The sequence below is a fragment of the Pseudomonas sp. CGJS7 genome (assembly GCF_036961695.1).
Genome location: NZ_JBAMDI010000079.1, coordinates 1 through 53137 on the forward strand (window position 1 = coordinate 1; position 53137 = coordinate 53137).

The 53137-nt window shown below is 62.7% G+C and carries 44 protein-coding genes and 3 pseudogenes; 17 read left to right on the plus strand and 30 right to left on the minus strand.

Annotated elements, in window-relative coordinates; all coding sequences use genetic code 11:
* Positions 1-118 precede the first annotated feature (118 nt).
* On the minus strand, positions 119-2662 hold the full coding sequence (locus tag V7787_RS34070; protein WP_336091766.1) for an HWE histidine kinase domain-containing protein: 2544 nt from the start codon (positions 2660-2662) through the stop codon (positions 119-121).
* Positions 2663-2888: 226 nt separating this feature from the next.
* Here V7787_RS34070 and V7787_RS34075 point away from each other — a divergent pair, with 226 nt between their 5' ends.
* Entirely contained in the window at positions 2889-3506 is a 618-nt protein-coding gene (locus V7787_RS34075; RefSeq protein WP_064493464.1) for a dTMP kinase, read from the plus strand.
* Between the two features lie 40 nt (positions 3507-3546).
* Here V7787_RS34075 and V7787_RS34080 read toward each other — a convergent pair whose 3' ends face one another.
* Positions 3547-3987, minus strand: a complete 441-nt coding sequence (locus V7787_RS34080; protein ID WP_004374903.1) for an Lrp/AsnC family transcriptional regulator — start codon at positions 3985-3987, stop codon at positions 3547-3549.
* 143 nt (positions 3988-4130) lie between these two features.
* Between V7787_RS34080 and V7787_RS34085 the strand changes: the two genes are divergently transcribed.
* Positions 4131-7178: an aminotransferase class III-fold pyridoxal phosphate-dependent enzyme gene (locus V7787_RS34085; protein WP_336091768.1), complete on the plus strand. Its 3048-nt coding sequence runs from the start codon at positions 4131-4133 to the stop codon at positions 7176-7178.
* Between the two features lie 70 nt (positions 7179-7248).
* Here the strand turns inward: V7787_RS34085 and V7787_RS34090 are convergent, their stop codons facing one another.
* Positions 7249-8373 (minus strand): mechanosensitive ion channel family protein, encoded by a 1125-nt coding sequence (locus V7787_RS34090; protein WP_064493466.1) that lies wholly within the window; start codon positions 8371-8373, stop codon positions 7249-7251.
* A 98-nt stretch (positions 8374-8471) separates the two neighbouring features.
* Positions 8472-8942, minus strand: a complete 471-nt coding sequence (locus tag V7787_RS34095) for a MarR family winged helix-turn-helix transcriptional regulator (protein ID WP_012052230.1) — start codon at positions 8940-8942, stop codon at positions 8472-8474.
* A gap of 197 nt (positions 8943-9139) precedes the next feature.
* Between V7787_RS34095 and V7787_RS34100 the strand changes: the two genes are divergently transcribed.
* The 5 genes from V7787_RS34100 to V7787_RS34120 all read left to right on the plus strand — a co-directional run bounded on the left by V7787_RS34100 (position 9140) and on the right by V7787_RS34120 (position 16467).
* On the plus strand, positions 9140-9970 hold the full coding sequence (locus tag V7787_RS34100) for a p-hydroxycinnamoyl CoA hydratase/lyase (protein ID WP_010954234.1): 831 nt from the start codon (positions 9140-9142) through the stop codon (positions 9968-9970).
* Between the two features lie 75 nt (positions 9971-10045).
* Entirely contained in the window at positions 10046-11494 is a 1449-nt protein-coding gene (locus V7787_RS34105) for an aldehyde dehydrogenase (protein WP_104887679.1), read from the plus strand.
* A gap of 91 nt (positions 11495-11585) precedes the next feature.
* Entirely contained in the window at positions 11586-13469 is a 1884-nt protein-coding gene (locus V7787_RS34110; protein ID WP_336091769.1) for a feruloyl-CoA synthase, read from the plus strand.
* Positions 13466-14707 carry a thiolase family protein gene (locus V7787_RS34115; RefSeq protein ID WP_064493469.1) on the plus strand — a complete coding sequence of 414 codons (1242 nt, stop codon included), beginning with the start codon at positions 13466-13468 and terminating at the stop codon, positions 14705-14707. The genes V7787_RS34110 and V7787_RS34115 overlap by 4 nt, the downstream gene beginning before the upstream one ends.
* Before the next feature lie 14 nt (positions 14708-14721).
* Entirely contained in the window at positions 14722-16467 is a 1746-nt protein-coding gene (locus tag V7787_RS34120) for an acyl-CoA dehydrogenase (RefSeq protein WP_064493470.1), read from the plus strand.
* Here V7787_RS34120 and V7787_RS34125 read toward each other — a convergent pair.
* Together V7787_RS34125 and V7787_RS34130 are read right to left on the minus strand one after the other, a co-directional pair.
* Positions 16448-17473 carry a formylglycine-generating enzyme family protein gene (locus tag V7787_RS34125; protein WP_336091771.1) on the minus strand — a complete coding sequence of 342 codons (1026 nt, stop codon included), beginning with the start codon at positions 17471-17473 and terminating at the stop codon, positions 16448-16450. The two genes, V7787_RS34120 and V7787_RS34125, sit on opposite strands and share 20 nt — an antisense overlap.
* Positions 17470-19134, minus strand: coding sequence for an arylsulfatase (locus V7787_RS34130; protein ID WP_336091774.1), 1665 nt, complete (start codon positions 19132-19134; stop codon positions 17470-17472). The genes V7787_RS34125 and V7787_RS34130 overlap by 4 nt, the downstream gene beginning before the upstream one ends.
* Positions 19135-19395: 261 nt before the next feature.
* Here V7787_RS34130 and V7787_RS34135 point away from each other — a divergent pair, with 261 nt between their 5' ends.
* Together V7787_RS34135 and mhpT are read left to right on the plus strand one after the other, a co-directional pair.
* The gene (locus V7787_RS34135; RefSeq protein WP_336091775.1) at positions 19396-20787 is read left to right on the plus strand and encodes an alginate export family protein; all 1392 of its coding nucleotides are present in this window, start codon (positions 19396-19398) and stop codon (positions 20785-20787) included.
* A gap of 34 nt (positions 20788-20821) precedes the next feature.
* Positions 20822-22063, plus strand: coding sequence for a 3-(3-hydroxy-phenyl)propionate transporter MhpT (mhpT, locus tag V7787_RS34140; RefSeq protein ID WP_336091776.1), 1242 nt, complete (start codon positions 20822-20824; stop codon positions 22061-22063).
* Between the two features lie 15 nt (positions 22064-22078).
* On the opposite strand, the gene V7787_RS34145 is transcribed toward mhpT, so the two are convergent.
* The 7 genes from V7787_RS34145 to nikA form a co-directional block, all read right to left on the minus strand.
* Positions 22079-23137 carry a GGDEF domain-containing protein gene (locus V7787_RS34145; RefSeq protein WP_064493496.1) on the minus strand — a complete coding sequence of 353 codons (1059 nt, stop codon included), beginning with the start codon at positions 23135-23137 and terminating at the stop codon, positions 22079-22081.
* A 243-nt stretch (positions 23138-23380) separates the two neighbouring features.
* Positions 23381-23833 (minus strand): four-helix bundle copper-binding protein, encoded by a 453-nt coding sequence (locus V7787_RS34150; RefSeq protein ID WP_064493474.1) that lies wholly within the window; start codon positions 23831-23833, stop codon positions 23381-23383.
* Positions 23834-23938: 105 nt separating this feature from the next.
* The gene (gene nikE / locus V7787_RS34155; protein ID WP_064493475.1) at positions 23939-24760 is read right to left on the minus strand and encodes a nickel import ATP-binding protein NikE; all 822 of its coding nucleotides are present in this window, start codon (positions 24758-24760) and stop codon (positions 23939-23941) included.
* Positions 24757-25527 (minus strand): nickel import ATP-binding protein NikD, encoded by a 771-nt coding sequence (gene nikD / locus V7787_RS34160; protein ID WP_064493476.1) that lies wholly within the window; start codon positions 25525-25527, stop codon positions 24757-24759. Before nikD ends, nikE begins: the two co-directional genes overlap by 4 nt.
* Positions 25528-26373 carry a nickel ABC transporter permease subunit NikC gene (gene nikC / locus V7787_RS34165; RefSeq protein WP_010954220.1) on the minus strand — a complete coding sequence of 282 codons (846 nt, stop codon included), beginning with the start codon at positions 26371-26373 and terminating at the stop codon, positions 25528-25530.
* Positions 26370-27311 (minus strand): nickel ABC transporter permease subunit NikB, encoded by a 942-nt coding sequence (nikB, locus tag V7787_RS34170; protein ID WP_064493477.1) that lies wholly within the window; start codon positions 27309-27311, stop codon positions 26370-26372. The genes nikC and nikB overlap by 4 nt, the downstream gene beginning before the upstream one ends.
* 1 nt (position 27312) lies before the next feature.
* Positions 27313-28887: a nickel ABC transporter substrate-binding protein gene (gene nikA, locus V7787_RS34175; protein ID WP_064493478.1), complete on the minus strand. Its 1575-nt coding sequence runs from the start codon at positions 28885-28887 to the stop codon at positions 27313-27315.
* A gap of 87 nt (positions 28888-28974) precedes the next feature.
* Between nikA and nikR the strand changes: the two genes are divergently transcribed.
* The gene (nikR, locus tag V7787_RS34180) at positions 28975-29391 is read left to right on the plus strand and encodes a nickel-responsive transcriptional regulator NikR (RefSeq protein WP_010954217.1); all 417 of its coding nucleotides are present in this window, start codon (positions 28975-28977) and stop codon (positions 29389-29391) included.
* Positions 29392-29438: 47 nt separating this feature from the next.
* Here the strand turns inward: nikR and V7787_RS34185 are convergent, their stop codons facing one another.
* The 9 genes and pseudogenes from V7787_RS34185 to V7787_RS34225 form a co-directional block, all read right to left on the minus strand.
* Positions 29439-31490 (minus strand): TonB-dependent receptor, encoded by a 2052-nt coding sequence (locus V7787_RS34185; RefSeq protein ID WP_064493479.1) that lies wholly within the window; start codon positions 31488-31490, stop codon positions 29439-29441.
* Between the two features lie 78 nt (positions 31491-31568).
* The gene (locus V7787_RS34190; RefSeq protein ID WP_064493480.1) at positions 31569-31976 is read right to left on the minus strand and encodes a DUF2946 family protein; all 408 of its coding nucleotides are present in this window, start codon (positions 31974-31976) and stop codon (positions 31569-31571) included.
* A gap of 142 nt (positions 31977-32118) precedes the next feature.
* Positions 32119-32403 (minus strand): annotated as a pseudogene (locus V7787_RS34195) (cytochrome d ubiquinol oxidase subunit II); the annotation flags it as partial.
* Positions 32404-32750: 347 nt separating this feature from the next.
* Entirely contained in the window at positions 32751-33041 is a 291-nt protein-coding gene (locus tag V7787_RS34200) for a c-type cytochrome (RefSeq protein WP_010954210.1), read from the minus strand.
* A gap of 306 nt (positions 33042-33347) precedes the next feature.
* Positions 33348-34823, minus strand: coding sequence for a PepSY domain-containing protein (locus V7787_RS34205; RefSeq protein ID WP_064493497.1), 1476 nt, complete (start codon positions 34821-34823; stop codon positions 33348-33350).
* Positions 34824-34828: 5 nt separating this feature from the next.
* On the minus strand, positions 34829-36982 hold the full coding sequence (locus tag V7787_RS34210) for a TonB-dependent receptor (RefSeq protein ID WP_336091781.1): 2154 nt from the start codon (positions 36980-36982) through the stop codon (positions 34829-34831).
* 71 nt (positions 36983-37053) lie between these two features.
* Complete coding sequence (locus tag V7787_RS34215) at positions 37054-37443, minus strand: DUF2946 family protein (protein WP_064493483.1); 390 nt, start codon at positions 37441-37443, stop codon at positions 37054-37056.
* A gap of 128 nt (positions 37444-37571) precedes the next feature.
* Positions 37572-38855 carry a DUF2254 domain-containing protein gene (locus tag V7787_RS34220; RefSeq protein ID WP_064493484.1) on the minus strand — a complete coding sequence of 428 codons (1284 nt, stop codon included), beginning with the start codon at positions 38853-38855 and terminating at the stop codon, positions 37572-37574.
* Positions 38856-38886: 31 nt separating this feature from the next.
* The gene (locus V7787_RS34225) at positions 38887-39759 is read right to left on the minus strand and encodes a LysR family transcriptional regulator (RefSeq protein ID WP_064493485.1); all 873 of its coding nucleotides are present in this window, start codon (positions 39757-39759) and stop codon (positions 38887-38889) included.
* Positions 39760-39860: 101 nt separating this feature from the next.
* On the opposite strand from V7787_RS34225, the gene V7787_RS34230 reads away from it, so the two are divergent.
* Together V7787_RS34230 and V7787_RS34235 are read left to right on the plus strand one after the other, a co-directional pair.
* Positions 39861-40274, plus strand: a complete 414-nt coding sequence (locus V7787_RS34230) for a VOC family protein (protein ID WP_064493486.1) — start codon at positions 39861-39863, stop codon at positions 40272-40274.
* 158 nt (positions 40275-40432) lie between these two features.
* Positions 40433-41749 carry a cation:dicarboxylate symporter family transporter gene (locus V7787_RS34235; protein WP_336091783.1) on the plus strand — a complete coding sequence of 439 codons (1317 nt, stop codon included), beginning with the start codon at positions 40433-40435 and terminating at the stop codon, positions 41747-41749.
* A 202-nt stretch (positions 41750-41951) separates the two neighbouring features.
* On the opposite strand, the gene V7787_RS34240 is transcribed toward V7787_RS34235, so the two are convergent.
* The 6 genes and pseudogenes from V7787_RS34240 to V7787_RS34260 form a co-directional block, all read right to left on the minus strand.
* Positions 41952-42674 (minus strand): DUF4198 domain-containing protein, encoded by a 723-nt coding sequence (locus V7787_RS34240; RefSeq protein WP_070096055.1) that lies wholly within the window; start codon positions 42672-42674, stop codon positions 41952-41954.
* 14 nt (positions 42675-42688) lie between these two features.
* Entirely contained in the window at positions 42689-44779 is a 2091-nt protein-coding gene (locus tag V7787_RS34245) for a TonB-dependent siderophore receptor (protein WP_336091785.1), read from the minus strand.
* A gap of 310 nt (positions 44780-45089) precedes the next feature.
* Complete coding sequence (folE2, locus tag V7787_RS34250; protein ID WP_064493490.1) at positions 45090-46034, minus strand: GTP cyclohydrolase FolE2; 945 nt, start codon at positions 46032-46034, stop codon at positions 45090-45092.
* A gap of 50 nt (positions 46035-46084) precedes the next feature.
* Positions 46085-46219, minus strand: a complete 135-nt coding sequence (locus V7787_RS53190) for a hypothetical protein (RefSeq protein WP_442757991.1) — start codon at positions 46217-46219, stop codon at positions 46085-46087.
* A gap of 44 nt (positions 46220-46263) precedes the next feature.
* A pseudogene (locus V7787_RS34255) lies at positions 46264-46917 on the minus strand (GTP-binding protein); the annotation flags it as partial.
* A 46-nt stretch (positions 46918-46963) separates the two neighbouring features.
* Positions 46964-47365 (minus strand): Fur family transcriptional regulator, encoded by a 402-nt coding sequence (locus tag V7787_RS34260; protein WP_020190656.1) that lies wholly within the window; start codon positions 47363-47365, stop codon positions 46964-46966.
* A gap of 129 nt (positions 47366-47494) precedes the next feature.
* On the opposite strand from V7787_RS34260, the gene V7787_RS34265 reads away from it, so the two are divergent.
* The gene (locus tag V7787_RS34265) at positions 47495-48661 is read left to right on the plus strand and encodes an N-acetylmuramoyl-L-alanine amidase (RefSeq protein ID WP_336091795.1); all 1167 of its coding nucleotides are present in this window, start codon (positions 47495-47497) and stop codon (positions 48659-48661) included.
* A 52-nt stretch (positions 48662-48713) separates the two neighbouring features.
* Here V7787_RS34265 and hemB read toward each other — a convergent pair whose 3' ends face one another.
* Complete coding sequence (hemB, locus tag V7787_RS34270) at positions 48714-49724, minus strand: porphobilinogen synthase (protein WP_324736966.1); 1011 nt, start codon at positions 49722-49724, stop codon at positions 48714-48716.
* Between the two features lie 5 nt (positions 49725-49729).
* Positions 49730-50164, minus strand: a complete 435-nt coding sequence (locus V7787_RS34275) for a DUF4440 domain-containing protein (protein WP_020190661.1) — start codon at positions 50162-50164, stop codon at positions 49730-49732.
* Between the two features lie 97 nt (positions 50165-50261).
* Here V7787_RS34275 and hisI point away from each other — a divergent pair, with 97 nt between their 5' ends.
* From hisI to V7787_RS34295, 4 genes and pseudogenes are all read left to right on the plus strand, one after another.
* Positions 50262-50675 (plus strand): phosphoribosyl-AMP cyclohydrolase, encoded by a 414-nt coding sequence (gene hisI / locus V7787_RS34280; RefSeq protein WP_064493493.1) that lies wholly within the window; start codon positions 50262-50264, stop codon positions 50673-50675.
* Positions 50672-52018, plus strand: coding sequence for a dihydroorotase (locus V7787_RS34285; RefSeq protein WP_336091789.1), 1347 nt, complete (start codon positions 50672-50674; stop codon positions 52016-52018). Before hisI ends, V7787_RS34285 begins: the two co-directional genes overlap by 4 nt.
* A 36-nt stretch (positions 52019-52054) precedes the next feature.
* A complete protein-coding gene (gene dksA / locus V7787_RS34290) occupies positions 52055-52459 on the plus strand; it encodes an RNA polymerase-binding protein DksA (protein WP_064493495.1) in 405 nt (134 codons plus the stop codon).
* 366 nt (positions 52460-52825) lie between these two features.
* Positions 52826-53137: pseudogene (locus tag V7787_RS34295) on the plus strand (P-type ATPase); the annotation flags it as partial.

The following is a 53137-nucleotide window of genomic DNA, read 5'->3' on the forward strand; positions in this document are numbered from 1 at the left end:
AGGCCGGCGCCGTCCTTTTTCAGGGGCGGCATTGCGCTGCGAAAAGGCCCGTATAGCTGACAGTGATATGTCGGAGTTACGGGCCTTTTCATGACACAAGACTGCCTCTGAATCCCACTCACCCCAGATCAAGCAGGTCTTGCAGGCTGGCCAGAATGGCATTGGCGTCATAAGGCTTGCGCGTGACGGGCACATGCTGCAAGTGCTCGGGAATGCTGATGCCGTCGCCATAGCCGGTGGCAAAGAGGAACGGAACATGCCGGCGAACCAGCTCATCCGCTACGGAAATGGAGGTTCCGGTGCCCAGGTTGACATCCAGTATTGCCGCGTCCGGCTTGTGGCTGCCAAGCAGTTGCATGGCTTCGTCCTCGGAGCTGGCGGTGATCACGTCCTTGATTTGCGCATCGTTGAGAATTTGCTCCAGGCCTACTGCAATCACCAGTTGATCCTCGAGTATCAGCACACACAAGCCCGAGCGCGCTGCAAACGCACCGTTTGCACGGGCCAGAGGCGTGGCCGGGAGAGCGGTTTCTGCCGCTTCGGCTACGGAAAGGTGCTTGGCCGGGATTTTGAAAAAGCCTTGCAGGCCTTCGGGGTGATATTCCACTGCGCTGGTGCCACCCAGGTCGAACGGGATGCTGCGGTCGATCAGTACCGTGCCGAAGCCGCTGCGGCTGGGCGGGCGTACCGTTGGCCCACCACTTTCCCGCCAACTGATTGCACAGCCGTTGGTGGCGTCGATTGCCCAGCTTACCGAAAGCCTGCCGCCGGCCCGCGATAACGCACCGTACTTGGCCGCGTTCGTGGCCAGTTCGTGCAGCACCAGGGCCATGACCGAGTAAGCGCGCGCATCGAGGATAACGTTCGGGCCCTGCAACTCGATCACGCCGGCAGCCGTGCGATAGGGAGAAAGCTCGGCCTCCAGCAGCTTCGCCAGGCGCCCGCCACCGTCACCGCGCACCACCTGGTCATGGGCCAACGACAAGGCCTGAATACGCCCTTTGAGCGTTGCCACATAGTCCTGCAGGGTCTGGCTTTCCGGGGTCGGATGGGCAACCAGTGCACCAATCAGCGACAGGATGTTCTTGACCCTGTGGTTGAGCTCTTCGTTGAGCATGCGCTGGCGCACCTCAGCTTTGGCGCGTTCACTGGCGAGCAGCTCGCTGTTGTGCAGCACCACCTCGACGATAGCGGTACGGATGGCATCGCCAAACTGGCGGTCCTGCTCGGTCCAGGGTAGCGACTGCTGGTGAACGGTTTCTTTCCAGATGGCGAAGCTTTTGCGTGGCGTCAGGCGGTCGCCCAACGCGCCGCTGTCATAGGTCTTGTTCGGGTCCCCGGCCCAGTCGAGTGTCTCGACCACCTCCTTGCGGAAGAAGATCAAGTAATCCCTTGGGTGTTGCGACATCGGAATAATCAGCACACCAGACACATCATTAAAATACGCCTGGGCTGAAGGGAGCACCGTCGACAGGCGATTGGATGCCCAGATTCGGCCTTCGCTGACCATGTCTGCCAGACGCAGCAGATCAGGCACGGCCGTTTGGGGCGGCGCCAGCCCTGCGCACGACCAGCGGCCTAGCAGCGACATGCCGATGCCGTCGCAGGGAATCAGCGACATCAACCGGGGTAGCCGTGCGTGGAAGAACCCATCAATGTCCGCCGCCTGGTTGGCGTCGCGCAGCAGGCTGTCCAGGGCTTTGTGGATGCGCACGGCGGCTTCGAGTTTTTGCCGGCTACGCAGGGTCTCGATATGCAGGGAGAAGAACTCACCGAACATCTCGGCGGCCACACGTTGCCCCATGGCCAGCGTGCGCGGTGCGTAGTGATGGCAGGCAATCATTCCCCACAGCTCGCCATTGACGATGACGGAAATCGACATCGAGGCGCCCACGCCCATGTTGCACAGGTATTCGCAATGGATCGGCGAGACGCTGCGCAGGTGCGCGTAGGACAGGTCGAGCGGTTCGCCCGAGGGGTCGAGCACCGGGTTGATGGCGACCGTATTGAACTGGGCGTCGGAGATTACCCGGATCGGGTTGCGCAGGTAGAGCGCGCGGGCCTGCTGGGGGATATCGGAGGCGGGGAAGTATTGGCCCATGAAGCTTTCGAGGTCGCTACGCCTGGACTCGGCAACCACCTTGCCGGCACCGTCGGCTCCCAGCTGGTAGATCATCACCCGGTCGTAACCGAGCACCGCCCGGACAAAGCGGGCGGCGTCGCGGAACAGCTTGCTGGTCTGGTCGATTTCGCGCAGTTGGGCAATCAGCGTGCGCGCCAGTTCGATCGGTTCGGCGATGCTCGCCCCGGCGGGCTCGAATTCGAGGATTGCCGTGCCTTTGTACAAGTGGGCGGCGATGTCGACGGCCGCGCCGTTGGGCAGCGTCACGCCGAAACTGAGCGCGGGGCGCGAGGCATCCCGGGTACGGGCAAGTGCGTTGCGAAGCGTATGCGTGACCTCGTCACCCAGCACCGCGTGCAGTTTCTGACCATTGATATCGCTTGCTACACCCAGCATCTGTGGGGCGTTGACCGAATGGCGCAGCACCACGGTCGCCGAGGCATCACAGGCCAGCAGGCAGCCATGGGGCTGGATGCTCCCGGGAATCTGGATGGGCTCCCGGTCGCAGTTGGTCAGGTTAACGTGGGGGTTGTGGGTCATTGGCCCGTGCCTGTGGGTAAGGGGAGGCGGGCAGCAGGTCCGCCATCGTCCGTCAGCCTAGCAGGCATTGAACGCCTTGGGGATGGCGGGTCGGGCAATACCGGTCCATTCCCAAGACAATGCTTTGATCACAGCGTGGAGTACGGATGTACTCCCGTCGAGAATCGCTTGAAGGCAGCTCTGATCAATGGTCTTATCCCGCGCTTGAGCCAACTGGTATTGCACGATGAACCGCCCGCTGTTTATTTCCTTCGATGGGCCCAAGGGGACCGGCAAGACCACGCTGCTGGAGGCCGTCACTCAAGCGTTACGGCTGGACGGGAACAAGGTGATCCGCCTTTGCGAAAGAAAGAATGATCCTCACCGGGGCGAGACCATGGCCCTGGTCAACCAGCTTTCCAGAAGCCCTTGCCAGGACCTTGAGTTCAAGGTTTGCGAGCGCTTCGCTGAAAGCCGCGCCTGGATTTCCCGACATGTACTGCCCAGGCAGCCCGCTGACAGCATCATCCTGATTGATCGCTGGTACCCCTCTGACGCTGCGTTTCGCCGCACAGTGCCGTTTGACAAGATCCTGCGCCTGAACCTCGAACGAAACGTGCAAGTGCCCGATTTGCATGTCGGCGTTGTCACAACGCCTGAAACCTCATGGGCGAGGGCCGCGGCGCGCACGCGTGGGCTGGGCAGTACGGTGATCCATAACCTGGAAGAACAGGTTGCCTGTACCGAGGCGTTCGAGCGTGCGGTTGCAGAGCAAGGCTGGGTGCTGTGCCGTAATGAAGGGACCGTCGACGAGGCAACGCGGCAGGTCGTAGGCGAGATTCAGGGCGTGCTTCGACACCTGTGAGGCTTGGGTGAGTACGGCCTGTCTACTGCCTCTGCAGGTATCAGGCGCCCTGGCGGTCGATATCACGGCGCAGGACTACCGACGTGGTAATGTCATCCACTGATTCGTGACGTGCCACGTTGTCACGTACCTGGTTGAGGTCGTCGATCGTTCGGGTCTCCACTTCAACCACCAGGTCGAGCTGACCGCTCACCGACGAAACCCGCCGTACGCGCGCGTCCGTTGCCAACTGGTCGAGCAGCCCCATGGCAGGCGTGCGCTGCAACGTCACCAGCAAGATCGCGCGTATCACGTTGGCGTCTATTTCGCCGATGTCAGCGCGATAACCGCGAATGACCCCGCTGCGTTCAAGGTTGGCGACACGCTCGGTGGTGGCACTTCGGGAAAGGCCTATGCGGCCGGCTAACGCCTTGAGCGCAATACGCGCGTCCTTCGAAAGTACCTCAAGAATCTCACGATCTTTAGCGTCCAGGTCACGCATTGCAGCCCCTTGATAAGCTTGCCGTCATTATGCCGGTCGGAACCGGCATAATGCCTGTTGCGCCCGACCGTATGCAGGGTGTCCGTTTCGGCGGCGCATGACAAGCTATTGAAAAACAATCAGCGCGCCCGGAACCTGATGATATGACAGACCTTTCCCACCCAGCACCTCGGTTTTCGGCAAGCGATGCAGAGGGCCTTGCAAAAGATTTCTTCGATGTCACCGGCACTGCAACGCCCCTGGATGGGGAGCGTGATCGCAATTACCGGCTGGAGACTGGCGTAGATGCAGGCTGGATACTGAAAATCGTCAATGCCAGCGAGCCCAGGGTAGAAAGCGAGTTTCAAACCGCGCTACTCGATCACCTGGCCGTGCATGGCGCGCATTTGGGCGTGCCACACCTGCGGGCCAGCGTGACTGGCGACTACCTGCCGTCTGTGGCCAGCAGCACCGGTGAAAAGCACGCTGTGCGCCTGGTCAGCTGGCTGGCCGGCACGCCACTTGCCAAGGCCAGACGCTCCCTGGCGTTGATGAGAAACTTCGGCCAGGCACTCGGTGAACTTGACCGTGCCCTGCAGGGCTTCATGCACCCGGGCGCAGTCCGCGACCTGGACTGGGACTTACGCCATGCTGCGCGCTCCCGTTCGCGGCTGCACTGCATCAAGGACCCTGATCGCCGGGCCGTTGCCGAGCGCTTCATCGCCCGGTTCGAACAGACTGTACAGCCAAAGCTGGCTTCCCTTCGGGCCCAGGTGATCCACAACGATGCCAACGACTGGAACATCCTGGTCGATGCCGAAACGCCCCGTAGCGTGACTGGCTTCATCGATTTTGGCGATGCCGTGCACACCGTTCTGATTGCCGAGGTCGCAATCGCCAGCGCCTACGCCATTCTCGACATGGACGACCCGATCGGCGCTGCTGCTGCGCTGGTGGCCGGCTTCCATGAGAAGTACCCGTTGCAAGCGCAAGAGCTTGATGTGTTGTTCAACCTGATTGCCATGCGCTTGGTCATCAGCGTCACGTTCTCCGCTTCCCGGCAGGACCAGACCGACGACAACCCTTACCTGGCGATCAGTGAAGCGCCTGCCTGGCGTCTACTGGAACAACTCGATTCGATAAACCCACGGTTGGCCACCGGCATTTTGCGCAAGGCCTGTGGTTTCGATGCCATCGAAGGTGCGGGGGAAGTCCGCCGCTGGATTGCCGACAACCACAAGTCGTTTGCCGACCTGGTGCGCCCGTCAGCTGCCATTCTGGACAAGGTCATCGCGCCGTTTGGCGATGCCAGCCATGAGATGACCATTGCCTCGGCCCAGCAGCGCCCTGCAGATGCGACGCGGTGGTGGAATGAATTCTCTGCCGCGCACAAGGCCCCGCTGGGCATCGGGCCATGGGGCGAGGTACGTGCCGTCTATACCGACAGCGCCTTTGAGTCTCGCTTCATCAAGGGGCAGCACCGGACCCTGCATGTGGGAGTAGATTTGCTGATGCCAGCAGGTACGCCGCTGTACGCACCGATTGCCGGCACCGTCAGAAGCGTCGAGGTCGAGCCAGACCCGCTGGGTTATGGCGGCCTGGTGATGCTCGAGCATACCCCGCCCGGTTGCCCGCCATTTCTGACGCTGTGGGGGCACATGGCCCACGAGGCGCTCAGCCGTTTGAAGGCCGGTGACAAGCTCGAAGCCGGCGACCTGGTCGGTTACATGGGCAGCGATCACGAGAACGGCGGCTGGATTCCCCACCTGCATCTGCAGTTGGTCACCGATACCCAGTTGCGCGCGTGCGAGGTCATGGGCGTGGGTGAGCCAGCGTACCGCGAAGCGTGGGCCGACCTGTTCCCCGATGCCTCGGCCCTGGCCGGTATCCCGCCAGAGACCTACAGCCAGCAGGGCATGACCAAGGCCCAGATCATTGCCAGGCGCAAGGAACTGCTGCTACCCAACCTGTCCATTTCGTACACCGACCCGATCAAGTTCGTGCGCGGGGATGGCGTATGGCTGATCGACAACTTCGGGCGGGCCTACCTGGACTGCTTCAACAACGTGTGCCACCTGGGCCATAGTCATCCCGACGTGGTCGAAGCCTTGACCCGCCAGGCTGCGCTGCTCAACACCAATACCCGCTACCTGCACGACAACATCGTCGAATACGCCGAACGCCTGACCGGCACTTTGCCCAAGGGCCTTTGCGTAGCATCCTTTGGCTGCTCGGGGAGTGAGGCCAACAGCCTGATGCTGCGTATGGCGCGCAACTACACAGGCAGTGATCAGGCGATCGTGCTGGACTGGGCCTACCACGGCACCACTCAGGAACTGATCGATCTGAGCCCTTACAAGTACAAGCGCAAGGCGGGCAAGGGCAGGGCGGCGCATGTCTACGAGGCCGTGGTCCCGGACAGCTACTACGCCCCCGAGCACTGGCCCGTGGAAGCGCACGGCAAGCGCTTTGCCGAGTCGGTAGCAGAGCAGCTGGACGCCATGCGCAAGGCAGGCAAGGGCCCCGGTTTTTTCATTGCCGAATCGATCCCCAGCGTGGCGGGGCAGGTGTTTTTGCCCGAACACTACCTCAAGGAGGTGTACGCCATGGTGCGAGCCGAAGGTGGGCTGTGCCTGGCCGATGAGGTTCAGGTCGGGTTTGGCCGGGTCGGCAGCCACTGGTGGGCATTCGAGACCCAGGGTGTGGTCCCGGATGCCGTCAGCATGGGCAAACCCATTGGTAACGGCCACCCGATGTCGGCGGTAGTGACCACGCGCGAGGTTGCCGATGCTTTCAACAACGGCATGGAGTATTTCAATACCTTCGCCGGTAACCCGGTGTCATGCGCGGTAGGCCTGGCGGTACTCGATGCAATCGAGCGTGACCAGTTGAAAGAAAACGCCTTGAGTGTCGGCCATTACCTGCTCGAGGGTTTGCGCAAGCTTCAGCAGCAATTCGACGTGATTGGCGATGTGCGCGGGTTGGGCCTGTTCCTCGGCATCGTGCTGGTCACTGACCGCAAGTCGAAGGCGCCAGCCACGGCCCTGGCCAGAAAAGTGGCTGATGGTGCCCGGGAGCGCGGCGTGTTGATCGGCACCGAAGGCCCGCATGACAACGTGCTGAAAATGCGGCCTTCGATGATTTTCAGCCGGGCCAATGCGGACTTCCTTCTCGAGGTGCTGAAAGACAGCTTCACCGCGGCGCTTAAATAGCGTTTCAGCGCGGGCAGGGCGTGCGCATGTGCACGCCCTGCGGCGCACCTATCTGGCGAGCCGGCCAGCATCAAGCGCCTCTGATGCTCAGGCCTTCGCGAGCCTGGCCATGCAGGCCGGCGGCCTCTGGCAATGCCGTGACCTTGATCGCGCGCACCGGTACGGCGAACTTGGCGCCGATTTGCGAGAACCGCTCCAGCAGCCTGAAGTTGATCGCCTGCTGAATGTCCATGTAAAGGTTGTAGCCTGGGTCCTGGACGATGTAGACACACTCGAACTCCAGCGCCTCTTTGCCGAAGCCACGCAGGTGAGCGCGGTCGAAACGCGCCTGCTCCTGGGCCTTGATGGCGTCTTCGACGATGCCTGGCGCTTTCTTCACGGCCTCGGTGGGCGTGTCGTAGGAAAGCCCGAACTCGAACACGATGCGACGCTCTTGCAGGCGCTTGTAATTCTGGATGGTGCTGCTGATCATGCTGGCGTTGGCCATGACGATCTGTTCGCCGCCGAGGCTGCGGATGCGTGTGGTTTTGAGGCCGACGTGCTCAACGGTGCCCGCCAGGGGCCCGATGACGATGAAGTCACCGATCTCGAACGGCTTGTCCACGGCGATCGACAACGAAGCGAACAGGTCGCCAAGGATATTCTGCACAGCCAGCGCCACTGCGATGCCGCCCACGCCCAGGCTGGCGACGAAGGCGGTGATGTTCACCCCCAGGTTCGACAGCATCGCCAGCACTACGACTGACCACAACAGGACCCGCGCGCCCCAGGCCGAAAGGGTTGCCAGTGCGCTGCCCTGGTTCAGGCCGTCGGTACGGTGGCGGGCGAAGTAGCGGCTCAGGCCCAGGCCGATGGCGCGGTTGGCCCACAGGCCAATCTGCAAGGCAGCGACCACGAACCACAGGCTGCTGACCCTGCTCAGCCAGCGCTCGGGCAGGTCGAGCATGCTCAGGCCCACCAGCAAAGAGGCCAGCAACAACAGAAAGTTGCTGGTGCCGGAAAGCACCTCGGCCATTATCTGGCTCAGTGGGCCTTCGTGTTCGGACCAGCGCCGTACCCGGCGCATCAGGAAACTGATGGCGGCACGGGCGACCAGGAAGACCAAGGTGGCGACTGTCAGCGCCACCAGCAGATTGAGAATGGAGATGCCGAATACGGTGGTTTCGGTGAAAAACGCGATGATGCGGTCGTTCATGAGTACCTCGCCTCTGGGTTGATTTGCCAAGGTGCTTTCTTGGGACGTCAAAGAGGCGCAACAGGTCGATCGGATTTCACCACGCTGGGCAGACTGAGTCAGTCCCGGTAGATTTTCTTCAATAACCGCAACAGTTCAGTCCTTTCGTCATCCGAGAGGTTGGATGTCGCCTGGTGATCGCTGTCGGCGGCGATGTGCTTCAACTCCTTCAACAGGGCTTCGCCCGATTTGCTCAGGAAAATCCCATACGAGCGCTTGTCCGGTTTGCACCGCACGCGCACGGCCAGCGCGCGCTCTTCCAGTTTGTTCAGCATTGGCACGACTTGCGGGGGTTCGATTGCCAACGCACGCGCCAGGTCGGCCTGCATCAGCCCGGGGTTCTGGTCGATGATCGCCAGGGCGGAAAATTGTGCCGGGCGCAGGTCATGGGCCGAGAGCCGGGCAATAAGGTTCTGGAACAGCTTCAATTGCGCGCGTCGCAAGGCGTAGCCGATCAAGTCTTCAAGCACCCCTTCTCCCACAGGAGCAGCCACGCAAGCGTCGTCGGTACTACGGGCAGACCTAGCCATCAGGGTTCATGCTCCTCGATCATGGGTAATAAAGTTACCTATTTTGCCTGTCCTTATGCGATTCGGCTAGAGAGGCTTTGGAAAAAGGCAGCGCGCCTACGCATGGGTTAAAGATAAATTTGTTAATGGTTAATTGACATAACTATTTTGACCCGTTAGCGTGGCCCCATCACCTCGAACAACAAGAGTGCAGAACCATGAGCAAATATGAAGGCCGCTGGACCACTGTGAAGGTCGAACTGGAAGCGGGCATCGCCTGGGTGACCCTCAATCGCCCGGAAAAACGCAATGCCATGAGCCCCACCCTGAACCGGGAAATGGTCGACGTGCTGGAAACCCTCGAACAGGACGCTGACGCTGGCGTGCTGGTATTGACCGGTGCCGGCGAGTCCTGGACCGCCGGCATGGACCTGAAGGAGTACTTCCGCGAGGTGGACGCCGGCCCGGAAATCCTCCAGGAAAAGATTCGTCGCGAAGCCTCGCAATGGCAATGGAAGTTGCTGCGTCTGTATGCCAAACCGACCATCGCCATGGTCAACGGCTGGTGCTTCGGCGGCGGCTTCAGCCCACTGGTGGCATGCGACCTGGCGATCTGCGCCAACGAAGCGACCTTCGGCCTGTCGGAAATCAACTGGGGCATCCCGCCTGGCAACCTGGTCAGCAAGGCCATGGCCGATACCGTTGGCCATCGTCAGTCGCTGTACTACATCATGACCGGCAAGACCTTCGATGGTCGCAAGGCTGCCGAGATGGGCCTGGTGAACGACAGTGTGCCGCTGGCCGAGCTGCGTGAAACCACCCGTGAGTTGGCGCTGAACCTGCTGGAAAAGAACCCGGTGGTGCTGCGCGCCGCGAAGAATGGCTTCAAGCGTTGCCGCGAGCTGACCTGGGAACAGAACGAGGACTACCTCTACGCCAAGCTCGACCAGTCGCGCCTGCTGGACACTACTGGCGGCCGCGAGCAGGGCATGAAGCAGTTCCTCGACGACAAGAGCATCAAGCCAGGCCTGCAGGCCTACAAGCGCTGAGTCGCACCGCGGGCGGCGGTGTGCCGCGCCAAAGCCCGTGGGTATTTCTCTATAACGACAACAAGAGGAATGAGCATGTTGCAGGTGCCTTTGCTGATTGGCGGGCAGTCGCGCCCCGCCAGCGATGGACGAACCTTCGAGCGCTGTAACCCGGTGACTGGCGAGGTGGTGTCGCAGGCTGCCGCCGCCACACTGGCCGATGCCGATGCCGCCGTGGCTGCTGCCAGCGCGGCGTTTCCGGCCTGGGCCGCCCTGGCACCGGGCGAGCGGCGCAGCCGCTTGCTGGCAGGCGCTGATCTGTTGCAGGCGAGGGCCGCCGAGTTCATCGCCGCCGCCGGTGAAACCGGGGCCATGGCCAACTGGTATGGCTTCAACGTGAAGTTGGCCGCCAACATGCTGCGCGAGGCTGCAGCCATGACCACGCAGATCACCGGTGAAGTGATCCCCTCGGACGTTCCCGGCAGCTTCGCGATGGCCCTGCGCGCGCCCTGCGGCGTGGTGTTGGGCATCGCGCCGTGGAACGCCCCGGTGATACTGGCCACGCGTGCCATTGCCATGCCGCTGGCCTGCGGCAACACCGTGGTGCTCAAGGCCTCGGAGCTGAGCCCGGCGGTACATCGGCTGATCGGCCAGGTGCTGCACGATGCAGGCATCGGCGACGGCGTGGTCAATGTCATCAGCAATGCGCCGCAGGATGCCCCGGCCATCGTCGAGCGGCTGATCGCCAACCCTGCGGTACGCCGGGTCAACTTCACCGGTTCGACGCACGTCGGGCGCATCGTCGGCGAGCTGGCGGCCCGCCACCTCAAGCCGGCCCTGCTCGAACTGGGCGGCAAGGCGCCTTTGCTGGTGCTCGACGATGCCGACCTGGACGCCACGGTCGAAGCGGCGGCCTTCGGTGCCTACTTCAATCAGGGGCAGATCTGCATGTCCACCGAGCGCCTTGTGGTGGACAGCCGTATTGCCGACGCCTTCGTCGACAAGCTGGCGGCGAAGATCGCCGGGCTGCGTGCAGGTGATCCGCAAGCCAGCACCTCGGTGCTCGGCTCGCTGGTCAGCGCAGCGGCCGGCGAGCGCATCAAGGCACTGATCGACGATGCCGTGGCCAAGGGCGCGCGCCTGGTCAGCGGCGGCCAGCTCGAAGGCAGCATCCTGCAACCGACCTTGCTCGACAACGTCGATGCCAGCATGCGCCTGTACCGCGAGGAGTCCTTCGGCCCGGTGGCGGTGGTACTGCGCGCCGAAGGCGACGAAGCCTTGCTGCAGCTGGCCAACGACTCGGAGTTCGGTCTGTCATCGGCCATTTTCAGCCGCGACACCAGCCGCGCCCTGGCCTTGGCTCAACGGGTGGAGTCGGGTATCTGCCATATCAACGGGCCGACCGTTCACGATGAAGCGCAGATGCCGTTTGGCGGGGTCAAGTCCAGCGGCTATGGCAGCTTCGGCAGCCGCACGGCCATCGATCAGTTCACCCAGTTGCGCTGGGTCACCCTCCAGCACGGCCCGCGTCACTATCCCATCTAGCCGCGGCAGGCCCAGGCCACTGGCAAGATGACCGCCGCCCCGTCATATCGGGCGGCGGCAGGATGTACAACAAGAACAAGGAGCAACCTGCGTGAATAACGAAGCCCGCTCAGGGTCGACCGACCCTGGCCAACGTCCGCGCTACCGCCAGGTGGCCATCGGGCATCCCCAGGTGCAGGTCAGCCACGTCGACGACGTGCTGCGCATGCAACCTGTCGAGCCACTGGCACCGCTGCCGGCGCGCCTGCTCGAGCGCCTGGTGCATTGGGCCCAGGTGCGCCCGGACACCACTTTCGTCGCGGCACGCCAGGCAGACGGTGCCTGGCGTTCGATCAGCTACGTGCAGATGCTCGCCGATGTGCGCACCATCGCCGCCAACTTGCTAGGACTGGGCCTCAGTGCCGAGCGCCCGCTGGCGCTGCTTTCCGGCAACGACATCGAACACCTGCAAATCGCCCTCGGCGCCATGTATGCCGGTATTGCCTATTGCCCGGTGTCGCCGGCCTACGCGCTGTTGTCGCAAGACTTCGCCAAGTTGCGCCATGTCTGCGAGGTGCTCACCCCCGGAGTGATCTTTGTCAGCGACAGCCAGCCGTTCCAGCGCGCCTTCGAGGCGGTGCTGAACGATTCGGTCGGCGTGATCAGCGTGCGTGGCCAGGTCGCAGGTCGCCCCCATATAAGCTTCGACAGCCTGTTGCAACCGGGTGACCTGGCGGCGGCCGATGCGGCTTTCGCCGCCACCGGGCCGGACACCATCGCCAAATTCCTCTTCACCTCGGGCTCGACCAAGCTGCCCAAGGCGGTGATCACCACCCAGCGCATGCTGTGCGCCAATCAGCAGATGCTTCTGCAGACTTTTCCGACGTTCGCCGAGGAGCCGCCGGTGCTGGTGGACTGGCTGCCGTGGAACCACACGTTCGGCGGTAGCCACAACCTCGGCATCGTGCTTTACAACGGGGGCAGTTTCTACCTCGACGCCGGCAAGCCGACCCCGCAAGGCTTCGCCGAGACCTTGCGCAATCTGCGCGAGATTTCCCCCACGGCCTACCTCACCGTACCCAAGGGCTGGGAGGAACTGGTCAAGGCACTGGAGCAGGACCCCGCGCTGCGCGAGGTGTTCTTTGCCCGCATCAAGCTGTTCTTCTTTGCCGCCGCAGGCCTGTCGCAAAGCGTCTGGGACCGGCTGGACCGCATAGCCGAGCAACACTGCGGCGAACGCATCCGCATGATGGCCGGCCTTGGCATGACCGAAGCCTCGCCATCGTGCACCTTCACCACCGGGCCTTTGTCGATGGCCGGCTATGTCGGGCTGCCGGCACCTGGCTGCGAAGTGAAGCTGGTGCCGGTGGGCGACAAGCTCGAGGCGCGCTTCCGTGGCCCGCATATCATGCAGGGCTACTGGCGCTCGCCGCAGCAGACCGCCGAGGCGTTCGACGAGGAGGGTTTCTACTGTTCGGGCGACGCGTTGAAGCTGGCCGATGCCAGGCAGCCCGAGCTTGGCCTGATGTTCGATGGCCGTATCGCTGAGGACTTCAAACTTTCGTCCGGGGTATTCGTCAGTGTCGGGCCGCTGCGCAACCGCGCAGTGCTGGAGGGCTCGCCTTACGTACAGGACATCGTGGTCACCGCGCCGGACCGTCAATGCCTGGGCCTGCTGGTTTTCCCGCGTCTGCCCGAGTGTCGTCGCCTGGCCGGGCTGGCAGAGGATGCCAGCGATGTGCAGGTGCTGGCCAACGACACCGTGCGCAGTTGGTTCGCTGACTGGCTGGAACGCTTGAACCGCGATGCCCAGGGCAACGCCAGCCGTATCGAATGGCTGTCGCTGCTGGCCGAGCCGCCGTCGATCGACGCCGGTGAAATCACCGACAAGGGCTCGATCAATCAGCGCGCCGTGCTGCAGCGGCGCGCCGCTCAGGTCGAGGCGCTGTACCGTGGCGAAGACCCCGACGCATTGCACGCCAAGGTGCGGCCTTGAGTGCGGCCGGGCTGTGCACCGTCTTCGAGGACACGGCCATCGTCCAGATGATGCGCACACCCTGGGTCGACCTGGGTGGCGCATTGGCCGCGATCTCGCCCATCGACCTGGGCATTCAGGCCGGGCGCGCGGTGCTGGCACGTGCAGCTGCCGCCCCTCAGGCGGTAGACAGCGTGCTCGCCGGCAGCATGGCCCAGGCCAGCTTCGACGCCTACATGCTGCCACGCCATGTCGGCCTCTACTGTGGCGTGCCGCAGTCGGTACCGGCACTGGCGGTGCAGCGCATCTGTGGCACGGGCCTTGAACTGTTGCGTCAGGCCGGTGAACAGCTGCGCAGTGGCGCCCGCCAGGTGCTTTGCGTGGGCGCGGAGTCGATGTCGCGCAATCCGATCGCGGCCTATGAACACCGGGGCGGTTTTCGCCTGGGGGCGCCGGTCGGGTTCAAGGACTTTCTCTGGGAAGCCCTGTACGACCCGGCTGCCGGCGTGGACATGATCGGTACTGCGGAAAACCTGGCCCGTGCCTATGGCCTCGCTCGTGAAACGGTGGACGCGTGGGCCCTGCGCAGCCATCAGCGGGCCCTGCAAGCCCAGGCGCAGGGCTGGTTCGACGAGGAAATCGTGAGCGTCACCGCGCAGGCACTGGAGGCAGAAGGCTGCCAGCCACGCGGCATTGCATTGCCGCGTGGCGTGAGTGAGGTCAGCCAGGACAGCCACCCACGGCCTACCGACACGGCCGCACTGGCCCGACTGCGCCCGGTGCACGCCGGTGGCGTGCAGACGGCTGGCAACAGTTGCGCGGTGGTCGATGGCGCGGCGGCAGCCTTGGTCACGCGCTACTCCGATTGCACTCATCCGCCTTTGGCGCGCTTGCTGATGGCCACGGCCGTTGGCGTGCCGCCCGGCCTCATGGGCATCGGGCCGGCGCCGGCCATCACCTTGCTGCTCGAGCGCAGCGGCCTGCGCCTGGAGCAGATCGACCGCCTGGAAATCAACGAGGCCCAGGCCGCCCAAGTGCTGGCGGTGGCCCAGGCACTCGAACTCGATGTGGACAAGCTCAATGTCCATGGCGGCGCTATCGCCCTCGGTCACCCACTGGCCGCTACAGGCCTGCGCCTGGTCCACACCTTGGCCCGTCAATTGCGCGACGGCAACTTGCGCTATGGCATCGCAGCGGCATGCATCGGCGGTGGCCAAGGCATGGCGCTGCTGATCGAAAACCCTCATTTCGTTGCCTGACCCGGAGGTATCCGATGACCTGGAAGGCGCCCCTGCGCGACATGCAGTTCGTCTTGCAACACTGGCTGCGGGCCGATCAGGCCTGGGCGCAATTACCGGCATATGCCGACGTCGACCTCGACCTGGCGGCCCAGGTACTGGAAGAGGCGGCCCGTTTCTGCGAGCAGGTGCTGGCCCCTTTGAACAGTTCGGGCGATCGCCAGGGCTGCCAGATGGAGGGCGGGGAGGTACGCACCCCGGACGGATTCCCGGCGGCTTATCGCGCCTATGTCGACGGTGGCTGGCCGTCGCTGGCATGCGCCCCGGCGCTTGGCGGCCAAGGGCTGCCGTTAGTGCTGGAGGCGGCCTTGCAAGAGATGCTGTTCGGCAGCAACCACGGCTGGGCCATGTACACCGGCATCGCCCACGGTGCCTACCTGTGCCTGAAAGCCCATGCATCCGCCGAGCTGCAGGCGCGCTATCTGCCGGGCATCGTCAGTGGTGCCACCCTGCCTACCATGTGCCTGACCGAACCCCAGGCCGGCAGCGATCTAAGCCTGTTGCGCTGCCGCGCCGTGCCCCTGGGCGACGGTGGCTACGCGGTCAGTGGCAACAAGCTGTTCATCTCTGGCGGCGAACACGACCTGACCCGCGACATACTCCACCTGGTGTTGGCCCGGTTGCCGGATGCGCCGCCCGGCAACCGCGGGCTCTCGCTGTTGCTGGTGCCGAAATGGCTGGAGGATGGCCAGCGCAATACACTGTACTGCGACGGCCTGGAACACAAGCTGGGCATCCGTGGCAGCGCCACCTGCGCACTGCGCCTGGAGGGGGCCCGGGGCTGGTTGATAGGCCAGCCCCATGGCGGCCTGGCGGCGATGTTCGTGATGATGAATTCCGCGCGGCTGCATGTTGGCCTGCAAGGCCTGGGGCATGCCGAGGCCGCCTGGCAACAGGCCCGCGACTATGCCCTGGAGCGGCGCCAGATGAGTGCCCCGGGGCGGGCCAAGGGGGGCGCCCAGGGCGCCGACCCGATCCACCTGCACCCGGCCATGCGGCGGGTCTTGCTGGAGTTGCGGGTGCGTACCGAGGGGATGCGCGCGCTGGCCTACTGGACGGCCCAGTGGCTGGATATCGCCGACGCCGCCGTCGAGCCTGCACAACGGGCGAAGGCCGCGACATTGGCGGCGCTGCTGACCCCCATCGTCAAGGCGGCCTTCACCGAGCAGGGGTTCAGCCTGGCAAGCAAGGCCTTGCAGGTGTTGGGGGGCTATGGCTACACCCAGGAGTTTGCCATCGAGCAGACCTTGCGCGACAGCCGCATCGCGATGATCTACGAAGGCACCAACGAAATACAGGCCAACGACCTGATGCTGCGCAAGGTATTGGGCGATGGGGGGGAAGGGTTCGCCCTGCTGTTGAGTGAGTTGCGTACCGAGGCTGCTGCGGACGCTGGCGCCGCTGCCACCGCGTTGGGCAGCGCGTGCGACACGCTGGAGGCAGTGCTGGCCAAGGTGCTGTCGAGGACCGCGGGCGATCCCGAATTTCCGTACCGCGCCGCAGGCGACTTCCTGCAGTTGTTCGCAACGGTGCTGCAGGCCTTCGCCTGGGCCCGCAGCGCGCGCTGCATCCAGGCGTTGCCATTGGGGGCGGCGCAGCGCCGGGAAAAGCAGGAAAGCGTTGGGTTCTTCCTCGGCTACCTGCTGCCCGACCTCGAACGGCAGGTGGCGGCCATCGACGCGGCCGCCACGCCGTTGCCATTCATTGCCGAATCGTTCTGAAACCCACGTGCGAGGTCGTCATGAACACCGGCTGCGGCTGGCGTGCCGAGGGGCGGTAGCGCATGCAGCGGTCCGCCGAACACAGGTGCGAGCCGCCTTTGATTACCGCCACCGGCACGCCGGGGTCTGCCGGGTCGAAGCTGTCACTCAGGGCTGGGCCTGAGGGGTCGAGCTTGGCGTCGCGCTGTGCGTCATGGCCTGGCCGATAGCCCGTGCGAGTCAGCTCCCAGACATTGCCGCCGGCATCGAACAGGCCAAAGCCGTTGGCCGGGAAGCAGCCCACGGGCGATGTACCGGTAAAACCATCCTTCGCCGCATTGCGATAAGGGAACTGACCCTGCCAGGTATTGGCCATGAGCTTGCCCTTGGGCAGCTCGGTGGTACCCCAGCTGAAGTCGGCATCGGTCAGGCCGCCGCGCATGGCGTATTCCAGCTGCGCCTCGCTGGGCAGTTCGCGGCCTGCCCAGTGGGCATAGGCCTGGGCATCTTCCAGGGCGATCTGCACCACCGGATGATTGTCCAGCCCGGCCAGGCTGCTGCCCGGCCCTTGCGGGTGTCGCCAGTTGGCGCCGGGCACGAACTGCCAGCCGGGGCTGAGCACGTCCGCACCCTGGTGAAACACCATCGCACCCGGTACCCGCAGCGCGTCGGGCAGGGCAGGGTCGTCCTCGACACGGATACCGCGCTCGGCATGGGTGACATACCCGGTGGCCTTGACGAAGCGCGCGAACTGGGCGTTGGTGACCGGATGCACGTCAATCCAGAAGCCGGACACCTTGGCGGGGTGAGGCGGGCCTTCTTCGTCGTAAAAGCGGCTTGAACCAAAGCTGAACTCGCCGCCCGGCACGTGCACCATGCCGTCCCGCCAAGGGCCTTGGCGCTGCGCGGGCAGGCCGCTGTAGCCCGTGCACAGCAGCGCCGGCGCCGGGTCTTGCGGCCACACGGCATAGGCGGCGGCGAGCAGGCCGGCGGCGAGTGCTGCGCAGCCGGCTGCCCGGGCGATCATTGCGGCTTGACCAGGATCGGGCTGGCCGGACGGCCGTCGGCATCGATCGCGATGTTGCCGCGTTGGGCATAAGCCTTCCAGTCGCGCAGCATCAGCGCCACCTGCTCGGGGTGCCCTGCGCCGATGTCGTGGTGCTCGCCAGGGTCCTTGCTCAGGTCATACAAGTGCCAGCTCGGCTTGCTGTCGGTGGCATCCCACACCAGCTTCAGCGGGCCCTTGCGCAACGAGGCGCTGCCGTTGATTTCCCATCCCAGGGCTTCGTCATGGGCGTGGATCTGGCTGTCCTTGCCTTGCAGGTAGTTCAGCGCCGATGTGCCTTGCGGCGGCACGATATCGCGGTCGCGGTACTTGACGCCGGGCATCGGCGCACCGGCCAGTTGCAGCAGGGTCGGCATGATGTCGCGGACGCTGGCCAGCTCTTCGCTGCGGCCGGCCTTGATGGTGGCTGGGTAGTAGACGAAGGCCGGTACGCGGATGCCGCCCTGGTAGGTGGTCATCTTGTAGCGACGGCTGGGCAGGGCGCTGACTTGGGCCCAGGCCGAGCCGATCATCAGGAACGAATCGCGGCGGCCGTAGTTGTCCAGGCGGTTATCGAAGTTTGCCTTGATCCACTCGGGGTCGACACGGGTGGCGTTCTCCGGACCGTTGTCGGACATGAACAGGATCATCGTGTTTTCCAGCTCGCCGGTCTTGCGCAGGTGTTCCACCAGGCGCCCCACCTCGGCGTCCAGCGCCGTGACCATGGCGGCGTATACCTCCATGGTGCGCGCGGACTGGCGTTTTTGTTCATCGCTCAGCGATGCCCAGCTCGGCACGCCTTCCAGTTGTGCTTGCAGGGGGAAGTCGGTGGGCACCAGGCCGGCTTCGCGCTGGCGCTTCAGGCGCTCGTGGGCGATGACTTCGTAGCCTTGGTCGTAACGGCCTTGGTACTGCGCCAGGTACGCATCCGGCGCCTGCAGCGGCCAGTGCGGCGCGGTGTAGGCGGCAAAGGCGAAGAACGGTTTGTTGCTGGCCTTGCCTTGGTCGATCGCGTCGATCAGGCGGTCGGTGTACCAGGTGGTGGAATAGAAGTCGTCGGGCAGCGCGATCGGCTCGCCATTGTGGCGATAGGTGGCGCTGTAGTTCGACTGCAGGTCCATGTTGGCCTGCTTGAAGTGCGCCGCGCCGCCTTCGAGCAGCACGTAGGCCTGGTCGAAGCCGCGGTTGTGTGGCTGTTGGGTCGGTTGCATGCCCAGGTGCCATTTGCCGGCGATGTAGGTGCGGTAGCCGGCGTCGTGCAGCAGTTCGGCGAGGGTCGCGACATTGGCACCGAGCACGCCTTCGTAGCCGGCGCGTACCTCTGCGCCGGCCGGCAGGCGCTTGCGCGTCTCCGACATCATGCCCAGCCCGACCAGGTGTGGATCGTTGCCGGACATCAGCATCGCCCGCGTCGGCGAGCAACTGGGCGCGGCGTGGAAATCGAGCATCAGGCGGCCGTCGGCCAACAGTTTGTCCAGGTTGGGCGTCTGGATTTCGCTGCCCAGGGCCGACAGGTCGGAGAAACCGAGGTCATCAGCGACCACCAGCAGAATGTTTGGTTGTTTAACGGTTGGTGCGGCCATGGCGTGGCTGGCACCGAGCATGAGCACGCCGAGGGCGGCAAGGGGGCGGAGGCAATTCATGGGGGGACTCTTGTTTTTGTAATGGACTCGAATTTTGCGCATGGCCTCTGAATAGACAGCACGCCACTGGATTCTAGCGACGGATGAATGAATGCCGCAGCCGCTCGCTGCAGAAGTGTGCGATTAGCGAACGCTTGATGCTGATCATTCCTTGTACACGGCAAAACGCTATTGACGGCGCATATGGTTAACAAAAATAATCGTTAACAGAGTTATCCAGTTTGTAAGAACAATTATAAAAACAAGTGAAGGGAAATTCTGATGATCAAGCCGTTGAACGGGGTATGCCTGCCCCTCATGGTGCTTTCGCTGTGCCAGTCCGCCTACGCGGCCAGCCCGCTTGAAGAGAGCCGGCCGGGGAGGCCAGGGGCCCCTCGCTGGATCGAGGACTACCGCTTTCTCGACGACCCCGCCAAGGCCACTGCCCCCTTCGATGGCCTGCGCTACCATCGGCTGTCAGAGTCGGCCTGGCTGCAACTCGGGGCTGAGGCCCGCTACCGGGCCGATGCTTCGGACAAACCCTTCTTTGGCCTGCGCGGGCTGAACGACGATTCCTATCTGCAGCAACGGCTGCAGGCCCATGCCGACCTGCACCTGTTCGACGATGCCGTGCGTACCTTCGTCCAGGTCGAGAATACCCGTGCCTTTGGCAAGGACTTGTACTCGCCCAATGATGAAAGCCGCAATGAAGTGCGACAGGCCTTCGTCGATTTCAACCACGATTTCGCCGCCGGGCGCTATACCACACGCATAGGTCGCCAGGAGATGGGCTTCGGCGACCAGGTGTTGGTCACCTACCGCGACGCGCCGAACATCCGCCTGAGCTTCGACGGCGTGCGCGCCAGCCTCAACCTCAAGGACGGACGCAAGCTGGATGCATTCGCTGTGCGCCCGCTGAAAACCGGTGAAGACAGTTGGGACGACGGCAGCAACAACAACATCAAATTCTACGGCCTTTACGGCACCTTGCCGCTGTCGGCGTCGTGGAACATGGACCTGCTAGCCTTTGGCCTGGAAACCGACGACCGCAGCCTGGCCGGCGAGTCGGGTGACGAGCAGCGCTACACCTTCGGCACGCGGCTGTTCGGCCGCGATCAGGCACTGGACTGGAGCTGGAACCTCGTCGGGCAGACCGGCCACCTGGGCAACGCGTCGATCCGCGCCTGGGCGCTGTCGAGCGACAGCGGCTTCACCTTCACCCACCCCTGGCAACCGCGCCTGGCCATGCGCATCGATGCCGCGAGCGGCGACAGTGACCTGGGCGACGGAAAAGTCGGCACCTTCGACCCGCTTTACCCACGCAATGGTGTCTATGGCGAAGCCAGCCTCACCACCCTGAGCAACATCATCGTGGTGGGGCCGACCTTCGGCTTCTCGCCCTGGCGCACGCTGCGCATCGAGCCCGGCATCTTCGAAGTGTGGAAACAGCGTGAGGAAGACGGCGTATACATGCCCGGCATGAGCATGTTGGCCAACACCCGCGGCACGGGTCGCCATGTCGGTACCATCTACCGTGCCAGCACGCGCTGGCTTGCCACTCCCAACCTGACCCTGGACCTTGACCTGAAGTACTACGACGTGGGCACGGCCATCAAGGAGGCTGGCGGCGAAGATTCGTCGTTTGTCTCAGTACGCGCCACGTTCCGCCTTTGACCACCCGACCGATAACAACAACAGAGGGCCACACATGCATCATTCATCCGCGTCATCGGGCAAGGCCGTGCCCACCATCGGCTTGTGTTTTCTCGTTGCCTTGCTGGAAGGGCTGGACCTGCAGGCCACCGGCATCGCCGCGCCGCACATGGCCAAGGCATTCAACCTGACCCCTGCCATGCTCGGTTGGGTATTCAGTGCCGGGTTGCTGGGGTTGCTGCCCGGCGCACTGATCGGCGGTTGGCTGGCAGACCGCTTTGGCCGCAAAGCGATCCTGATCGTGGCGGTGCTGCTGTTTGGCGGCTTCTCGTTAGGGACCGCCCATGCCCAGACCTACGATTCGCTGTTGATCGCGCGGCTGATGACAGGGCTCGGGCTGGGGGCGGCGTTGCCAATCCTGATCGCCCTGGCCAGCGAGGCGGCGCCTGAGCGTCTGCGGAGCACGGCGGTCAGCCTGACTTACTGTGGTGTGCCGCTGGGCGGGGCGGTTGCGTCGCTGATCGGCATGTCCGGCGTGGGCGACGGTTGGCGTACGGTGTTCTACGTCGGCGGCATCGCACCGATCGTGATCGCCTTCGTGCTGATGATCTGGCTGAAAGAGTCCCAGGCATTCCGTGCCCAAGGCGTTGCCAAGGCTGGCAGTGAGGGTGTGCTTGCCCAACTGTTCGGGCCGCAGCAGGCAAGCCGCACGCTGTTGCTGTGGGTGGCATGTTTCTTCACCCTGACAGTGTTGTACATGTTGCTCAACTGGCTGCCGTCGCTGTTGATCGGCCAAGGCTTCAGCCGGCCGCAGGCGGGCGCCGTGCAGATCCTGTTCAACCTGGGTGGGGCGGCTGGATCGTTCCTGACCGGTCGGATGATGGACCGCGGGTTTGCCGGGCGGGCGGTATTGATCGCCTACGCCGGCATGCTGGCGTCGTTGGCGGGGCTGGGGCTGTCGAGCAGTTTCGGGCTGATGTTGCTGGCCGGGTTCACTGCAGGGTATTGCGCCATTGGTGGCCAGTTGGTGCTGTACGCGCTGGCGCCGACGCTGTATTCGACCCAGGTGCGCGCAACGGGCTTGGGCGCTTCGGTGGCGGTGGGGCGCCTGGGTTCCATGGCCGGTCCTCTGGCGGCCGGGCAGATCCTTGCAGCAGGTGCAGGTGCGGGGGGGCTGCTGATGGCCGCGGCTCCAGGCCTGGTGCTCGCGGCGTTGGCGGCACGTGCGCTGCTCAAACACCGAACCCGCACGCAACGCCCGGAGCCGGGTGAGGCTGCGGCTCAGGACCCTGCATAGCGCTTCCTTGGGGGGCTAGTGCTGCTTGCGCAATGCCTCCTGCTCCGGTTCGGCGACTGTGACCCGGTTACGGCCCGATACCTTGGAAAGGTACATGGCGCTGTCTGCACTGCTGAGCAAGGCGCCGAGCTCAGAGGCAGGGGCTTTCGCGAACGCTAAACCTATGCTTGCGGTGACCGGGTGTTCATCATTCACACGCAGTTTGGCTATCAGGGCCCGCAGGCGCTCGGCAACTTCAATCGCCGTGTCTGGCGGCGTATTGGGCAGCAGGATGGCGAACTCCTCGCCGCCCAGCCTGCCGGCAATGTCGTTGTCACGTAGGCTGGCACTGATCGCTGCACCGATGCGCTTCAGCACCTGGTCACCAGCGGCATGCCCGAACGTGTCGTTGATCTGTTTGAAATGGTCGACGTCCAGCATCAACACGGCCATGAATGTACCCGCCTCCCTGCACCGGACGTGCTGCGCCGAAGCGTTGTCGAAAAAAGCACGTCGGTTGTTCAGGCCGGTCAGTTCGTCCGTGCACGAGGCCACCATGGCCAGCCGATGCGCGCGTTGCATTTCATGTTTCAGGCGCCAGGCCGTCGTCAATGCCGAGGACAGGCTTTGCGTCGCGCTGACCACAAACCAGGCGAACACCAGCACCGCCAAGGCTATCCCTTGTTGCAGCGTGGAAGGTTGCAACAGTAGCCAGCCCGTAGAAGGCAGCAAGACCAGGCCCATCGACACCAGGGTCATGTTGCGGTAGGAGGAGTAGCATGATACCGCGCTGACAGACATGCCGACGGCAAACAGCATGATCAGCGTCTGCCCCAGCGCGTCGTCGGCGGGCATTACGGCAAAGGCGCCCCAGCCCCAGATAGCCGCCGACAGCATCAGCGTGACCCAGTAACGCCACTCCCAGCGTTCGGCCGTGCGCTGGTTGGCGGGTGCTCGCAGATAGGCGAAGAACATGGCGGTACGCACGCTGGTCGACAGGCCCAATAACGTCATCCAGACCATGACCCTTTGCTGGTCGAAACGCTCCCAGCCCAACCAGCACAGCATGACGGCGGCCAGGAAGCTGCCAAGCACCGCAGGCGCTGACTGGACGAACAGCTGTTCGAGCCGATCCGTCCGTACGTAATGCGCTATTTCATCATGAGGATCAAGGTCTGTCATGGCTGGCGCTTCGACTGGTGAACGGTAGCAGATTCTGGCACTTTGCTGGCACCCTGGAAAAGGCTCATGGCGTTCACGTGTGATGGCGTTCGCCACGTTCGGGTGCCAGCGTCAGCAAGCGTTGCGGCAGTGTAATGACAGTATTGGTCAGCGGGATCAGGCGGCCAGGGCCTTGCATTCCTTCAGGCAGGCAGCGCAGGAGTCTGCACACGCCTTGCATTCGGCATGCTCATTTTCGTGTTTGCGGCACTGCGTTTCACAACTGGCACAGACATCAGCGGCCACCTTGGCCATGGCCGGCGTGAAGCGGGAGCCTTGCAGGGCCAGCTTCATCAACGCACTGCAGGTAGCCAGCAGTTCGCTGACGGACTGGGCACAGGCCGCCATTTGCGTGTCACCTTGACCAAGCAGTACCAGACAGTGCGCCAGGCACGCCTCACCGGTCTTCTGGCAATCGCTGCTGCTGTCTATCAGCCCGGCAAACGGCCTGGCGCCGGAAGTGCCATGGTCATGTTGATGTGCGTGCTCATGAGTGGCGGCCAGTGCAGAACTGGTCATCGCCACGGCTACGGCACCTGCGACGGTTTTCAGCATTTCACGTCGTTGCATGGATCGTTTCCTTGATCGAAGTCGGCCTTGGCTGCGCACGGCTGTCCGCGCAGATCAGTATCGCGAACATAGACTGTTTTCCGAGAATCCGAAAGCCAGGTGGTGTCAGTGTGCAACTGTTGGCAGGCCTTGCGGCGATGGCCTCTTCTGCGGGCGTGCAGGCAACACCGCCGACTGCAACTGCCGGCCTACGGGGTGCGCAAAGCACAGGTCGTGCGTCACGGGGCGTTCCTCCACGATGCGCCCGCCGTGCAGCAGCGCAACCCGCTGGCAGAAGTACTGCACCAGGCTCAGGTCATGGCTGATCAGCACGAAAGCGGTGCCGCTGCGCTGGCGTAGCGCTTCCAGCTGCTGCAGGATCTGCAGCTGCAACAGCCGGTCCAGGTTCGACAACGCTTCGTCGAGCACTACCAGCTGTGGCGAGGCGGCCAGCGCCCGGGCAATGTTGGCACGCTGCAACTGGCCGCCACTCAACTGCTGCGGCAGGCGTTGGGCATGCTCGGCGCGCAGGCCCATTTCCTCCAGCAGTGCAAGGGTGCGCGCCTGCCGGGCGGCTTCATCCATGTCGGTCAGATGGCGCAGCGGCTCGGCGATGCTCCAGCCGATGCTGCGCTGCGGGTTGAAGGCGCCAGGGGCGTCCTGGAACACCAGTTGCACCGTGCGCTGAAAGGCGCGCGCCTGCTCACCTTTGAGCTGGCTGACATCCTGCCCGGCAAAGCTCACCTGGCCCTGGTCCGGTTTTTCCAGCCCGAGCAGCAGCCGTGCGAGCGTGCTTTTGCCGCTGCCGCTGCTGCCGAGCAGTCCGATGGATTCGCCAGCGTGCAGTTGCAGGTCGATACCGTCGAGTACCTGCAGCCAACCGCGCTTGCGCAGCAGCCCCCCTGTACGATAACGGTGGCCAACGTGGTGGACGTGCAGCAGGCTCATGGTTGGCTCCGGCAAAGGACTTGGTGGGCGTGGAGGAGGGTGCGGGCAGTGGCACTGGCGGGGCGCTGGAACAGCTCATGGGCCGGTTGGCATTCAACAATGCGGCCGGCTTCCATCACCGCGACCTGGTCTGCACAGCGCGCTACCACACCCATGTCGTGGGTCACCAGCAATACCCCCAGCCCATGCACCTGCACCAGCTCCATCAGCAGGTCGAGAAAACGCGCCTGGCTCAGGGCATCGAGGTCGCTGGTGGGTTCGTCTGCCAGCAGGAATGGGGTTTCGGCCATCAGCGCCAGGGCGATCATCATCCTTTGCAGCATGCCGCCGCTGAGCTGAAAAGCGAACGATTGCAACACCCGCTCAGGGTCTGCCAGGCCGACAGCATCCAGGCAGTGGGCCATCCGCGCCCGTGCTGACGCGCCGGTGATGCCTCGCTGCCTGAGCGTTTCGATGGCATGGCTGGCCATGTTGCGCACCGGGTTGAAGGCGCTGCGCGGGTTTTGCAGCACCAGGCTGGCCAGGCGACCTCGGACACTGCTTGCAGCCAGCGGCTGGCCGTCGAGCAGCAGTTGTCCTTGGGTGCGGGCAAGGCCAGGCGGTAGCAGGTCGAGCAAGCCAAGGCAGCTGAGGGATTTGCCCGAGCCGCTGGCACCGACCAACGTGCAGACTTCGCCGCGGCGCAGCTGCAAGTCAACCTCATGCACCAGCACGCCGGCCTGGGTTTCTATGCGAAGGCCACGGATTTCAAGCAACGACGGACTCATTCAATGGCGCTCCTGTGCAGGGTCCAGGCGGTCGCGCAGCGCATCGCCCAGCAGGTTGAAGGCCATCACCGAGAAGAAGATCATCAGCCCTGGCAACAGCAGCAGTTGTGGCTGCGTCCAGATGAATTCCTTGGCGTCGTTGATCATCACGCCCCATTCGGCGGTAGGGGGCGCCACCCCGAGGCCAAGGAACGACAGGCCGGAGACGTGCAGCATCATGTGGCCGATGTCCATGGTTGCCAGCACCAGCAACGGGCCGGCGATATTGGGCAGCACATGCTGGCGCAGCCGCGCCCAGCGTGAAGCGCCGGCCAGGCGTGAAGCCAATACGTATTCGCGGCCGCGCTGGGCAATCACCAGGCCGCGCACCATGCGCGCATACCAGGCCCAGTGGGACAGGGCGATGGCGATGATCACGTTGCTCAGGCCAGTGCCCAGCAAGGTGACGAAGAAAAACGCCAGTACCAGCGTGGGGAAGGTCATGAACATGTCGCACAGGCGCATCAGCAGCAGGTCGGTGCGCCCGCCGACGAACCCGGCCACACCGCCGACCGCGAGCCCCAGCGCCAGTACCAGCGCCAGGGTCAGCATCACGCTGCCCAAGGACAGGCGCGTGCCGACGATCAACCGCGAAAGCAGGTCGCGCCCGAGGTGGTCTGTGCCCAGCCAGTGACGGGCGTCTGGCGCCTGCAGGCGCTGGCCGAGGTCGACTAGGTCGGGGTCATGCGGGGCGATCCAGTGGCCGAACAGCGCCAGCACCGCCAGCAGGCCGACCAGGGCCAGGCCGATCATCAGGCTGGGGCGGCGCAGCAGCAATGGCTGACGCAGGGCAGCGTGCACACTCATGCGTTCACCCCTTCCAGCCGGCTGCGAGGATCAAGCCAGGCGTAGCACACATCGACTATCAGGTTACAGATCATCAGCATACCGGTCAGTAGCAGGGTGAAGCACTGCATCACCGGGAAGTCGCGGTTCAGCACTGCCGACACCGCAAAACGACCAACGCCGGGCCAGGCGAAGATCGTCTCGATCACCAGTGCGCCGCCGATCAGTTCGCCGATGTGCATGCCGGTGGCCGTCACCAGCGGCAGCCAGGCATTGCGCAGGATATGGTCGCGCCAGACGTGCCGTTCGGGCAGGCCGCGGGCACGGGCATAGGTAACGTGCCGCTGCCCGCCGGCATCCAGCAGGCTGGCACGCAGCAGGCGGGCGTTGATCGACATCGACATCAGGGCGATCGCCAGCACCGGCATCACCAGGTGCCCGGCCCCCCCACGCCCCAACGGCGGCAGCCAGCCCAGCCACAGGGAAAAAAGCGCGATCAGCAGAAACGCCAGCCAGAAATTGGGCATGGACACCCCCAGGAAGGTCACTGCCCGCACGGCGTGGTCGGGCCAGCGCCCTTGCCAGCGGGCCGCCAACAGCCCCATGGGGATCGACAGCAGCAGCGTGCAGGCTAACGCCAGGCCGCCGAGCTGCAGGGTGGCGGGCAGGTAGTAGAGCAGGTCATCGAGCACGGGACGGCCGGTGATGTAGGAGATGCCGAAGTCCAGATGCACGGCGTTCCACAGCCAGGTCAGGTATTGCGCATACAGCGGGCGATCGAGCCCCAGGGTATGGCGGACTTCGGCAATGGCGGCGTCGGTCGGTGGAATGTGCGAAAGCCGAAGGTAGTCCAGCGCCGGGTCTGTGCTGCCCAGGTGCAGCAGCACGAACACCAGCAACGAAGCGCCAAGCATGACCGGCACAAGCAGCGCCAGGCGCAACAGGATGTAGCGCAACATGTCAGTCTCCCTGTTTTGGCGTCATGGTTTCGAACGGCACATCGAACAAGGTGCTGCCGAACTGGACCTTGGCCACCGAGTCTCGGCGCACGCTGATGGCCGTGAGATGCGAGATGGGCAGGTAGACGGCTTGTTCGTGCAAGGTGGTGAGGATGAAGCGGTACTGCTCGGCACGCTGCTGTTCGTCGGTGCTGGCCAGCACTTGGCCAATGCGCTTGTCCAGTTCGTCCTTGATTGCCAGCCCACGTTGGGCCATGTAGTCGGCATGGCCGGCGTAGCGCATGGAGCTGACGAACGAATGCGGGTCGTAGGGCGCGCCCCAGGTGTCGGCGAAGATCATGCCGAAGTCGCCGTCGCGTTGGCGCCGGACCAAAGCCCCTTCTTCAACCGCACGCAGGTCGATGTGGATGCCGATTTTCGCCAGCTCGCCCTGCAGCACTTCGGCCAGGCTCTTCTGCAAGGCACTTGTGCCGAGGAATACCAGCTCGATGGCCAAGGGTTCGCCGCCTTTACTGCGCACAGACGCGCCTGAGGCCAGCGTCCACCCGGCAGCATCAAGTGCGCGGGCGGCGCGCGCCGGGTCGTAAGGGTAGGGCTTGAGGCCGATATCGGCGTAGGGCATGTTGCTGGCGAACAGGGTATCTGCCCGGGGCTCAAGGCCGTAGAGAATCTTGTCGATGATGGCTTGCTTGTCCACCGCCTCGTTGATCGCCTGGCGTACCGCCAGATCGCGGGTAGCACCACGGCCGGTGTTCATCGCCAGGGTGCGGGTGGCCAGCGGTGCCGACAGTGCGGTGGCATAGCCCTGGTCACGCAGGCGCACGAACGTGCCGGCCGTGATCTCGCCGGCGGCGCCCTGGATCAGTTCGACCTCGCCGGCCTGCAGGGCCAGCGCGCGGCTGTTGGGGTCTGGAATGACCTTGACCATGACCTCGCCGTAGGCCGGCTTGGGCCCCCAGTACTGGGGGTTGCGCACGAAGCGGTCGTATTCGCCCAGGCGTGATTCGGCGCGTATCCAGGGGCCGGTACCAGCCGGTTGGCCGGGTTTGGCCTGAGGCGAGGCAAAGCGCAATGGGCGAACCTGGGCCAGCTCCATCAGCGTCGGGTAGTAAGGGTGCTTGAGGATCAGGCGCAGGGTCAGGCGCTCAGGCGCTTCAACGTGGTCCAGTGTGGTCACCAGTTCCATCCAGCGGTGACGCTGAGTGTTGGCCAGGACGGCGTCGAGGTTGGCTTTGGCCGCGGGCGCATCGAAGGGTGTGCCATCGCTGAAGCGCACGCCGTCGCGAAGGGTGAATGTGTAGGTCTTGCCGTCGTCCGAAATCTGCCAGGCCTCAGCCAGCCATGGCTCCAGCGTACCCGCGGCGGTATAGCGCACCAGGGGTTCATAGACCATGGCCTGGGCGTACATCTGGTTGGGGGAATAGCCACGCGGGTCGAGCGGCCCGGCATTCACAGGCCAGGAGTACACCAGCTGCGGCCCTTGCTCGGCGGCGCGGCTGGCTGGCGCAGCAGCGCACGCAGCAAGAAGAAGGATGCCCCACAGGGTGGGCTTTCGTTTACCAGGCTGCTGCTTCACACTGCGTCCCCCACTTTCACGGAGGCCGTAGGCTAAAGTGTGGTGGGTATGATGTCTACGTGAAATCATCTTACCGGAAGTTACAGAATGCAACGAATCACCATCACGCTGGATGAAGAGCTGCTCGACGTCATCGATCGGCGGGTGGCGACCCAAGGCTACCAGGGCCGCTCGGAGGCCATCCGCGACCTGTTGCGTGCGGGGATGCGCGAGTCTGAAGCCTTGCCGGACGATGCCGCTTGCGTGGCCGTGGTCAGTTACCTGTACGACCACAGCACCCGCGAACTGCCCAGACGGCTCAACCAGACCCTGCACGCCCACCACGATCTGACCCGATCAACCTTGCATGTGCACCTGGATGCCGGCCACTGCCTGGAGGTTTCGGTGCTGCAGGGCGAAAGCGGCCGAATTGGCGAGTTGTCTCGCCAATTGATGGTTGAGCGCGGCGTGGAACATGGCCAGGTGCAGGTGATCCCGGCTCCGGGGCAGCCTAAGGTGCGCTGAGGCGTTGCGTCACTTGTTCGTGACGCGATCGGCCCAAGGGCCGTTACTCAGAAGTCCAACGTCAGCCCGGCATACAGGGCACGACCGTCACCCGGGGAGTGCAGGGAAGCATCCGCACCGTCCGGGTCGTACCACACGTACTCGTAGTAGCGGTTGGTGAGGTTCTTCAACTGCAGGTCCACGCTCATGGTTTCGCTGACCTTGTACGTTGCACCGAGGTTCATCAGTACGTAGCCGCCATACGTACCTTGGGTGTTCTCCCGCTCCAGGTAGTAGTTGGTCTGCCCGTTCGCCCAGGCAGTCAGTTGCAGCGCGGGAGTGGCCTGGTAGCTGATGCCGGTGTTCCACAGATGGTGTGGCACGTGATCGATTTCCTGGCCTTTGCTGCCTGGTAACGCGCTGCTGGGCTCAAGGATCTTGGAGTACTGCCAGGAGTAGGACATCCACACCTCGGTGCGTTCGTCCGGGTGCAGGTTGACCTGCAGGTCATAGCCCCAGCGGCGTGTTTCGCCGACGTTGTCCGACTCGCCGCTGGGGTCGTTCAGGCGACGGCTCACTTCGCCAGAGGCGTCCTGGCGCCAATAGGCCACGCGGCCATCGACCCAGCTGGCCGGGGTGAACTTGACGCCGGTTTCCCAGCCTTCGTTGATCGAAGGGTCCAGGTCCTCGTTGCGCGGCGGCACCTTGTAGGCTGCGGCGCCCGTCCCGACCTGGAAGGTGCGGCCCCAGTTGGCGTAGACGCTGGCGAACTTCCACGGCGAATAGACAATGCTGAGCTTGGGCTGCTTGATCAGCCCGTAGTCGTTGATGTCGTAGTCCTGCCCGGTCATCTTGTTGGTGAAGTCGCCACTGATCTTGTCCACCCGGTAGGCCGGCACGATCTTCAGCGATTCGAACGGCTCGATCTCCGCCTGTACATAAGCACCGACCGTGTTGAAGTCGAAGTCCTGGTCGCGTGTCTGCACCTGGCGTACACGCTCCACGGTGCGGTAGCGTTCGCTGCGGTTCTGTTGCTTCTGCATATCGCTGCCACCTTCCAGCGCAAAGGCGTGCAGCCAGTCCACCTGCGGCCGCCAGGTCAGCGAGGTGATGGCGCCGTACTGGTCCTCGTAGGTGTCGCGCTCCTGCTGTGAACTGGTGCGCCAGTACTGCGTCCAGCGACGGTCGTCATAGGTGTTGAGGTAGGTCTTGGCCGACCAGGACAGGGTCTCGGCCAGGTCGGTGTCGAAGTGCACGCTGACCTGGTTCATTCGCCGCGTGCCTTTGTCCGTGGCGTTGTAGTCATTGCTCATGCGCGGATGATGGCGGGCGTCATCCTCGGTCAGGTAACCGGCCTCCTGGGCTTCGGACTCGTAGTGGCGGGCGATCAGGCCAAGACGATAGCTGCCATCGTCAGGGGTATAGAACCATTTGCCGCCGAAGCTGTAGCGTTCGGTGTCGGCATGGTCGCGGTAGCCGTCGACCTGCTGGCGGGCGAAGAAGTAGTTCTGTGTCCAGTTACTGGTCTCGATGCCCTTGGCCAGTTGCACCTCGCGGGTGTTGAAGCTGCCGTAGCGCAGGCGCGCCTTGTTGTAGTTGCCGCCGGTGCGGGTGTTGATGTTGACGTTGCCGGCGATGTTGTTCAGGCCATAGCGCGGGTCGCTGGTGCCGCGCACCACTTCGATGCTGTCGATGTCCATGGGGAACACCGAGTCGATGAAGGGCATGTTGCCGTCGTTGGTGTTGCTGGGGATGCCATCGATCAGCAACTTGACCGCGTTCACTTCGCCTTCGCCATTGAAGCCGCGAAACGACAGTTTGCCCGAGGTGGTGCCCTGGTTGAACTCGGTCAGCATCACCCCTGGCGCGCGACTGAACAGTTCCCAGCTGTAGGTCACGGGCATCTTTTCGAGGATATCGCCCCCCAGGATGTCCACCGAACTGAGCACGCTGCTGGTGGCCAGCGGGCCGCTTTCGGCACTGGTCACGTTGACCGCGCCAAGGGTGAGGGTGGAGTTTTCAGTGGGCAAAGTTTCGGCAACGGCCAGTGACAGCGGGCTGAGGCTGAACACAGCGAGCACGGGCAGGACAGCGCGTGCGGTGCAACGGAACGCAGGCATGGAAGGTTTCCTGGTCAGACAGTCGGGCAAGGCTGCGCACCGCAGGTCACGGGGCAGCTGTGGGCAAGAAACGACGGGTCAGGCCAGGGGAGAGGCGCGGGGGTTGAGCTTTGGCCACTGCTCGCGCGGCAGCAACAGCCTGTGGCTGTTACCGAGCAACAGTGCGTCGGGCCAATAGCGGGGGAACAGGTGGCGATAATAGTCGCTGGTCAGCAAGGCATGCCCGGCGTGACCACAGCAGCAGTCGCCCGCCTGGTGTTTCATGTCCGGCTGATCGTCGAATTGCGGCAGCTCGGCATTGAGCTGGGCCAGCAGTGACTTGGGCAGGCTCTGCGCACCGTGCAGGCTGCAAAAGCTGCCGAGAATCAGCGATTGGCTGTCGATGCGGGGTGATTGCAAGGCACGGTCGAGCGGCATCGCCAGCAGGTTGAACAGCACGGCGAGGCAGGCGAACAGACAAAGTTGTGCGCGTGCACGTGAAAGCATGAGTCACCCGAGCGAATATGGCGCGCATTAAGCCGCATCCGTTGCGGGCTGTACAAGTTCCGTGGTGCGCCTTTTTGTCGCAGGCGCACCACGGCGAGGGCTCAATGGCTGCGCATGCCGGCGGCCATCATGAACAGTCGGATCAGCCAAGCGAACTGGGCAGGATGAACAGTGTGCCTACCAGCATGAAGCCTTGGCTCTGGGGCGTCGCTGCGGCTTCCCAGATGCTGATCGACGGCGGGATGATGTTTGGCCACAGGCTGATGCCAAGGCCGCTGTAGCCCAGGAAAATCTGGGCCAGGGTCAGCAAGAACGGCGTGTAGTGCGCGTTGCGTGCCACGGCACGTAGCAGCCCGTTGCACGTCACCAGCACCAGGATCGGCACCGGCATGAACCAGAGCAGGTTGTGCATGCTGAACCAGCGGGCAATCGATGGTGGATACGCCAGCGAAGGTGGCGCCGAGCCCTTTGTCAAAACTGACCGCGCTGGCCGCAGTCGCTAAGTGGCCACAAAAAGTGCCACCTGCACCGTTGAGCATCAAGCCGCCGGCCTGACCATGCCCCAGGCCGCAATGCAGCACTGCGAACAGCACGCAGGCGTAGAGGCCCCAGCTGAGTGTGCGGCGACGTCCTGCTGCTCGATGCATGTCCTTTGCCCGGTGTTCGCTGTGATTGAAAATGGCGAGTCGCGGGTCTAGCAACGCCGCCCATCATGGTTAGGTGCGACTAGGTTGCCAGGGGCGCACAGTACCTGGCGCGTCCCTGGCGCACGAATCACTTGGACATGTAGTCGATTACCGCCTTGTAATCGTCGGCGGTGCAGTCCATGCACAGGCCGCGCGGCGGCATGGCGTTGAAGCCTTCGGTGACGTGCTTCACCAGAACATCGTTGCCTTGGGCCAGCCGTGGCTTCCAGGCCTCGTGGTCACCTTTCTTCGGCGCCATTGGCAATTGCCCGTTGTGGCACATCTGGCAAGCGCGGTTGAAGACCGCCTCCGGGTCCTGGGCTGCTTGAGCCAGGCTGGCGGTTGCCAGGCAAGCAAGCATTGCCAGTGTTTTCTTCATGACCGACCTCTCAGGTTTTTTATTGGAAGGCAGAGTCTAAGAGCGTGGTTATCCCTGTCAGGTGCGACGTTCTGACGCATGTGCGGTGTCAGGGCTTCATCTACCGGTCTGGCTGGCAGGGTGCGGCGAACTGTCGCAGGGTAGCGGCTTGCAGGTGCCGTGCTACGTTGAAGCTGATCCGGTGTTTTACTCTTGGCAGGGTTTTCATCGGGTCAAACAAAAGCCGGGGCGCATTACCGTCCCGGCTTTTGTTTTTTCAGTGATCAGCGGCAATCGCTCAGGCCGCTGCCAAACACGAAAGGAGGCTCAACCGCGAACTCGAGTGGTCATTCTGCGTAGCCTTCGCCAGCCTAGTACGACGCCGCTGAGTGAAACCACCAGGCCGCCGATGCTCAAGGCGATGATCAGGCCTTCGCGTAACACCGGCCTTTGCAGCAGTGGCTGCAGATCCCAGCTGTGCAACAGGTTGAACAGCCAGCGACCGGCGCGTTGCCTGGCATCGTGGCTGGCGACCACTTCTGCGCTGGCCGGGTCGAGGTAGACCAACGTGCTGGCGGGGTCGTCGAAGCGCAGGCGCAGTACCGGCAGTGGGCGGCTCTGAAAGCCGTACATGCTCTGGGCGTCACGGGTGAAATAGTAGGCGTCGTAGTGCCCTTGCCAGTTGGCCTGTACCACGATGCCTGCCGCCATCGCACGGGCCGCTGTCAGCAAGCGTCGTTCGGACAAGGCCCGCGCCGGCGGTGCGCCGGCTTCCAGAATCCGGCTATCGCCGGCGGCATTGCGGGCAACCAGGAAGGTGTCGCCGCCCAGGCGTTGCCACTGGATTTCGACAGGGTTGAACCCAGGCTCCCGGCTCAGGCTGGCCATGGCCTGGGCAACCGTCTGGCCGATATCCATCGCCCGTAGAGGCCCCTGACGTAGCGCCTGGGGGACCAACTGCGAACGACTGTCGGTCACACCCCAGGGGCGCATCGACATGAGTCCGCTGAATACCCACAGCACCAGCACCGTGCCGAACAGTAGCCCGCCGATGTGGTGCCAGCGCAGCCAGCCGCCAGGGTAGGGGCTGCACGAGCCGCTGCGATAGCGCTTGCGCAGCCGCAGGCGCAGTATGCCAACGGTCATGCCCAGGAGCGCCATGACCGTTGCGCCCAGGGACAGGCCGATCACCAGGGTACGCCAGCCGTTGTCGAAGCCGAACCCGCCCCGTAGCGGATAGAGCCAATGCAGCCATGCACCGACCCAGTTCCAGGCACGCTCCTGGGCGGTGGCGTCACGCACCACTTCGCCGGTGCGGCTGGACAGGTACAGCCAGGTGCCGGCTGTATCGTCTACCTGCACGTGATGCAAGGGGCGGTCGCCATCCAATGCCCTGGAGTGGGTCCACATGTCCTCGTCCACGGTGCCCAGGTAAGCCAGCCCGGCCTCACCGGCATACTGCCGGGCATTGGCCAGGGCCCAGGCTGCGTCGGCCCGAGCCAGAGGTTCGCCGCTGGCGGCATCGAGGATGACGCGGCGACCGTCGGCCAGTTCCAGCAGGTAGTGCGCGCGCCCGCCCAGGCTGGTCAGGCGCAGCGCCTTCAGCGGCTGTTGCGCCCAATGCTCGGGCAACTCGGCGCAGCACCCCGCCGGCAAAGCCGGCAGGTGGGCCAGGCGCTCGGCCGGAGTCAGCTTGGGGTAGCCGACGTACAGCATGACAACCCCGGAGACGAACCACAGCGCCATGAACAGGCAGGCGACGATGCCCAGCCAGCGGTGCCACAGGTACAGCTGGCGCTTCACGCTCATCAGTAGCGCCACTGCACAGCGACTTCCAGGCTGCGCGGTTCACCCAGGTAGTACTGGGTGTTGGTCTGGTGGATGAAGCGGGCATACACCTCGTCGGTGAGGTTCCGCAGGCGCGCGCTGACTTGCACGTGCTTGTCCAGGTCGTGGGTCATGGACAGCCCGTAGACGGTGTACGACGGTACCCATGCGGTGTTGGCAGTGTTGGCGTACACCGATGAGACATAGCGGGCATCGGCCCCGACCTGCCAGCCGGGCGCCAGGACGTAGGTCAACCAGAGGTTGGCCACGCGGTCGGGGATGTTGACCGGGTTCTTGCCCTTGCGCGAGTACACCACGCCGCCGATGGTCTCGTTGAATTCATCGTATTCGGCATTTACCCAACTGAAGTTGCCCGCCGCCAGCAGCTTGGGCGTGACCTTGAACGAGGCTGCCAGCTCGATGCCAGTGGAGGTCTGCTGGCCCGCCTGCTCGGTGGTGTTGGGCACGGTCGAGGAGGGCACGGAGATATCCTTGCGCACGATGCGATACGCCGCTGCCGTGGCCGAGCCGCGGCCGTCGAGGAAGTCGAACTTGCTGCCTACCTCGACCTGACGGCCGGTGCTCAGGTCGAAGTCGCCGACCTGGCTGATCGAGGCGCTGGTCAGGGTACCGCCTGGTGGTTCGGCCGAGGTGCTGTATTGGGTGTACAGGCTGACGTTGGAGGTCAGGTCATAGACCAGCCCCAGGCGACCGGTGATGGCGTCCCAGCGTCGGTCCAGCCTGGCTCGCGCCACATGGTCGACCACGTCGAAGTCGATATGGTCGTAGCGCAACGCGGTTATCAACGACAGTTGATCGGTCAGGCGGGTACGGTTCTCGACGAAGGCCGAGGTGGTGTCGGTGGTGGTGGTTCTGCCCTTGGTCATGGGCGCGTCCATACCGGGGATATCGAGGAAGTGCCCGGGTTCGAAGCCGTTCGGGTCAACCGTGTCGAACGCCCCCTTGGACAGCGGGTAGTTGGTTTGCTGGTTGGTGCTGTAGTCCATGCCGAACGCCCAGTCGCTGGCAAGGCCGAACAACTGGCCCTGATGGGTCAGCTCGAGCCTGTCGCCGTTGACCTCCTGGTCGTGCCGCTGGCGATAGCCGCCCGAGCGAGCGATGACGCTGTTGTCGGCGTTGTAGCGATACACCTCGAGATTGCGGTAATCGCGCTGGCCGTTGTAGTGGTAGAAGGTGTTACGCAGTTGGGTGTTGTCATCGAAGCGATAGTCGGTGATCGAGCGCAGCCACCGGGTGCGCTGCTCGTAGCGACCGTCTTCGACATTGTAGTTGTTGAAACGGTTGTGCTTGTCGATGTGCAAGGTACCGACCAATGGCTGCAATACCGGTGTGCCCCAGTAGGGGCTGTCCTCTTGCTCTTCCAGGTATTCGATGGCCAGCGTGTGCGAGAGCTGATCGTTGATGTCGCTAAGCAGCGAGAAGGCCAGGTTGCCGGCCCCATTCTCCTGCCGATCGATATAGCCGTTGGTGCTGGTGCGGCTGTAGTCGAGGCGGGCATAGTGGCGCGGGCCGTCGCCCGTGTTCAGCGCCTTGTTGAAGGCGACCGACGTTTCCATGGTGTCGTAGCGTGCATAACTGACGCGCCCTTCGAAGGTGTCTTCGTCACGGCTTGCCAGCCGGGTGATGAAATTGAGGCTGCCACCGACAGCGCCGCTGCCGTTGAGGAAGGAGGATGGCCCGCCGAGCAATTCGACGCGGTCGTAGATCCAGGCGCCCACCGGGCGCGCCGCGCCGCCATACTGCAAGTTGATGCCATTGAACAACTGACTGATCTGGGCACCGTTGAACCCTCGGTACGACACATATCCCCCCCAGCCGGGCGGAGCCGAGGCGTTAACCCCGGGCAGTGCATTGGCGGCGTCCTGGAAGTTACGTGCGCCGATGCGCTCCATGGTCTTGCGGTCGGCAACGCTGATGGAAGCGGGGTTCTCCCTGGCGCTGAGGTTCAGCCGCGAGCCGCTTTCGATGGGGCGATCAAGGTCAAGGCTGGTTGCCTCCTTGGGTTGATTGGCTGTGGCCGTGACATTGCTGGCCGGCAGGGTCAGGGTGTCATCCTGCGCCCAGGCACAGGTTGCGCTGCCAACGAGCAGCGCCAAAGTGGTCATGCGGAACATGCAAGGCTTCCTGGCTGAAATCGGTGAGCACACGCCCGCTGCCGATCAGGCGGCACGGGGACGTGGCGATGTCAGAACGCGAGAAGCGAAGCAGGAGAGGCGCGGGGATTGACCAGTGGCCAACGATGCTTGGGCAGGCGTGGCGGAGGTTGGTTGGGTAAGGGGCTGCCCGGCTCGCCGGCGAGCAGGGTCAGCAGGCCGAAAAATACGGCCAGCAGTGTGGCGCTGAACAGGCTGGCGATCACACAGTCACCGCCGGCAGGCAGGGTCGGATCGCTGAAGTCTTGCTCACCTTGGACCATGCCGCTGCTGTCGGCCGTGCACCAGGCGGCATCATCCATGCCAGCCAGGTGCAACCCGGCCATTTGACCATGGCCCATGGCGCACAGCAACGAGCCGAACAGGACGCTGAAATACAGCACCCAGGCGACATGTGATCGTGTGTGGTGGGCCAGCTTCATGGCAGAACTCGGCGCGAAAACTGAATGATCAGGTTGGGAGGTTGGCGAGGGATTCTACATCTTCTGATGCATCTGAATAGTGTGATTTTTCAAGCACGAATATTCAATCGGGTACAGGCGCACGAGACCTATTGAACACCGATGAGTTCGGCAGCAAGCGCGCGGAGTTCGTCCTTGTCCTGTTGAAGTACAAGCCCACTGCCCGCGTGTGCAAGCAAGCGCGTGGCATGCCGGCTGCAGGCGGGTTGAAATGCGCGGGGATTGATGCGCGCCAGGCTGACCAGGGCTTTGATCAAACGCAGATTGACCTCTTGCAAAGCCGCGCCGTCCCGGCTGATCGGCGCAAAAAAATCGTCAAACAGGTCATCCGCCAGCAGTGCACGAACATAGACCTGCGGGCATTTGTTATCCGTGCTCTGCGCCACGGGATGCAGTTTCCCCCAACACGTCAGGCAGCGAATGCCGCGGCCAATGATGTCGATGGCTGTACCGGGATCATTTACTGCTGGAGAAAGCGCTCGCGAGGCGATCTCTGACAACACCGAAAGCCCGAAGCGCGGGTCATGCTCGAACGTTCTCCTGAGGCCGATGGTCACGGCAGCGAGCATCTCGATGTCCAGCGCGCCATTGTCATCGAGCGGCTCGCCATCCACGGCCAAGGCCCGTGCCACCACCATACCCTCATGTACAAAGGTGCCAGGCAGGACTTCGAGGAAAATTCGAATCTCGGTGCGCGTTGCAATCTTGCTCAACGTGAGGACATCGATGTGCTGGACATAGCCGGTCTGGCGGCTTTTCACTTCATGGGTTACCCCAGGAAACTTGAGGTCAGGCGGGTAGGCTGCAGCGCCCAGAAACGGGTGTTCAACACGCTGCTCGATGGCTTTGATCACAGCTTTTTCGACACGGTCGATCGTCTCGCCTACGCGCCCTAGTTTGGAGAGGTGATCAATCCAGCGCAGCAAGGTGTAGATGATCAGGACCACCACTGCAATCGTCACGGTGAAAAGCACTACACGACCTTGTGTACCGTAGGCTCCGGTGCTCAGTGCAATGATGCCGACGAGGCTGAAGAGAAAGGACCCGATGAAGGTCGCCAGAGCGTTCTGGGTCGTGGCGTCCTCCATGACCAACGAAGTGGCGCGCGGGGTTACGCCACTGCTGGCGGCACTGTAGGCCGAGACCATTGTACTGAGCGAAAACGTCGTGACGGCAAGCATGCTCGAGGCGATGATGCCCAATATCTTGTCAACGGCATCTGCACCGATACGTGCAGGCAAGCTGACCGGCACTGCATCCTTGAACACCATGGCCAGTAGCGCGGTAACCACCCCCAACAGGGAGAAAAGCGTTGCTCTGAACCAGAGACGCTTGGCAATTCGCGTAGCCAACCAACGCCAGCGAGCTATCATGAACACCTCCTGTTGCCGAGAGTGTAGGCCCTTATGGGGAGCTGCAGTTATTCATAAGCTGTACCTTCAATACCTCCACCGCCTTGGGCCTTCTGGGGTTGGCCTTGTGAAGCAGGACTACCTGGCGCATGTAGCTGTCAGCGTCCGACACTGGCGTTGCCTGTACGTCGTCAGTCTTCAATCCCGCCCAGAGTGGGACAACAGACACCCCCATGCCTTTGGCGACCATGATGTAGATAGCATCCAGCGCATCCAGATTACAGAGGACATCGGGCTGCAGGTCATTGTCATTCAAGTACTGCTGGGCAATCTGCCCACCCCAGGCATGTGAGTCATATCGAATCAGGTTTCGACCAAGAATCGTCGAGCGGATGTCGCGCTTGTCAACGGGGTCTTTGGTCAAAAGCATCAGGGGTTCTTCTCGAAGAACCTGTATACGAATGCTTTTGGGGACGCTGAAGGGCGGACATACCATGACTCCCGCATCGAGCTCTCCGCAGGCTACTTGTTCGTAAAGACTGCGCGAGTCCCCTGGCGTGATGCGTAGCCTTAGTTGCGGGGCAATGCTTGATAGCTGATTCATGGCCTCTGGCAATATGCCTGTCAACGCTGTAGAGATCGCACCGATCTTGAGATACCCCGACAGGCTACTGGTGTCCAGATCCTCTTTCAGCTCTGCTGCCCCCTGGATCAGATCTCGAATCTTCGGCAGCAACGACAGGCATTTCTCGGTAGGTTCGACAGCATGTGCGCTTCGGTTCAGGAGTTCGCACGCCAGCGATTTCTCGAGGGCTTGTATACGCTGGCTGACTGCAGGTGCTGTCAGGTTTTCCCGTCGAGCCGCCGCTGCAATCGAGCCGGTCTCTATCACCGCCATCAGGCTTTCGAGAAATCGAGTGTCCAAAACATTTCCTTTCGCTGAGAGATGGAAAAATGCGCTTTAGCACTTGCGCGAGGCTACGCTAACCTCCCCGAAAGTTATATCAGAAACCAAAGAGGGTAGTTATGAAATCGTTATTTCATGTTTCATACCATGTTACAGATCTCGAAGCATCTCGTAACTTCTACGGTAATATTCTCGGCTGCAAAGAAGGCCGCACGAGTGACACTTATTTGGATTACGATTTCTTCGGTCACCAGATTTCACTTCACAAAGGTGTTCCTTTTCCAACTACCCGTACCGGTAAAGTCGGCGACCATGAAGTGTTGATGCCGCATATCGGCTTGGTGCTGCATCTGGATGACTGGTTCGCGATGGCAGACCGCCTGGCGCTTCATGGTGTGCAGTTCGACATACCGCCGGTTGTACGATTCCCGGGCCAACCTGGGGAGCAGCGAACGATGTTTTTCCTGGACCCCAGTGGCAACCCGATCGAGATCAAAGGGTTCAAGGACTTTGAAGGTGTATTTGCCACCTGATTGGCAAAAACGTCCGGGACGCGCCTCCCGCTTTGTCTGCGTGAGATAAGAGGCGTGTATCGATGAGTGGCCACTCAATAAAAATAACAAGCTCCAACGATGTGTTTGGCATTTTTGCCGGCCAATGTACAGTCCAAATTATAATAACTGGAGGACGTATGGCGAAGACTAGTCTGGTGACTAGAATTATTGTAGGTCTTGTGCTCGGGGTTGTAGTGGGGGCACTTCTCAATTACTTTCCCGAGTACAAAGCCTGGATAATCAGCAGCTTTTTGCAACCCGTCGGCGATATTTTCATCAAGATGATGAAGATGATTGTCATACCCCTTGTATTTGCGTGCATGGTCGGCGCGATCGCAGGCAATGGTGATAGCAAGGCGATAGGGCGGGTAGGGGTGAAAGCCTTGTTCTACTTCTTTGTCGTGACCAGCATCGCAATTGTGTGCGGCCTGCTGGTTGGCAATCTTGCGCAGCCAGGCGTAGGTGCCAACTTGACGACCCTGGCAAACACCCAATCGCTCTCGCTTCCCTCTACCTCGGAGAGCACAGGTTTTGCTCAAGTCATCCTCAATATCATCCCGGACAATATCGTCGGTGCAATGGCGCAAGGAAAGCTGCTGCCTGTCCTGTTCTTCTCGGTCATGTTCGGCTTTGGGCTAAGTGCTCTGGACAAAGAGAAGAAAATGCCGTTGATCGCGGTAGTCAATGCCATTTCCGCGACGATGTTCAAGGTGACGCATATCGTGATGCACTACTCACCCATCGGGATCTTTGGCCTGATCGGCGTGACGGTCGCCAACTTCGGGCTTTCCGCGTTGCTGCCTCTGGCAAAACTGATTGCCGTCACCTACGTCGCGGTCATTCTGTTCGGCGTGGTCGTGCTGGGCGGCATCGCGAAGGTTGCCGGGATCAACATCTTCGACCTGATCAAGGCGATCAAGGATGAGTTGATCCTGGCGTTCAGTACTGCCGCCTCGGCGACTGTCATGCCCCAGCTGATTGAAAAGGTCGAGGCCTACGGTGCGCCGCGTTCGATTGCTACGTTGGTGATTCCTACGGGTTATTCCTTCAATCTGGATGGCGCATCGCTGTTCGTGGGCATCGGCACGCTGTTCATCGCGCAGCTGTATGAAATTCCCCTGAGCTTGGCTGACCAGGCGATGCTGATCATCATCATGGTGCTGACCTCCAAGGGCGCAGCCGGCGTCCCGGGGGCCATGTTCGTGATCTTGACCGCTACGCTGACCAGTGCCGGTCTGCCTGTGGAAGGTATTGCATTCATCGCCGGAGTCTATCGCTTGATGGACATGCCGATCACGGCGCTGAATGTCTTGGGCAACGCACTGGCGCCTCTGGTTGTGGCGAAGTGGGAGAACCAATACCGGATGCCTGCTGCCCCGGTGGTAGCGCCCGGGGAGCGCCCGCAAGTGTTGACCTGTTCGATTAGCGCTGGGGGCTCGGCAAAAACGACCTAGTGTGTTCATCGACATGATCGCCCTGCATGTGATGCAAGTGCCCATCATGCAGGTAATCGACATGCCCATCGAGTTCGATTGCCGTGTGGCCGCAGCCGGGCTTGTGCCAATGGTCATGGTGCGGATGCTGGTTGCAGGCACTCATTCCGAACGTCTCCAACTGCCATACCTCGGCCGTCACGGCCGAGGTAGGTCGCTTATGTTACTCGTGGTGCGGCTCACCCAGGAACGTCAGTGAACTGAACAGACTCTGCTGGGCCACGGGGCTGCCGTCTGCCATTGGCAGGGTAGCCTGGGCCGCGATGATGTTGAGTCCTTCATTGCGTACGGTAATACGTGCCCGGCCTTGCTTGTCGGTGGTGGCGCTGACCTGGTGAGGGGCGCCTCGGTAATCGCCCTGCAGCGGGATATCAGCAGCCGGTTTGCCATCGAGCAGTACCAGCACTTCCAGCGTCTTGCCTGGCCCGACTTGCAGAGGGTCGCTCAGGGGAACGATCGCTAAACGCAGCATGTCCAGTTTCGGCAGGCGAGCACCGCTCTGGTAGATCGCCAGGCTGTATTTCAAGCTGTGGGTGGAGGCGATCGCATCCTTGACGTGGGTGCGATCCTGATTGACCCATTGCTTGTCCGGGCGCTGCGACCAAGGCCCGTTGTCCAGCAGCACGGCAAGTGCCGCAGGCGGGGTAAGTGGTTGCAGCACGGCATGATCCGCCAGGCGCTCGACCGTGACCGGGACCATGTTCCCGGTCGCGTCGAACGCCCAGGCGCGCTTGATCTTTTCCGCCTTGTAGGCGTTATCCTCGGCGCCGTGGCCGTACACGGCCTCGATATTGCCACGTCGCTCCTCGGTCCACAGGCCGTGGGCGCCTGCGTTGACGCTGACCATCAGGGTCAACAGGGAAGCGACTTTCAACGATGGATGCATGATGGTTCCTCGGTTCAAAGGCTAAGGGTCAGGCTGACACTGAAGTTGCGTGGCTCCCCGGGCAGCACCCAAGCGCTGTTGTACGAGCGTTCGTAGTACTTGCGGTCGAACAGGTTGTTGAGGTTAAGGCCGACGGTGACCTGTTCGCTGGCCTTGTAGTGCGCCAGCAGGTCGACCGTGCTGTAGGCGTCCAGGGTGAAGTCGCTGCCGGCCTGGCCGGAGCGTTCGCCGACGTAGTTCACCGCTGCGCCCACATCCGAGCCGCGCAGGGCCCCGTCCTGGAATTCGTACACGCCCATCAGGCTGCCGCTGTTCCGGGCGATGCCGAGCAAGTCGCTGCCTTTGGGCAGGGCTGCGTCGCCCTTGGCGACCTCGGCGTCGATGTAGGCGTAGGCGCCGATCACTCGCAACGCGTCGGTCAGCTGGCCGCTGAACTGCAGGTCCAGGCCTTGGCTGCGCGCTTCGCCCGCCGCCACGCTTTCGCCAAGGGCGTCGGTGGTGATGACGTTCTCCTTGTCGATATGGAACAGGGCGATGGTCGCGCCCAGGCGGCTGTCGAGGAGGTCGAGTTTGACCCCGGTCTCGTAACCCAAGCCCTTTTCAGGCTTGTACACCTGGCCCTGGGTGCCGATGGTGTTGGGTTTGAACGAAGTGGATGCGTTGGCGAACACGCCGACTTGCGGGGTCAGTTGGTACAACACCCCGATGCGCGGTGTGGCAACGTCCTTTTCCTGGCTGTTGCTGAGGCCCGTGGTGCGGTTCTGCGAGGTCTGCTCGAAGCGCTCCAGGCGTACGCCCAGCAACCCGCGCAGGCGCTCGGTGAAAGCGATCTGGTCTTGCAGGTTGATCGCGTAGCTTTCAGTGTGCTCGAAGAAGTCGTTGGCACGGGTGATGGCTGGCTTCGGCTTGCCGTATACCGGGTTGTAGATATCCAGCCCATACGCTGCGGAAGTGGCGCTTTGCGGGTACTTCTGGCTGTTGCGGTAGTTTTCGTACTCCAGCCCGACCAGGGTCTGATGCTGCCAGCCACCCAGCTCGAACTGCCCGTGCAGCTCGGCCTGGGTGATGCTGTCGTTCCATTCGAAGTCGCGTTCGCGATAGAAGCGCGTGATGGTGGTGCCCACCAGGGCCTGGGGCTCGGAGCTGTTGCCCTTGAGCGTGCCCTGGGTGTAGTGGTTGGCCAGGCGCACCTTCCAGTTGTCGTTGAGCACGTGTTCCAGCGCGACGTCGAGGGTCTGGTTGTCGTTGCGGATTTCGCCGTCATTCGGCTCGCCAAGGAAGGTCGAGCGCTTGACCGACCCCATTTCGCCGTTGACCGCCGGAATGCCGCGATCGAACACCGACTCGGTGCGGGAGAACTCGGTGTCGATCATCAGTCGGGTGTCGGGTGACAGTTGCCAGCTCAGGGAGGGGCTGACGATACGGCGCTCGCTGCCGACATGATCGCGGAAGCTGTCGTTGTCTTCGACAGCGAGGTTGATCCGGCCCAGCAGATTCCCTTCGCTGTCCAGCGGCGAGTTGGCGTCCAGGGCGGTGCGGTAGCGGTCCCAGCTGCCTGCGCTGAGGGTGAGGGTACTGAAGGCTTCGGCCTGGGGGCGCTTGGTGACGATGTTGACCAGTCCGCCAGGGTCGCCACGGCCGTACAGGCTGGCAGCCGGGCCTTTGAGCACTTCGATGCGCTCGATGTTGGAGGTGTCCGGCGAGCTGTAGCTGCCGCGGTTGATGGCGAAACCGTTCTTGTACAGCTCGCCCGTGGTGAAGCCGCGCACACTGTAGTTGAGGAAAGTCAGGCCGCCGAAGTTGTTCTGCCGCGACACGCCGCCAGCAAAGTCCAGGGCGCGGTCGATGCGGGTGGTGTTGAGGTCCTTGATCACCTGCGCGGGCACGACGTCGATACTCTGCGGCGTGTCGCGGATGTCGGTATCGGTGCGGGTGGCCGTGGCAGAGCGGTTGGCACGATAGCCTTGCACCGGCCCGTCGGCGCGCTCTTCGAGGTAGGCGTCGGTGATGGAGGTTTCGTTCAGCAGCAAGGGTTGTGCCGCTGAAATCGGCTGGCCGAACAAGCCCAGCGTCAGGCCGGCCAGAAGGGGGGCACGAGGGTTCACGTAAAGTCTCCGTTTTTCACGCTATAACGTTGCATTGTTGGATACGTCCTGACTTGGGCACTGTCCACGAGCTCGAAGGGGATCACAACGGATACACCATCAGGCTCCACGGTGTAGGCTGTGCAGGCTGCACTCGATGCCAACATCGATGCCGCGCCCTGCTTCGGGCGGTGCTGCATCACAGATGACAAGAAACCCTTGCGAGTAGAGCGGCCCGCCTTGCGTCAGACCTGACAAATGAATCCTGATGAGGAAATGTTCATGTGTTGGGATGCGCATGTTATTATATGTAATAACGTAACACCAGTGGTTAGCGTTCATTACCGGTTGCAAATGATTCTTGTTGGTCAGGCGCAGATGCCTGCGGGGCGGACCAGGCCGAAGCATCGTGCGGGTGCAGGCTTTCCAGGTGGCGAACGTGCACTTGGCTATCGCGGTAACCGTGCAGGCTTGCCTGAATACGCCGCGCAGCGTCTTCGACGAACATCAGGTTCTGCCCGTTGAGTGCTGCGAAAGCCTGTTCGTCAGCCCGTTTTACGGCGGTCTGAACCGGCGTGCGCAAGGCGCCTTCGACGTGGTCGATCAGGGCCAGCAACCCGAGATCCGGGGCATCGGCAGGTACCGTGACGCGCACTCGAGCTTCGCTGCGTTGGCTATGTGGCGTCGCCAGCGACGCGTTGCTGCGCAGCCACTGCGCGACGGCGCTGGCTTCGAGCAGTGGCTGGTCCTTGAAGGTTCGCAGGAAGCCGTCCTCAATCAACTGCCGGGAGAGAGCGGCCGAGCACGGGCAGGTCGAGGAGTAGCCGATCCTGACCTCGATACTCAGGTTCAGCGCCCCACCGACCTTCGTCGCGAGCACGTGAACCGGGTACGACTTCCAGCCAGAGAGGCCCTCGGTCACCAGTGCAGGGCGGCGAACCAGCAAGTCGAAATCCAGGCGCAACCTGGCATTGCGGCTTTCGCAATCCTGATGGCTGTCGATCATCTCCTGCAACAGCGCAAAGAGGCTTGCCGGCGACACCGCCGCAGCCTGCCCCCAGGCGTCCAGCAGGCGATACAGCCTGGACATGTGAATGCCTTTGACATGCGGTGCCGGCAGGTCGACCTGGACATCCGCCCGGGCGTGCAGCTCACGCTGGTAGGTCGGTTCTTGGATCCTTACCGGCAGGTCGATACCCTGCATGCCGACCCATTGCAGCGGGCTGAGGCTGGGGGCCAGGTCGGTGACGGAAACGTCGGGTAATGCTGAGCTCATCATGTATATCCAGTGGTGGGAGCCTTGCACGTGGCAGCAAGGCGTTTGAATCAGTTCCAGCCGGGGAAGGGGTTGGTCAGCTTCATCCAGCCTTCCGGTCCCTGGGCCATTTCCTCATCGGTCAGCAGGCAGGCATCGAAACGCGCCCGCAGCGCTGCCTCGTCCATTTCCATACCGATCAGCACCAGCTCCTGGCGGGCATCGCCAACGTCCTCGTGCCATTTCGACCTTTCGCCCTTGGATTGAGGGTATTGAGGATGGCCATCAGGCGATCGCGCTCTTCGCCACTGATCAGGTCGGTCTTGTTCAGTACGATGACGTCGCAGAACTCGATTTGCTCGATCAGCAGGTCGACCACGGTGCGCACGTCTTCCTCGCCCAGCGATTCACCGCGTGCCTGCAGGCTGTCGCGCGAGCTGTAGTCGCGCAGGAAATTGAAGGCATCGACCACGGTGACCATGGTGTCGAGGCGTGCCACTTCGCTGAGGCTGCGGCCATCCTCGCCTTCGAAGGTGAAGGTTTCCGCCACCGGCAGTGGCTCGGAGATGCCCGTCGATTCGATGACCAATTGGTCGAAACGACCCTCTTTGGCTAGACGGTCCACTTCGAGCAGGAGGTCTTCGCGCAAGGTGCAGCAAATACAGCCATTGCTCATCTCCACCAGCTTTTCGTCGGTGCGTGACAGCTCGGCGCCACCCTCGCGTATCAGTGCGGCATCGATGTTCACATCGCTCATTTCGTTGACGATCACCGCGACTCGCCGGCCTTCGCGGTTGCTCAGAATATGGTTGAGCAGGGTAGTCTTGCCGGCTCCCAGGAAGCCGGAAAGTACAGTGACGGGCAGCCGCGCGGCTTCGTTGGTATGGGGGACAGGGGGGCTCATCGGGAGGCCTCATGATAAAGGGTGGTGCGCATGCGTGCGGCTCTGCTCAGTCCTCGCCTGCATCACGGCGAGTACAGGCGGCGCATTTACCGTGCAGCTCGATGACCGAGCTGCACAGCGAAAACACGTTCTGTTTCATCCAGTGCCCCAGGGCCTGGTTCAGGTGCGGTACGTTGAACTCATCGACATGGCCGCAGCTGTCGCAGATGGCGAACGCTCTGAAACCTGCTTCGCACTGGCTTGGGCAGGTGCAGCTGACATAAGCGTTCAAAGACTCCAGCCGATGAATCAACCCTTGCTCGGCCAAGTGGCCCAGCGCGCGGTAGATCTGCGTCGGCGCCCTGACACCTTCATTGCGCAGGCTGTCCAGAATGGCGTAGGCACTGAGCGGCTTGTCGGCTTGCTGAAGCGCCGTCAGGACACGTTGCTGATTGCTGGTCAGTTGCATGCAGGTCTCCTTCCGTTGGCGGGCAGTCTTCATTTTGTTCCGGATTTGGGATGTTATAAGGTAACAATAATAAAATGGCTAGCGAAATTGCCCGAGGCTTCGCTGGTTCGCAGGTCAATGGGAGTCCATATGGATCGTCGACGAGTGCTGAAACTACTGCTTGCATGCCTGGCATTGCCGCTGCCTCTTGCGGCACAAGCCGGGCAGGCGGTTAAACGGGTTTGGGTGAGCCGGTCGGGCAGCGTCACCAAGGTGTCGCTGGAGCTTACCGGGCCGGTGGCGGCGAAGCATTTCAGCCTCGCGGCGCCACCGCGGTTGGTTCTTGATCTTCCTCAGGCCAGTCTGCAGGCGTCACTGAACGATCTTGCCCTGGAAGGCACTGCCGTCACAGCCGTACGCAGTGGCATCACCGCGTCCGGTGACTTGCGTATCGTGCTGGACCTGGCCGACTCGGCAGTGCGCGGCGAAGTCCGCTCGCTCAACACCAGGCCGCATGGCCTGGAGTTGGTACTCACTGGGCCACCGGTGGGCGTTGCGCCGGAAGTTGCCAAGCCCTTGGCGCGACAGCGCGACCTGTTGATCGTGGTCGATGCCGGGCATGGCGGCAAAGACCCCGGTGCAGTAGGGCCCAAGGGCGAGCAGGAAAAGCACGTTGCGTTACAGATCGCCAAGTTGCTGGCCAAGCGCATCGATGCACAGAAAGGCTACAAGGCACGCTTGGTGCGCAGTGACGATGTGTTCATTCCGCTGCGCAAGCGCGCCGAACTCGGTCAGCGGCTGAACGCGGACTTGTTCGTGTCGGTACATGCCGATGCTGCACCGCGACTCACGGCGTCTGGGGCATCGGTGTTCGCCTTGTCGCAAGGGGGCGCGACGTCGTCGATGGCGCGCTGGATGGCGCAGCGGGAAAACGATGCAGACAGGGCCGGCGGGGGATTGCCGATCAAGCTGCGTGAGCGCGACCCCATGGTTGCCAGCGTGCTGCTGGACATGTCGATGAACTCGACGATCGCCACAAGCCTGGATCTTGGGCATCAGGTGCTCTCGCAGCTTGGGCAGGTGTCGGGCCTGCATCAAGCGCGGGTGGAACAGGCAGGTTTCGCCGTGCTCAAGTCGGCGGCAGTACCCTCGATCCTGGTCGAGACCGGTTTCATTTCCAATGCCGGAGATTGCCGGCGGTTGCATGATGCCCGTCATCAGCGCAAGGTCGCGGAGGCGATATTCGCCGGGCTGGACAGCTACTTCCGCCAGAAACCACCGGCTGGCAGCCTGATCGCGGCCAAGAGAGAGGCGTGAGCAACGCTGCGTGTCCTTGCGCTTGAGCGCGGTGTCCTCTCGAAAAGGCCACTCAACCCTGTTTAAGCCGCGTGGCGGCCTCCAGAGCGAAGTAAGTCAGGATGCCGTTGCACCCCGCACGTTTGAACGCCATCAACGCCTCCAGGATAACCGTGTCCGGATCCAGCCAGCCCTGATTGATCGCTGCCTTGAGCATCGAGTATTCACCGCTGACCTGGTAGGCGAATGTCGGCACGGCAAAGGTTGCCTTGACCCTTTGAATGATGTCCAGATAAGGCATGCCGGGCTTGACCATCACCATGTCGGCGCCTTCTTGCAGGTCCAGCGCTACTTCGCGCAGGGCTTCGTCGCTGTTGGCCGGGTCCATCTGGTACGTGCGCTTGTCGCCTTTGAGCGCGGCCGCCGAACCCAGCGCGTCGCGGAACGGGCCGTAGAAGCCGGACGCGTACTTGGCGGCGTAGGACATCAGACGCACATCGCTGAACCCGGCCAGGTCCAGCGCGGACCTGAGCGCGCCGATGCGCCCGTCCATCATGTCCGAAGGTGCCAAGGTGTCGATGCCGGCCTGGGCCTGGACCACGGCTTGGGCCGCCAGTACCTGCAAGGTCTCGTCATTGGCCACGCGGCCTTGGCGCAGCACGCCGTCGTGGCCATGGTCGGTGTAGGGGTCCAGTGCGACGTCGCCGATCAAGCCAAGGTTGGGGAACGTGGCCTTGAGCAACCTGGCGGCGCGGCAGATCAGGTTGTCCGCGTCGAGGGCGTGGGTGCCCTCACTGTCTTTGCGCTGCACTGGAGTGGCGGGAAACAGGGCAATGGCCGGAATGCCCAGTTCGACCGCCCGGCCTACGTGATCCGGCAGTTCGGCCAGGCTGACGCGTACCTGGCCCGGCATGGCGGTGATCGCCTCGCGTGTACCTGAGCCTTCCTTGAGAAAAACCGGCCAGATCAGGTCATCGCGAGACAGGCTGTTTTCAGCGACCAGACGACGCGTCCATTCGTCAGCGCGATTACGGCGCAAACGCGTGGCCGGGAACGCGCCCGTTGAGTTCGCGAAGTGGGTCATGCCTCTCATGCCTCGATGGAGGAATGGTGGCCAGTGATCAACCACTGCTGGTCGATCCGCTCGAAGGTGAACAGGAAGCGCGCTGGCACTACCCGCTGCTCGCCGTCCTCACGAAAGACGAAGGTGTACTGGCCTCCGACGACCACGGTGCCCAGCTTGCGGCTGACGCGCTTCTTGAACAACTGGATGTCACAGACCAGCCCGTCGTTAGCGAGGAAATTCTCGAAATAGTTGCGACGGCTGTCGTCGCAGTCACGCACTTGGTTGGACAGGGTCGGAACCAGGATCGCATCAGGTGCGTACAACGCCAGCACCTGATCCACATCACGTGTGGCCACGGTCGCGGCCCAACGGTAGAGCGCCGCTTTGGCACCTGCCAGGCAGGCCAGTTCGGTGTCGGCGTAGGTTTCGATGGTCGGGTTCGGGCATGTTTCGGTCATGGCGTCTCTCCTGCGCAAGTGGAAAATATGAACAGTAGCGGCGTAATCTGCTAAGTTGTAATTGTTATAACATAACATTTACCACAGGTTGCAAATCATGTTCCTTACCCTTGAGCAGGCACAGGCGGGAAGCCGCTTCGCCTTGACCGATGTGCTTGGCCACATACCCTGGAACCCCCAGGGGCTGATCCCCGCCATCACCCAGCAGCATGACAGCGGCGAAGTCCTGATGCTGGCCTGGATGAACGAAAAGGCGCTGCTGGAAACCCTCGAGACCCGGCGGGCATGCTACTGGTCACGTAGCCGTGGATGCCTGTGGCGCAAAGGCGAAAGCTCGGGGCATGTCCAGCATGTACACGACGTGCGGCTGGACTGCGATGGCGACGCGCTGTTGTTGCTGGTGGATCAGGCAGGTGTCGCCTGCCACACAGGGCGTCGCAGCTGTTTCTACAACGCGATCCAGGGTGATCAAGTGGTGGTGACGGGCAACCCCGCCGAGGTGGGCGTATGAGTCAAGTCATCATTCGCAACGCCCGCCTGGTCAATGAAGGTGCCATACAGGAGGCCGATGTACTGGTCGCCCATGGCCGTATCGAGAAAATCGGCCGCAGCATCGCGGGCGTCAATGCGCCGCTCGAAATCGATGCCCGGGGCCAATGGTTGCTCCCCGGCATGATCGACGACCAGGTTCATTTTCGTGAGCCTGGCGCTGCGCACAAGGGCACCATGGCCAGTGAGTCGCGCGCAGCAGTGGCGGGCGGTATCACCAGCTTCATGGACATGCCCAACACCAACCCGGCCACGCTGGATCTTGCCGCCCTGCACGACAAGAAAGCCCGCGCCGCCACCACCTCGGTTGCCAACTACGGTTTTCATTTTGGCGTGAGCAAGGACAACCTCGATACCGTGGCGGCCCTCGACCCACGTGAAGTGGCGGGGGTGAAGGTATTCATGGGCGCCTCCACCGGCGACATGCTGGTGGACGACCCCAGGGTGCTGGAGCGGCTGTTCGCCAGCGTGCCGACCATCCTCCTGGCGCACTGCGAGCACACACCGTCGATCCTGGCCAACGAAGCGCGCATACGTGAGCGCTACGGCGATTTCATTCCGCCGGCCATGCACCCGATAATTCGGGATGCCGATGCCTGCCTGCGCTCTTCGAGCCTGGCGGTGCAGCTTGCCAAGCAGTTCGGCACACGATTGCATGTGCTGCACCTGACCACCGCCCAAGAGCTGAAGTTGTTCCAGCCTGGGCCTTTGCAGGGCAAGCAGATCACCGCCGAAGTGTGCGCGCACCATCTGCTGTTCGATGACCGTGACTATGCCCGCTTGGGCCACCTGATCAAATGCAACCCTGCCATCAAAACCCGGGAAGACCGGGACGCACTGCGTCAGGCTCTGCTGTGCGACCGCATCGACGTCATCGGTACCGATCACGCACCCCACACCTTGGCGGAAAAACAACGCCCTTATGCCTCGGCGCCATCAGGTTTGCCGTTGGTACAGCATGCACTTCCGGCGCTCTTCGAGCTTGTGGAGGAGGGCGTGCTGACAGTTGCCCAACTGGTGCGCAAGACCAGCCACGCCGTCGCGGATCTGTTCGCCATTTCGGAACGCGGTTACCTGCGTGAGGGCTACTGGGCGGACATCACGCTGATCGAGCGTCTGCCCGAGCCCCGCGCTGTCAGCCTCGACCCGGTTCTGGCGCACTGTCAGTGGACGCCGTTCGTGCACCATCGTTTTCATCACCGAGTGGCCACGACACTGGTCTCCGGGCAACTGGCCTGGCATGAAGGCCGGCTGGTCGAGGGCTGCCAAGGCTTGCCGCTGGCGTTCAACGCACGACGCGGTTGACCGCCATTTCTTTTCATTGACCTGAGCGCACCTGCAATGACCGAACAAGAGCTACTATCCCAACCCGAAGACGCCTACATGGACGCTGCCCAGCAAAGGTTCTTCCGTGAGCTGCTGCTTGCCCAGCGCAATGAGCTTCAGCAACGCATCGCTGAAGAATTCGAAGCGATCCGCGACTTCGAGCCTACCAGTGATCCCTCCGATATCGGCACGGCGGAGGAGCATCGTCAATGGCAATTGAGGCTGCTGGAGCGGGAGAAAAAACTGCTGGACAAGATCGACGAGGCCTTGGAACGCGTTGCCCGTGGCGAGTATGGCTGGTGTAAGGAAACTGGCGAACCGATTGGTCTCAAGCGGTTGCTGCTCAGGCCAACCGCCACCCTGTGCGTGGAGGCCAAAGAACGCCAGGAGCGCAATGAGCGGCACATGCGCGACGATTGAGGGTGCAAATCGCCACCATAGGGTTCATCAGCACATAGCCACAGTAGATGCCCCCGGGTATGCTCGCGTTCGAGGTAACGTTGTTTTGCCCATTCGCCCAGGGGCCTACGTATCACGCTGAACACCAGTTTTTATCCCGATACCTAATGGGAGGGGACGCCCTGTCCCAAGAGCGACTCAATAGCTCAGCCGTTATCAGCCGCGCCGGTCCTGGTGCTGGACGAACAGATTTTTTACATCTGTTGTTATAACGTTACCGAATATGTCGCAAATGGCAAGAGGACGAACCAGTAGGAGTCAGGGCTGAACACCCCGACCAATCCTTGCAGTGTCAATAGCAGCGTGGCGATTGCTAGCGCCACGTACGTCATGATTTTCGGTCATGTCCTGGAGGAGCGTAGCGTGCTCGGCTCGCAAGAAGCGATTGCGGCACTTGGGCAGCTGACCCGTAGTCGTGCACGTCTTATCAATGCCGATGGGCAGGTTCATGAGGTCGATAACGCAAGCCTCAACCCTGGCGACCAAGTCGAAGTCCGTGCCGGTGACCGGGTACCAGCCGATGGACGCATTATTGAAGGCCAGGCCAGCCTGGACACCGCGCCCATCACGGGGGAGTCCATTCCCCAGGAGGTGACGACCGGGATGGATATCCATGGAGGGTCGATCAATGTAATCAAT

Coding starts and splice junctions, on each gene's coding strand:
- V7787_RS34185 (WP_064493479.1), bottom strand. CDS start 31,490: ATGCCTGCGTTCCGTTGCACCGCACGCGCTGTCCTGCCCGTGCTCGCT.
- V7787_RS34135 (WP_336091775.1), top strand. CDS start 19,396: ATGATCAAGCCGTTGAACGGGGTATGCCTGCCCCTCATGGTGCTTTCG.
- V7787_RS34220 (WP_064493484.1), bottom strand. CDS start 38,855: ATGATAGCTCGCTGGCGTTGGTTGGCTACGCGAATTGCCAAGCGTCTC.
- V7787_RS34070 (WP_336091766.1), bottom strand. CDS start 2,662: ATGACCCACAACCCCCACGTTAACCTGACCAACTGCGACCGGGAGCCC.
- V7787_RS34075 (WP_064493464.1), top strand. CDS start 2,889: ATGAACCGCCCGCTGTTTATTTCCTTCGATGGGCCCAAGGGGACCGGC.
- V7787_RS34090 (WP_064493466.1), bottom strand. CDS start 8,373: ATGAACGACCGCATCATCGCGTTTTTCACCGAAACCACCGTATTCGGC.
- V7787_RS34080 (WP_004374903.1), bottom strand. CDS start 3,987: ATGCGTGACCTGGACGCTAAAGATCGTGAGATTCTTGAGGTACTTTCG.
- V7787_RS34275 (WP_020190661.1), bottom strand. CDS start 50,164: ATGACCGAAACATGCCCGAACCCGACCATCGAAACCTACGCCGACACC.
- mhpT (WP_336091776.1), top strand. CDS start 20,822: ATGCATCATTCATCCGCGTCATCGGGCAAGGCCGTGCCCACCATCGGC.
- V7787_RS34125 (WP_336091771.1), bottom strand. CDS start 17,473: ATGATCGCCCGGGCAGCCGGCTGCGCAGCACTCGCCGCCGGCCTGCTC.
- V7787_RS34120 (WP_064493470.1), top strand. CDS start 14,722: ATGACCTGGAAGGCGCCCCTGCGCGACATGCAGTTCGTCTTGCAACAC.
- V7787_RS34095 (WP_012052230.1), bottom strand. CDS start 8,942: ATGGCTAGGTCTGCCCGTAGTACCGACGACGCTTGCGTGGCTGCTCCT.
- V7787_RS34100 (WP_010954234.1), top strand. CDS start 9,140: ATGAGCAAATATGAAGGCCGCTGGACCACTGTGAAGGTCGAACTGGAA.
- V7787_RS34285 (WP_336091789.1), top strand. CDS start 50,672: ATGAGTCAAGTCATCATTCGCAACGCCCGCCTGGTCAATGAAGGTGCC.
- hemB (WP_324736966.1), bottom strand. CDS start 49,724: ATGACCCACTTCGCGAACTCAACGGGCGCGTTCCCGGCCACGCGTTTG.
- nikE (WP_064493475.1), bottom strand. CDS start 24,760: ATGAGCCTGCTGCACGTCCACCACGTTGGCCACCGTTATCGTACAGGG.
- nikB (WP_064493477.1), bottom strand. CDS start 27,311: ATGTTGCGCTACATCCTGTTGCGCCTGGCGCTGCTTGTGCCGGTCATG.
- V7787_RS34230 (WP_064493486.1), top strand. CDS start 39,861: ATGAAATCGTTATTTCATGTTTCATACCATGTTACAGATCTCGAAGCA.
- nikR (WP_010954217.1), top strand. CDS start 28,975: ATGCAACGAATCACCATCACGCTGGATGAAGAGCTGCTCGACGTCATC.
- hisI (WP_064493493.1), top strand. CDS start 50,262: ATGTTCCTTACCCTTGAGCAGGCACAGGCGGGAAGCCGCTTCGCCTTG.
- V7787_RS34265 (WP_336091795.1), top strand. CDS start 47,495: ATGGATCGTCGACGAGTGCTGAAACTACTGCTTGCATGCCTGGCATTG.
- V7787_RS34200 (WP_010954210.1), bottom strand. CDS start 33,041: ATGAAGAAAACACTGGCAATGCTTGCTTGCCTGGCAACCGCCAGCCTG.
- V7787_RS34210 (WP_336091781.1), bottom strand. CDS start 36,982: ATGTTCCGCATGACCACTTTGGCGCTGCTCGTTGGCAGCGCAACCTGT.
- V7787_RS34130 (WP_336091774.1), bottom strand. CDS start 19,134: ATGAATTGCCTCCGCCCCCTTGCCGCCCTCGGCGTGCTCATGCTCGGT.
- folE2 (WP_064493490.1), bottom strand. CDS start 46,034: ATGAGCTCAGCATTACCCGACGTTTCCGTCACCGACCTGGCCCCCAGC.
- V7787_RS34085 (WP_336091768.1), top strand. CDS start 4,131: ATGACAGACCTTTCCCACCCAGCACCTCGGTTTTCGGCAAGCGATGCA.
- nikD (WP_064493476.1), bottom strand. CDS start 25,527: ATGAGTCCGTCGTTGCTTGAAATCCGTGGCCTTCGCATAGAAACCCAG.
- dksA (WP_064493495.1), top strand. CDS start 52,055: ATGACCGAACAAGAGCTACTATCCCAACCCGAAGACGCCTACATGGAC.
- V7787_RS34105 (WP_104887679.1), top strand. CDS start 10,046: ATGTTGCAGGTGCCTTTGCTGATTGGCGGGCAGTCGCGCCCCGCCAGC.
- V7787_RS34215 (WP_064493483.1), bottom strand. CDS start 37,443: ATGAAGCTGGCCCACCACACACGATCACATGTCGCCTGGGTGCTGTAT.
- V7787_RS34240 (WP_070096055.1), bottom strand. CDS start 42,674: ATGCATCCATCGTTGAAAGTCGCTTCCCTGTTGACCCTGATGGTCAGC.
- V7787_RS34260 (WP_020190656.1), bottom strand. CDS start 47,365: ATGCAACTGACCAGCAATCAGCAACGTGTCCTGACGGCGCTTCAGCAA.
- V7787_RS34150 (WP_064493474.1), bottom strand. CDS start 23,833: ATGCAACGACGTGAAATGCTGAAAACCGTCGCAGGTGCCGTAGCCGTG.
- V7787_RS34190 (WP_064493480.1), bottom strand. CDS start 31,976: ATGCTTTCACGTGCACGCGCACAACTTTGTCTGTTCGCCTGCCTCGCC.
- nikC (WP_010954220.1), bottom strand. CDS start 26,373: ATGAGTGTGCACGCTGCCCTGCGTCAGCCATTGCTGCTGCGCCGCCCC.
- V7787_RS34235 (WP_336091783.1), top strand. CDS start 40,433: ATGGCGAAGACTAGTCTGGTGACTAGAATTATTGTAGGTCTTGTGCTC.